Annotated in this window: 69 protein-coding genes (2 of these 69 cut by a window edge); 6 read left to right on the forward strand and 63 right to left on the reverse strand. The window is 67.3% G+C overall.

Annotation, left to right across the window (positions count from 1 at the left end; all coding sequences use genetic code 11):
* A protein-coding gene (locus HCX50_RS10875) for an AMP-binding protein (RefSeq protein WP_167634373.1) crosses the window boundary here: on the forward strand, positions 1-348 show its 3' portion. Its footprint begins 1,227 nt before the window's first position; the window shows 348 of its 1,575 coding nt (coding positions 1,228-1,575); the start codon falls outside the window, past its left edge; its stop codon occupies positions 346-348.
* Positions 349-382: 34 nt separating this feature from the next.
* Here HCX50_RS10875 and HCX50_RS10880 read toward each other — a convergent pair whose 3' ends face one another.
* The 12 genes from HCX50_RS10880 to HCX50_RS10930 all read right to left on the reverse strand — a co-directional run bounded on the left by HCX50_RS10880 (position 383) and on the right by HCX50_RS10930 (position 12,782).
* A complete protein-coding gene (locus tag HCX50_RS10880; RefSeq protein WP_167634375.1) occupies positions 383-1,816 on the reverse strand; it encodes an FAD-dependent oxidoreductase in 1,434 nt (477 codons plus the stop codon).
* Positions 1,813-2,094: a 2Fe-2S iron-sulfur cluster-binding protein gene (locus HCX50_RS10885; RefSeq protein WP_105710431.1), complete on the reverse strand. Its 282-nt coding sequence runs from the start codon at positions 2,092-2,094 to the stop codon at positions 1,813-1,815. The genes HCX50_RS10880 and HCX50_RS10885 overlap by 4 nt, the downstream gene beginning before the upstream one ends.
* Positions 2,091-3,263, reverse strand: a complete 1,173-nt coding sequence (locus tag HCX50_RS10890) for an NAD(P)/FAD-dependent oxidoreductase (protein WP_237682454.1) — start codon at positions 3,261-3,263, stop codon at positions 2,091-2,093. The genes HCX50_RS10885 and HCX50_RS10890 overlap by 4 nt, the downstream gene beginning before the upstream one ends.
* A 2-nt stretch (positions 3,264-3,265) precedes the next feature.
* Positions 3,266-4,195 (reverse strand): dihydrodipicolinate synthase family protein, encoded by a 930-nt coding sequence (locus HCX50_RS10895; RefSeq protein ID WP_167634378.1) that lies wholly within the window; start codon positions 4,193-4,195, stop codon positions 3,266-3,268.
* Positions 4,196-4,224: 29 nt separating this feature from the next.
* The gene (locus HCX50_RS10900; RefSeq protein ID WP_167634380.1) at positions 4,225-4,614 is read right to left on the reverse strand and encodes a nuclear transport factor 2 family protein; all 390 of its coding nucleotides are present in this window, start codon (positions 4,612-4,614) and stop codon (positions 4,225-4,227) included.
* Positions 4,611-6,305 (reverse strand): DUF885 family protein, encoded by a 1,695-nt coding sequence (locus HCX50_RS10905; protein WP_167634382.1) that lies wholly within the window; start codon positions 6,303-6,305, stop codon positions 4,611-4,613. Before HCX50_RS10905 ends, HCX50_RS10900 begins: the two co-directional genes overlap by 4 nt.
* Positions 6,302-7,528, reverse strand: coding sequence for an amidohydrolase family protein (locus tag HCX50_RS10910; protein WP_167634384.1), 1,227 nt, complete (start codon positions 7,526-7,528; stop codon positions 6,302-6,304). Before HCX50_RS10910 ends, HCX50_RS10905 begins: the two co-directional genes overlap by 4 nt.
* Positions 7,525-8,361 (reverse strand): ABC transporter ATP-binding protein, encoded by an 837-nt coding sequence (locus HCX50_RS19725; protein ID WP_205829022.1) that lies wholly within the window; start codon positions 8,359-8,361, stop codon positions 7,525-7,527. The genes HCX50_RS10910 and HCX50_RS19725 overlap by 4 nt, the downstream gene beginning before the upstream one ends.
* On the reverse strand, positions 8,358-9,182 hold the full coding sequence (locus HCX50_RS19730; protein ID WP_205829023.1) for an ABC transporter ATP-binding protein: 825 nt from the start codon (positions 9,180-9,182) through the stop codon (positions 8,358-8,360). Before HCX50_RS19730 ends, HCX50_RS19725 begins: the two co-directional genes overlap by 4 nt.
* Positions 9,179-10,084 carry an ABC transporter permease gene (locus HCX50_RS10920; protein WP_167634386.1) on the reverse strand — a complete coding sequence of 302 codons (906 nt, stop codon included), beginning with the start codon at positions 10,082-10,084 and terminating at the stop codon, positions 9,179-9,181. Before HCX50_RS10920 ends, HCX50_RS19730 begins: the two co-directional genes overlap by 4 nt.
* Positions 10,081-11,103: an ABC transporter permease gene (locus tag HCX50_RS10925; protein WP_091029574.1), complete on the reverse strand. Its 1,023-nt coding sequence runs from the start codon at positions 11,101-11,103 to the stop codon at positions 10,081-10,083. Before HCX50_RS10925 ends, HCX50_RS10920 begins: the two co-directional genes overlap by 4 nt.
* An 80-nt stretch (positions 11,104-11,183) precedes the next feature.
* Positions 11,184-12,782, reverse strand: a complete 1,599-nt coding sequence (locus tag HCX50_RS10930; protein WP_167634388.1) for an ABC transporter substrate-binding protein — start codon at positions 12,780-12,782, stop codon at positions 11,184-11,186.
* A gap of 175 nt (positions 12,783-12,957) precedes the next feature.
* Between HCX50_RS10930 and HCX50_RS10935 the strand changes: the two genes are divergently transcribed.
* Complete coding sequence (locus HCX50_RS10935) at positions 12,958-13,503, forward strand: helix-turn-helix domain-containing protein (RefSeq protein WP_205829025.1); 546 nt, start codon at positions 12,958-12,960, stop codon at positions 13,501-13,503.
* Between the two features lie 88 nt (positions 13,504-13,591).
* Here the strand turns inward: HCX50_RS10935 and rplQ are convergent, their stop codons facing one another.
* The 44 genes from rplQ to HCX50_RS11160 form a co-directional block, all read right to left on the reverse strand.
* Positions 13,592-14,161: a 50S ribosomal protein L17 gene (gene rplQ, locus HCX50_RS10940; protein ID WP_167634390.1), complete on the reverse strand. Its 570-nt coding sequence runs from the start codon at positions 14,159-14,161 to the stop codon at positions 13,592-13,594.
* Between the two features lie 33 nt (positions 14,162-14,194).
* Positions 14,195-15,184, reverse strand: a complete 990-nt coding sequence (locus tag HCX50_RS10945; protein WP_029260932.1) for a DNA-directed RNA polymerase subunit alpha — start codon at positions 15,182-15,184, stop codon at positions 14,195-14,197.
* Between the two features lie 134 nt (positions 15,185-15,318).
* Positions 15,319-15,717, reverse strand: a complete 399-nt coding sequence (rpsK, locus tag HCX50_RS10950; protein WP_091029563.1) for a 30S ribosomal protein S11 — start codon at positions 15,715-15,717, stop codon at positions 15,319-15,321.
* A gap of 31 nt (positions 15,718-15,748) precedes the next feature.
* Complete coding sequence (gene rpsM, locus HCX50_RS10955; protein WP_091029560.1) at positions 15,749-16,123, reverse strand: 30S ribosomal protein S13; 375 nt, start codon at positions 16,121-16,123, stop codon at positions 15,749-15,751.
* 178 nt (positions 16,124-16,301) lie between these two features.
* Positions 16,302-16,418 (reverse strand): 50S ribosomal protein L36, encoded by a 117-nt coding sequence (gene rpmJ / locus HCX50_RS10960; RefSeq protein WP_005050492.1) that lies wholly within the window; start codon positions 16,416-16,418, stop codon positions 16,302-16,304.
* A gap of 64 nt (positions 16,419-16,482) precedes the next feature.
* Complete coding sequence (gene infA, locus HCX50_RS10965; protein ID WP_017201569.1) at positions 16,483-16,704, reverse strand: translation initiation factor IF-1; 222 nt, start codon at positions 16,702-16,704, stop codon at positions 16,483-16,485.
* A gap of 165 nt (positions 16,705-16,869) precedes the next feature.
* Entirely contained in the window at positions 16,870-17,532 is a 663-nt protein-coding gene (locus HCX50_RS10970; RefSeq protein WP_091029557.1) for a DsbA family protein, read from the reverse strand.
* Entirely contained in the window at positions 17,532-18,383 is an 852-nt protein-coding gene (map, locus tag HCX50_RS10975) for a type I methionyl aminopeptidase (protein ID WP_167634392.1), read from the reverse strand. Before map ends, HCX50_RS10970 begins: the two co-directional genes overlap by 1 nt.
* 1 nt (position 18,384) lies before the next feature.
* The gene (locus tag HCX50_RS10980) at positions 18,385-18,990 is read right to left on the reverse strand and encodes an adenylate kinase (RefSeq protein WP_167634394.1); all 606 of its coding nucleotides are present in this window, start codon (positions 18,988-18,990) and stop codon (positions 18,385-18,387) included.
* A complete protein-coding gene (gene secY / locus HCX50_RS10985; protein WP_029260928.1) occupies positions 18,987-20,309 on the reverse strand; it encodes a preprotein translocase subunit SecY in 1,323 nt (440 codons plus the stop codon). The genes HCX50_RS10980 and secY overlap by 4 nt, the downstream gene beginning before the upstream one ends.
* Positions 20,310-20,491: 182 nt before the next feature.
* Positions 20,492-21,127, reverse strand: a complete 636-nt coding sequence (gene rplO / locus HCX50_RS10990) for a 50S ribosomal protein L15 (protein WP_091029546.1) — start codon at positions 21,125-21,127, stop codon at positions 20,492-20,494.
* Positions 21,127-21,312, reverse strand: a complete 186-nt coding sequence (gene rpmD / locus HCX50_RS11000; RefSeq protein WP_017201575.1) for a 50S ribosomal protein L30 — start codon at positions 21,310-21,312, stop codon at positions 21,127-21,129. Before rpmD ends, rplO begins: the two co-directional genes overlap by 1 nt.
* Positions 21,312-22,004: a 30S ribosomal protein S5 gene (rpsE, locus tag HCX50_RS11005; RefSeq protein ID WP_374225474.1), complete on the reverse strand. Its 693-nt coding sequence runs from the start codon at positions 22,002-22,004 to the stop codon at positions 21,312-21,314. The genes rpmD and rpsE overlap by 1 nt, the downstream gene beginning before the upstream one ends.
* A gap of 20 nt (positions 22,005-22,024) precedes the next feature.
* The gene (rplR, locus tag HCX50_RS11010; protein WP_029260926.1) at positions 22,025-22,384 is read right to left on the reverse strand and encodes a 50S ribosomal protein L18; all 360 of its coding nucleotides are present in this window, start codon (positions 22,382-22,384) and stop codon (positions 22,025-22,027) included.
* Positions 22,385-22,386: 2 nt separating this feature from the next.
* Complete coding sequence (rplF, locus tag HCX50_RS11015) at positions 22,387-22,923, reverse strand: 50S ribosomal protein L6 (RefSeq protein WP_091029539.1); 537 nt, start codon at positions 22,921-22,923, stop codon at positions 22,387-22,389.
* 6 nt (positions 22,924-22,929) lie between these two features.
* Positions 22,930-23,328, reverse strand: coding sequence for a 30S ribosomal protein S8 (rpsH, locus tag HCX50_RS11020; protein ID WP_029260924.1), 399 nt, complete (start codon positions 23,326-23,328; stop codon positions 22,930-22,932).
* A gap of 144 nt (positions 23,329-23,472) precedes the next feature.
* Complete coding sequence (gene rplE / locus HCX50_RS11025) at positions 23,473-24,063, reverse strand: 50S ribosomal protein L5 (protein WP_091029536.1); 591 nt, start codon at positions 24,061-24,063, stop codon at positions 23,473-23,475.
* The gene (gene rplX, locus HCX50_RS11030) at positions 24,063-24,422 is read right to left on the reverse strand and encodes a 50S ribosomal protein L24 (protein ID WP_029260922.1); all 360 of its coding nucleotides are present in this window, start codon (positions 24,420-24,422) and stop codon (positions 24,063-24,065) included. The genes rplE and rplX overlap by 1 nt, the downstream gene beginning before the upstream one ends.
* 2 nt (positions 24,423-24,424) lie before the next feature.
* Complete coding sequence (rplN, locus tag HCX50_RS11035; RefSeq protein ID WP_017201583.1) at positions 24,425-24,793, reverse strand: 50S ribosomal protein L14; 369 nt, start codon at positions 24,791-24,793, stop codon at positions 24,425-24,427.
* Positions 24,790-25,122, reverse strand: a complete 333-nt coding sequence (rpsQ, locus tag HCX50_RS20045) for a 30S ribosomal protein S17 (RefSeq protein WP_021201120.1) — start codon at positions 25,120-25,122, stop codon at positions 24,790-24,792. Before rpsQ ends, rplN begins: the two co-directional genes overlap by 4 nt.
* On the reverse strand, positions 25,122-25,439 hold the full coding sequence (rpmC, locus tag HCX50_RS20050; RefSeq protein ID WP_045278747.1) for a 50S ribosomal protein L29: 318 nt from the start codon (positions 25,437-25,439) through the stop codon (positions 25,122-25,124). Before rpmC ends, rpsQ begins: the two co-directional genes overlap by 1 nt.
* Positions 25,439-25,858: a 50S ribosomal protein L16 gene (gene rplP / locus HCX50_RS11050; protein WP_017829203.1), complete on the reverse strand. Its 420-nt coding sequence runs from the start codon at positions 25,856-25,858 to the stop codon at positions 25,439-25,441. Before rplP ends, rpmC begins: the two co-directional genes overlap by 1 nt.
* Entirely contained in the window at positions 25,858-26,613 is a 756-nt protein-coding gene (gene rpsC, locus HCX50_RS11055) for a 30S ribosomal protein S3 (protein ID WP_017201587.1), read from the reverse strand. The genes rplP and rpsC overlap by 1 nt, the downstream gene beginning before the upstream one ends.
* Entirely contained in the window at positions 26,613-27,011 is a 399-nt protein-coding gene (gene rplV, locus HCX50_RS11060) for a 50S ribosomal protein L22 (protein ID WP_091029532.1), read from the reverse strand. The genes rpsC and rplV overlap by 1 nt, the downstream gene beginning before the upstream one ends.
* Positions 27,011-27,292: a 30S ribosomal protein S19 gene (gene rpsS / locus HCX50_RS11065; RefSeq protein ID WP_017829205.1), complete on the reverse strand. Its 282-nt coding sequence runs from the start codon at positions 27,290-27,292 to the stop codon at positions 27,011-27,013. Before rpsS ends, rplV begins: the two co-directional genes overlap by 1 nt.
* 12 nt (positions 27,293-27,304) lie before the next feature.
* Positions 27,305-28,144, reverse strand: a complete 840-nt coding sequence (rplB, locus tag HCX50_RS11070) for a 50S ribosomal protein L2 (RefSeq protein WP_091029529.1) — start codon at positions 28,142-28,144, stop codon at positions 27,305-27,307.
* A gap of 20 nt (positions 28,145-28,164) precedes the next feature.
* Positions 28,165-28,488, reverse strand: a complete 324-nt coding sequence (rplW, locus tag HCX50_RS11075; RefSeq protein ID WP_017829206.1) for a 50S ribosomal protein L23 — start codon at positions 28,486-28,488, stop codon at positions 28,165-28,167.
* Positions 28,485-29,147: a 50S ribosomal protein L4 gene (gene rplD, locus HCX50_RS11080; protein WP_091029526.1), complete on the reverse strand. Its 663-nt coding sequence runs from the start codon at positions 29,145-29,147 to the stop codon at positions 28,485-28,487. Before rplD ends, rplW begins: the two co-directional genes overlap by 4 nt.
* Before the next feature lie 2 nt (positions 29,148-29,149).
* The gene (gene rplC, locus HCX50_RS11085) at positions 29,150-29,809 is read right to left on the reverse strand and encodes a 50S ribosomal protein L3 (RefSeq protein ID WP_056312872.1); all 660 of its coding nucleotides are present in this window, start codon (positions 29,807-29,809) and stop codon (positions 29,150-29,152) included.
* Between the two features lie 8 nt (positions 29,810-29,817).
* The gene (gene rpsJ / locus HCX50_RS11090; RefSeq protein WP_017201594.1) at positions 29,818-30,126 is read right to left on the reverse strand and encodes a 30S ribosomal protein S10; all 309 of its coding nucleotides are present in this window, start codon (positions 30,124-30,126) and stop codon (positions 29,818-29,820) included.
* An 848-nt stretch (positions 30,127-30,974) separates the two neighbouring features.
* The gene (locus HCX50_RS11095; protein ID WP_091029523.1) at positions 30,975-31,187 is read right to left on the reverse strand and encodes a hypothetical protein; all 213 of its coding nucleotides are present in this window, start codon (positions 31,185-31,187) and stop codon (positions 30,975-30,977) included.
* A 146-nt stretch (positions 31,188-31,333) separates the two neighbouring features.
* Positions 31,334-32,524 carry an elongation factor Tu gene (gene tuf / locus HCX50_RS11100; protein ID WP_028502475.1) on the reverse strand — a complete coding sequence of 397 codons (1,191 nt, stop codon included), beginning with the start codon at positions 32,522-32,524 and terminating at the stop codon, positions 31,334-31,336.
* A 170-nt stretch (positions 32,525-32,694) separates the two neighbouring features.
* Positions 32,695-34,809: an elongation factor G gene (fusA, locus tag HCX50_RS11105; RefSeq protein WP_091029519.1), complete on the reverse strand. Its 2,115-nt coding sequence runs from the start codon at positions 34,807-34,809 to the stop codon at positions 32,695-32,697.
* Between the two features lie 87 nt (positions 34,810-34,896).
* Positions 34,897-35,370, reverse strand: coding sequence for a 30S ribosomal protein S7 (gene rpsG, locus HCX50_RS11110; RefSeq protein WP_028502477.1), 474 nt, complete (start codon positions 35,368-35,370; stop codon positions 34,897-34,899).
* Between the two features lie 5 nt (positions 35,371-35,375).
* Entirely contained in the window at positions 35,376-35,744 is a 369-nt protein-coding gene (gene rpsL / locus HCX50_RS11115) for a 30S ribosomal protein S12 (RefSeq protein WP_028502478.1), read from the reverse strand.
* 237 nt (positions 35,745-35,981) lie between these two features.
* Positions 35,982-36,629 (reverse strand): spermidine/putrescine ABC transporter substrate-binding protein, encoded by a 648-nt coding sequence (locus HCX50_RS11120; RefSeq protein ID WP_208617610.1) that lies wholly within the window; start codon positions 36,627-36,629, stop codon positions 35,982-35,984.
* Between the two features lie 66 nt (positions 36,630-36,695).
* A complete protein-coding gene (locus tag HCX50_RS11125) occupies positions 36,696-37,133 on the reverse strand; it encodes a hypothetical protein (RefSeq protein ID WP_167634396.1) in 438 nt (145 codons plus the stop codon).
* 65 nt (positions 37,134-37,198) lie between these two features.
* A complete protein-coding gene (locus tag HCX50_RS11130; protein ID WP_167634398.1) occupies positions 37,199-38,233 on the reverse strand; it encodes an ABC transporter in 1,035 nt (344 codons plus the stop codon).
* 114 nt (positions 38,234-38,347) lie between these two features.
* Positions 38,348-38,500, reverse strand: a complete 153-nt coding sequence (locus HCX50_RS11135) for a hypothetical protein (protein WP_167381524.1) — start codon at positions 38,498-38,500, stop codon at positions 38,348-38,350.
* A gap of 75 nt (positions 38,501-38,575) precedes the next feature.
* Positions 38,576-39,229: an HAAS signaling domain-containing protein gene (locus HCX50_RS11140; RefSeq protein WP_091029505.1), complete on the reverse strand. Its 654-nt coding sequence runs from the start codon at positions 39,227-39,229 to the stop codon at positions 38,576-38,578.
* Positions 39,226-39,558 carry a PadR family transcriptional regulator gene (locus tag HCX50_RS11145; protein ID WP_029260913.1) on the reverse strand — a complete coding sequence of 111 codons (333 nt, stop codon included), beginning with the start codon at positions 39,556-39,558 and terminating at the stop codon, positions 39,226-39,228. Before HCX50_RS11145 ends, HCX50_RS11140 begins: the two co-directional genes overlap by 4 nt.
* Positions 39,559-39,628: 70 nt before the next feature.
* The gene (locus HCX50_RS11150) at positions 39,629-40,552 is read right to left on the reverse strand and encodes a sugar ABC transporter permease (RefSeq protein WP_091029502.1); all 924 of its coding nucleotides are present in this window, start codon (positions 40,550-40,552) and stop codon (positions 39,629-39,631) included.
* A gap of 1 nt (position 40,553) precedes the next feature.
* Positions 40,554-42,158 (reverse strand): ABC transporter permease subunit, encoded by a 1,605-nt coding sequence (locus HCX50_RS11155; RefSeq protein WP_167634400.1) that lies wholly within the window; start codon positions 42,156-42,158, stop codon positions 40,554-40,556.
* A 69-nt stretch (positions 42,159-42,227) separates the two neighbouring features.
* A complete protein-coding gene (locus HCX50_RS11160; protein ID WP_091029495.1) occupies positions 42,228-43,436 on the reverse strand; it encodes a sugar ABC transporter substrate-binding protein in 1,209 nt (402 codons plus the stop codon).
* Between the two features lie 185 nt (positions 43,437-43,621).
* On the opposite strand from HCX50_RS11160, the gene HCX50_RS11165 reads away from it, so the two are divergent.
* The 3 genes from HCX50_RS11165 to HCX50_RS11175 all read left to right on the forward strand — a co-directional run bounded on the left by HCX50_RS11165 (position 43,622) and on the right by HCX50_RS11175 (position 45,477).
* A complete protein-coding gene (locus tag HCX50_RS11165; RefSeq protein ID WP_167634402.1) occupies positions 43,622-44,053 on the forward strand; it encodes a hypothetical protein in 432 nt (143 codons plus the stop codon).
* Between the two features lie 13 nt (positions 44,054-44,066).
* Entirely contained in the window at positions 44,067-44,555 is a 489-nt protein-coding gene (locus tag HCX50_RS11170) for a YajQ family cyclic di-GMP-binding protein (protein ID WP_091029487.1), read from the forward strand.
* Between the two features lie 289 nt (positions 44,556-44,844).
* Positions 44,845-45,477 (forward strand): GntR family transcriptional regulator, encoded by a 633-nt coding sequence (locus HCX50_RS11175; protein WP_167634404.1) that lies wholly within the window; start codon positions 44,845-44,847, stop codon positions 45,475-45,477.
* A 7-nt stretch (positions 45,478-45,484) separates the two neighbouring features.
* Here HCX50_RS11175 and HCX50_RS11180 read toward each other — a convergent pair whose 3' ends face one another.
* The 5 genes from HCX50_RS11180 to HCX50_RS11200 form a co-directional block, all read right to left on the reverse strand.
* A complete protein-coding gene (locus HCX50_RS11180; protein WP_167634405.1) occupies positions 45,485-46,492 on the reverse strand; it encodes an alpha/beta hydrolase in 1,008 nt (335 codons plus the stop codon).
* Positions 46,493-46,554: 62 nt separating this feature from the next.
* A complete protein-coding gene (locus HCX50_RS11185) occupies positions 46,555-47,928 on the reverse strand; it encodes an FAD-dependent oxidoreductase (protein WP_091029479.1) in 1,374 nt (457 codons plus the stop codon).
* Between the two features lie 55 nt (positions 47,929-47,983).
* A complete protein-coding gene (locus HCX50_RS11190; RefSeq protein WP_167634407.1) occupies positions 47,984-49,045 on the reverse strand; it encodes a polyprenyl synthetase family protein in 1,062 nt (353 codons plus the stop codon).
* A gap of 47 nt (positions 49,046-49,092) precedes the next feature.
* Positions 49,093-49,812 carry a ubiquinone/menaquinone biosynthesis methyltransferase gene (locus HCX50_RS11195; protein WP_167634409.1) on the reverse strand — a complete coding sequence of 240 codons (720 nt, stop codon included), beginning with the start codon at positions 49,810-49,812 and terminating at the stop codon, positions 49,093-49,095.
* On the reverse strand, positions 49,809-50,372 hold the full coding sequence (locus HCX50_RS11200) for a DUF402 domain-containing protein (RefSeq protein ID WP_167634411.1): 564 nt from the start codon (positions 50,370-50,372) through the stop codon (positions 49,809-49,811). Before HCX50_RS11200 ends, HCX50_RS11195 begins: the two co-directional genes overlap by 4 nt.
* 56 nt (positions 50,373-50,428) lie before the next feature.
* On the opposite strand from HCX50_RS11200, the gene HCX50_RS11205 reads away from it, so the two are divergent.
* Entirely contained in the window at positions 50,429-51,682 is a 1,254-nt protein-coding gene (locus tag HCX50_RS11205) for an isochorismate synthase (protein ID WP_091029465.1), read from the forward strand.
* A 6-nt stretch (positions 51,683-51,688) separates the two neighbouring features.
* Here the strand turns inward: HCX50_RS11205 and HCX50_RS11210 are convergent, their stop codons facing one another.
* On the reverse strand, positions 51,689-52,531 hold the full coding sequence (locus HCX50_RS11210; RefSeq protein ID WP_091029461.1) for a polyphosphate kinase 2 family protein: 843 nt from the start codon (positions 52,529-52,531) through the stop codon (positions 51,689-51,691).
* 16 nt (positions 52,532-52,547) lie between these two features.
* Positions 52,548-53,249: the 3' portion of a 2-succinyl-5-enolpyruvyl-6-hydroxy-3-cyclohexene-1-carboxylic-acid synthase gene (gene menD, locus HCX50_RS11215; protein ID WP_167634477.1), read on the reverse strand. Its footprint extends 948 nt past the window's final position; only the last 702 of its 1,650 coding nucleotides appear in the window; its start codon lies off the right edge, out of view — the gene reads right to left on this strand; the stop codon is at positions 52,548-52,550.

The raw sequence follows: 53,249 nt of genomic DNA on the forward strand, positions 1-53,249 counted from the left end.
GTCGCGACCGTCACCCACGACGGCATCTATCGCATCGTCGACCGACTCAAGGAGCTCATCAAGTACAAGGGGTATCAGGTCGCCCCCGCCGTACTGGAGGCGGTGCTGCTCGAACACCCCGCCATCGCCGACGCCGCCGTGATCGGCGCCCTCGACGAAGACGGACAGGAGGTGCCGAAGGCGTTCGTTGTACGGCAGTCGGATGCCGACCTCGACGCGGATGCCGTCATGGCGCACGTCGCCGCCCATGTCGCCCCGCACGAGAAGGTGCGACAGGTCGAGTTCATCGACGTGATCCCGAAGTCGAGCTCCGGGAAGATCCTCCGCAAGGATCTGCGGATCCGCTGACGCCGGTCGGCGCCCACCCGGGCGCCGACCTCGGTCAGTCCGCGTCGAAGAGGTCGGCGTACGTCTGCAGGGACACCGGCTTGACGGGCAGCTGGGCGGCGAAGCGACCGGCGTCGGAGACCGTCCCGCCGCGCGCGGCGGCGACCGCACCGGCCACAGTCGTCTCGCAGTAGCGCCCCTGGCAGGGGCCCATACCCGTGCGGCAGCTCAGCTTGACCGCATCCACGGTGTCGGCATGCCTGTTCGCCTCGAGGAACCCGTCGACGTCGGACCGCGGAATCGCCTCGCATCGGCAGACCGTCGTCGCCGGCGTCGCGAGTGCCGTGAGGCCGGGGCGCTCGGGCGCGAACATCCGCTGCACGACCGCGGCGAACCGTCGGGAGCGGCGCAGGTCCCGTTCGATCGCCCGAGCGCGCACAGCGCCCACGGGCCTGCCGAGACCGGCGGCGATCGCCGCCGCCGCCGCGGCCCCCTCCGCCCGTGACTGCTCGGCCCCGGAGACACCGGTGGGCTCACCCGCGACGAAGACCCCGGGAACGCCCGTCTCGAAGTTGCCGTCGACCTCCACGAGCCACCCGCCGGCGGCAGAGTCCCAACGCACCGGGCATCCGAGCTGACGCGCGAGCTCGGTGGAGGCCTGGAACCCGTATCCGAGGACGACGGTCCGCGCCGGAACCTCGCGCTCGGGGCCGCGCACGCGCCACGCCCGGTCGGCCTTCGCCAGTCGGATGCCGGTCACACCGCCGTCGCCGATGATCGCGGTGGGGACCGCCGACGTCGTGATCCGGACGCCGTGTCGCACGAGGGTGAGCACGCAGCCGGCGAGCTCGGCCAGCAGACGCACATGCCCTGGCACGGCCGGAGCGGCGAGGAACAGCTCGCGCAGGGAGGGCAGTCCGCGGGCGAAGACCACCTCGGCCACGTCGGCCCCCGAACGGACCAGCTGGGCGGCCACGATCAGCATCAGCGGATGCGAGCCTGCCAGCACGACCGGACCCGCTGCCCGCACATGCTGCGCCTTCAGGAGTCCCTGTGCCGCGCCGGCCATCAGCACGCCAGGCATCGTCCATCCGGGGATCGCCACCGGCATGTCGTAGGCGCCGGTGGCGACGAGCAGCCTTCGGGCGTGCGCGCGCCGCGAACCCTGAGTGCCCGTGACGAGCACCTCGAAGTCGTCGCGGCCGGTCGAGCGCGCGTCGAGCACACCGAACACCGTCGTCTCGAACCACCAGTCGACGCCGGTGGCCCCGGCCGCATCCGCGAGCAGATCCGCCGCCCAGGGGTATCCGACCGGAGACCGCACCGGCTCGTCGAACTCGGTCGGCGGCTGACGGAAGATCTGTCCCCCCGCCGCGCGCTGCTCGTCGATCACGAGCGTCCGAAGGCCCTGTGCGTGCGCCTCGAGCGCTGCGGCCAGACCGGCCGGTCCTGCCCCGACGATCGCAAGGTCGTAGAGGTCGGCGCTCATGCGTCGGTCCGCACGTTCATGCCGTCGCGGACGGTTGTCAGGCAGGTGCGGGTCATCGGCACGCCGTCGACTGTGATCGCGCACTCGAAGCAGGTGCCCATGTTGCACAGCGGCGCGCGCTGCTCGCCGCCCCGCCGGGCGAAGCACCGCTCGCCCTCGGCCAGCATCGCCGCCGCCACGGTCTCCCCCGCCGCAGCGCGCACGGAGCGTCCGTCCACGACGAAGGACACGTCCAGCCGCCGCGGCACCGCGCGATCGGCGAGGGGCTGGTCGTTCATGCCATGACTCCGAATCTGTCCGGGGCGTAGGGCCGCAGGTCGATGTGAGGTGTGCGACCGGCAGCCAGGTCGCAGAGGGAACGGGCGAAGCTCGGCCCGAGCGTGAAGGCCGATCCCCCGGTGGCCACGAACATCCCCGGGCATCCGGGCACCTCTCCCACGAGGGGCAGCTGATCCGGGGTGATCGTCGTGGTCCCCGCCCAGGAACGCACGATGGGCAGTCGAGCTGTGCCCGGCACCACTCCGATCGCCGCGCGGGCATTGCCCACGATGGATTCCGGGAGCAGGCGAGGACGCGTCTCCAGATCCGGCGAGCCCGCGCTGCGGCTGAGTGCCGCGGGCCAGCCCCCGCCGATCAGCACCGTGCCGTTCTGCGTCTGCTTGAGCGAGAGCTTGGCGCCGGCGTGCTGGATCAGGTGTCCGATGAACGGTTCGACCGGCGCGCTCACGCTCATCATGAGGGCGAGCGGGATGGTCGGCAGGTCGGCCCCGGCGAGCGCGCCCAGTTCCGTGGTCCACACCCCCGCTGCGATCATCACCGTGTCGGCGTGGATGCTCAGCGTCGAGTCCGGACCGGCGGCGGTCACCTTCCAGCCGTGCGCGTCGCGCTCGAGCCCGGTCACGCGGGTGTGCGTGCGGACTTCCGCGCCGAGCTTCACCGCACCCCGCACGAGCGCGGGCCCCGCGGTGCGAGTCTCGGCCTTGCCCTCGATCGGGCAGAAGGCGGCGGCGATCACGGACTCCGACAGGTACGGCGCGATGCGACGCGCCTCAGCGCCGTCGAGGAGGGTGACATCCAGCCCCCACTCCTGCTCGAGACCGACTTTGCGTTCGAGCACCGCGACCTGCTCCGCCGTCTCGGCGAGCATGAAGCCGCCGCGCTGCACGACGCCGACCGATTCGCCCAGCTCATCTCCCAGCCGCGTCCAGGCCTCGGCGGCATCCAGATGCAGGGGCATGGCTGCGGCGGCGGTGCGCGCCGACTCCCACCCGTTCTCGACCATCCGATACTCGAGCTGGAAGTGCAGGCTGCCGGCGTTCTGGCCGGAGGCGTGCTGGTTCAACTGGTCTTTCTCCAACAGCAGTACGGAGGCGCCCTCGCGTGCCAGCATCCAGGTCAGTGCCCCGCCGAGCAGGCCACCGCCGATGACGACCGCGTCGTACCGCATGGTCACGACAACGGCACGGTCGCGATGCCGAGCCCCTCCAGCGTGGTGCGGACACGGTCGACCTGCGCGGTCGAGAGTTCGAGCAGGGGGCGGCGGACGAAACCGGCCGGAACGCCCTGCAGGCGCAGAGCAGTCTTCATGATCGCCTGCTGGTTTCCGAACTGCGCACCGTAGTCCGGCCCGAACCAGCTGGTCATGACCACGCGATCGCGAGCGCCGAGTTCGATCGCCCGCGCCCGATCCCCCGCGGCGAGCGCATCCCAGAAGCCGGGGTGGTCGTTGCCGAGCGGGGCTCCGGAGCCCATGAGGCCGTCACCGTGGCCGAGGGTTGCGAGATCGGCTCCCAGCGCGTTGGTCGGAACGCCGAAGTAGCGCACGCGATCCTCCACGAGATACATGGCGTCGAGGAATGCCCGGAAGTCGCCGGTCGAGTTCTTGATCGCCACGACGTTCTCGATGTCCGCCAGTTCGCTCAGGAGGTCCGGGCTCAGGTCGACGATGCAGCCACGCGGCCAGTTGTACACGGTGACGGGGAGCGAGGTGCCGTCGGAGACCTCCTGGTAGAAGGCCACGATCTCCTCGCGGGTCGGCACCATGTAGGGCGGGGGCGTCACGAGGATGCCGTCGAGCCCGGCCTCCTCCGCCGCGTGCGCATGCCGGATCGCCTCAGCCGCCGTGAACGCGTTGCAGCCGCCGATCACGCGCATGTCCGCGCGGAAACGACCGCCGAGGGTGAAGAGCTCAGCGCGTTCGGCCTCGGTCATGCTGAACCACTCGCCGGAGGTGCCGGCGAGGATGACGCCGTGCATCCCCTGCGCGGCCAGCCACTGCATCTGTCCCTCGAACGCGACGGGATCCAGCTCCCCCTCGCGCGTGAACGGGGTGGTGATCGCGGGAATGTACCCGTGCCAGTCGACGGTGTTGCGGTCCATCTGTCTCTCCTTGCTCCGACTCGTCCGACTCACTCGACCGGCATGTCCTGGGCGTGGTGGTGCACGATGCGCCATCCGTCCGCGTCTCGGCGCACCACATCCGTGACGCGCACCACTTCGACCAGCGGCTCGCCCGCCGCAGGGCGCACCTCGAGCACGTACCGGATCACCCCGGTGCCACCGAAGTCGCTCGTGACGATGCCGGTCGGCACGACGCTCGGCAGCGTCCGCCGGCGCTCCTCGGGGTCGGCGGCGGGGCCCCGCAGCTCGTCGAGTTCGGCGATACCGTGCATGAGCGTCGGCCAGGGGGTCTCCCACACCGTCACGTCATCGGCGAGGCGCGCGTCGAACGCGGCGCGGTCGGCGAGATCCTCGTACAGCGCGACGATGAAGCTCTCGAGCTCGGCGGTGGTGGTCATGCGTGTTCCTTCGTCAGATCCTGCAGCAGACGCTCGCGCAGCGGCGCGAGCCCCATCGGTCCGAGCGCGAGGGCCCGGGTGTGGAAGTCGAGTGTGGATGCGGTGCTCACCGTGCGCGCCTCGGCCCAGAGCTTCGCGCCGACCTTGAACGCCAGTGCCTGACCCGGCCAGCCGAGGTAGCGGTCCACCTCGAACCGTGCGGTCACGGGATCGACGAGGCCGTAGTGCACCAGGAAGTCGCGGGCGATCGCCGGCGTCCATTCCGTCTGGTCGGTGACCTCGTTGCGCCGCAACGGCCGACCGGTGTGCAACCCGATGTCGGCGACGATGCGCACCGTGCGCCACAGCTGTCCGAGCAGCATTCCCAGCCGTTCCGGGGCATCGCGCAGCAGACCCAGCTCGTCCGACAGCGCCTCCGAGTAATGCGCCCAGCCCTCGGCATACCCGTGGATCTCGCACAGGTAGCGCTGCCAGGGGTGCAGGGACGCATTGGCCCGGTTCACCGCATGCTCGAGGTGGTGCCCGGGGACGCCCTCATGGTGGAGACTCGTGAGTTCCTGCCAGGTCGGCACCGACGTCGCTCCGGCGGGGATCGTCCAGACGATCTTGCTGCGCACCGAGCCGTCGGGCGCTCCGGGCGTGTAGTAGACGACGCCCTTCGCGGCCCGCGGAACGACGATGTCGACATCGCGCACATCCGCGGGCAGCGCGAAGGCCGTGCCGTCGACCCGATCCAGGGTCCAGTCCAGGCGATCGCGCAGCCAGCCGACGACGTCGTCCGCATCGACGCGGTGCCCCGGGTCCTGCGCGAGCGTGCGTGCAGCGACCGAGACGTCTGCCGGCGCGCCGGTGCCGAGGATCTCTCCCGCGACACCGCGCGCCTGCCGCCACAGTCGATCGAGTTCGTGCCAGCCGTAGTCGTACACCTCGTCGAGGTCGAGTTCGGTGCCGAGGAAGCTCTGGGCGGTGGCGCGGTAGACGCCCTCGCCGACGGCATCCTGCTGCGTCGCGTGCGGAAGCAGTTCGTCGCGCAGCATCCGCTCGAAGCCCGCCATCGCGTCGGTCGCCGCGAGTGCCGCACGATCCAGGGCGATGCGGCGGGAGGCGGACAGATCTGTCGCGCGGAGGGAGCGGAAGTAGTCGACTCCGTCGGGGTCGATCCAGCCCGCGATCTGATCCGCGACCTCACGCACCTGCCGTTCCGCGGCGATGCCGGTGCCGATGAACTCGCCGCGCTCCCCCGCCGCGCGCGCCCACTTCAGGCGGTCGTCGAGCTGGGTCAGCGCCCGGGGCACCCCCGACAGACGGGTGATGATCTCGTCGCCGGCGGCGTCATCCGTGACGGTGACGTCGTCGAACGCCTCGCGCACCAGATGCACCGGTGTCGCCAGCGGTGCGAGCAGCCGTGCGGTGAAGCCGGTGTCGAACAGGGCGATGTCGCTGTCCATGCGTTCCCGAAGAGCGGCGTGCAGCGCTGCATCCTCCGTCGTCGGCTCGACGATCGCCAGGGCGTCGCGCGTGCGCACGGCGAGCGCGCGACGTTCGACCGCCCAGTCGGCGCTCAGATCGGGCAGTCGATCCTGAGCGGTGATGCCCAGCGCCTGCGCGGCGGCCGGCTCGTGGTCGGCGAGTGTCGCGACGTACTCGTCGGCGATGCGCACGGTCGAGGTGCCCGAGGTCGGGGTGTTCACCGCCCGGCCCGGTCGTCCCGCAGCACGGCGCCGCCCTGCATGACCCAGTCGATTCCGCGCAGCGCGGCCACATCCGCTGTCGGATCCGCGTCCGTGGCGATGAAGTCCGCGCGGGCACCGACTTCGACGACACCGAGATCGTCGACGCCGAGCAGTTCCGCCGCGGACGAGGTGGCCGAGCGCATGACGTCCAGCGAGGTCATGCCCGCGTCGACCATGAACTCCATCTCGCGCACCGTCGCGGTCGTGCCGTCGAAGTCCGCGGCGGGAGGCATGTCGGTGCCCATGGCGATGCGCACCCCGCTCGCGATCGCGTTCTCGAGGCTCTCCCAGTGACGCGGCCCCGCACCGAGCGCGCGCTCCTTCATCCAGGAGGGCACACCCTGCGCATCGAAGAACTCCTCGCAGCGGCTGACCGTGATCGTCGGCACGTACCAGACGCCGCGCTCGCTCATCAGGTCGGTGACCTCACGGGTCAGCTCGTAGCCGTGCTCGACGCAGTCCAGGCCGAGCTCGATGGCACGCCGCAGCGTCTCGGACGGTCCGACGTGCGCCGTGACCTTGCGGCCCCAGTCATGCGCGGTCTGGATGACGGCGGCCATCTCGTCGTCGGTCAGCTGCGGGGTGTCGATCTGCTCGTGCTCCCCCGCGATCCCGCCGGAGATGCAGACCTTGATCAGGTCGGCGCCGTGACGGATCTGCAGGCGCGTCAGTCGGCGCAGGTCGTCGGCGCCGTCGCCCTCCAGTGCGTCGGACTCCCACCCGTGCCCACCGGTGCAGCACAGCGCGTGTCCGGCGGTGTACAGCCGGGGGCCCGCGACGATCCCGGCGTCGATCCCGCGGCGCAGGGCGAAGTCGAGGTAGCGGCTCTCGCCGACCAGCCGCGCGGTCGTGACACCCGCATGCAGGGTGCGTCGGGCACTGTCTGCCATCACCAGCAGCAGGTCGGGGTCGCCCTTGGAGGCGATCTCCGCCCCGGCCGTCCCGGGAAGCGCGAGCCCCAGGTGCACGTGCATGTTGATCAGCCCGGGGCTGAGGACCCGTCCGGTCAGGTCGATCACGCGTGCGTCGCCGGCATCGAGGGTGCCGGTGGCGCCGAGCCCCGCGATCACTCCGTCGGCGTCGACGACGACGTCGAGCCCGTCCCGCAGGTGCTCGGAGCGCCCGTCGAAGATGCGGGCTCCGGTGAGGAGAACGCGGCGGTCCTCGGCGATGGTGATCATGCTTCTCCTCCCGTGGCGGGGGCCGCGACGGCCTCCGCGAGGTCTTCTTCTCTGCCCGGCAGCCGCTTCGTCGGGCCGATCTCCGGGATGGCATCGATGAGGCGCTGCGTGTACGGGTGCTGCGCGTGCTGCCACAGCTGTTCGCTGGGACCGCGCTCGATGATCTCACCCGCGTACATCACCGCGGTCTCGTCGGCGATGGCCCGCACCAACGACAGGTCGTGCGAGATGAACAGCATCGCCATCCCGAGCTCGCGGACGAGGCCCTGCAGCAACTCGACGATCTGCGCCGACGAGAAGGCGTCGAGGGCCGTGACCGGCTCATCGGCGACGACCACGCTGGGCTGGGCGGCGAGCGCACGGGCGATCGCGAGCCGCTGCCGCTGACCACCCGAGAACTGCGTGGGGTAGCGAGAGGCGGCCGACTCGTCGAGCCCGACCAGTCGCAGCAGTCGCGAGACCTCGGAAGCACGGGCGGATCGCTCCAGCGCATCGGGAGCACCGTCCAGCAGCTGCGCGCCGATCGAGCGACGGGGACTCAGCGAGGCGTACGGGTTCTGGAACACCATCTGCAGCCCGCGGTCGCGGCTCGGGCGGCGGCGCATCGTGAGCGGATGCAGCGGCTCTCCGTCGAAGCGCACCATGCCCGAGGTCGGACGGTCGATGCCGACGGCGACCCGGGCCAGCGACGACTTGCCGCATCCCGACTCCCCCACGAGTCCGACGATCTGACCGCGTTCGACGGTCAGCGAGACGCCCTTCACCGCGTGCACGGGCGGGGCTCCGCGCCGGCGGTGCGTGACGACGACGTCGTCGATCTCCAACGCGCTCATCGTGCGCCTCCTCGGTGGGTGCGCTGGGCGGCCAGTGACTGCGCCCTGGATGCGATCAGCGCGCGGGTGTAGTCGTGCGACGGCGTGTTGAGGATCTCGGTCGTTGGACCGTGCTCGACGACGGTGCCGTCCTTGAAGATGTAGGTCCGGTCGGCGATCGCGCTCATCACCCCGAGGTCGTGCGTGATGAACAGCATCGACACCCCCGTCTCGCGCGCCAGACGGTCGAACAGGCGGAGGATGCCGGCCTGCACCGTGACGTCGAGCGCGGTGGTGGGCTCGTCGGCGATCAGCAGGCGGGGCTCACACGCGAGCGCGATCGCGATGGCCGCACGCTGGCGCATGCCTCCGGAGAACTGGTGCGGATACGCCGTGATCGCCTGGTGCGGGTCGCGGATGCGCACGAGATCGAGCAGCTCGATCGCTCGCGCCTGCGCCTGCTTCTGGCTCACACCGGTGTGGTGGATGAGGTGCTCGGTGATCTGCGTGCCGATCCGCAGCAGCGGGTGCAGTGCCGCGGTCGGATCCTGGAACACGATCGAGATGCGGTTGCCGCGCACCTCGTTGAGCTCCCGGGTGCTGAGGGTCAGCAGGTCCCGCCCCTCGAACAGGACCCGGCCGGAGGCGGTCGCGCCCTCGGGAAGGATGCCCATGACCGCTGAGGCCGTCATGCTCTTTCCCGAGCCGCTCTCGCCGGCGAGGCCGACGACCTCACCCTGTCCGATCCGGATGCTCGTGTCGTGCACGAGCTCGATCTCGCCCTCCGGCGTCGGCATGACGACGGAGAGGTCCTCGATCGAGAGCAGCGTCGCGTCGCTCATCGCTTCCTCGCATTTCGTGAGCGCGGATCCAGGTAGTCCTGAACGGCGTCTCCCAGCAGGTTGAAGGCCATCACGATCGTGAGGATCGCGAGGCCGGGGAACAGGCTGATCCACCAGTTCCCGAGGTTCTGCGAGCCGAGGGCGATCATCGCACCCCATTCCGCAGCCGGGGGCCGGGGGCCGAGGCCCAGGAACGACAGCGCGGCGAGCATGAGGATGGCGTTGCCGAGCTCGATCGTCGCCATCACGAGCGCCGGGCCGGCGCTGTTGGGGATCACGTCCTTGACGATGGACTTCAGGGTCGTCGACCCGAGCAGCCGACCGGAGAAGACGTACTCCTGCTCGCGCACGCTGAGCACCGAGCTGCGGATGATCCGCGCGTACAGCGGCCAGGAGACGATCACGAGGGCGAGCACGGCGTTTCCGACGCTCGGTCCGAAGGCCGCGGCGACCGCCATGGCGAGGATGATCTGCGGGAACGCCAGCACGAGGTCGGCCACGCGCATCAGCACGTTGTCCGCCGCCTTGCCGAAGTACCCGGCCGCGAGGCCGACGCTCCCGCCGACCAAGAGCGAGAACACGACGATCGCGAGAGCGAGCGGCAGCGAGAGCTGGGCGCCGTAGATGACACGGCTCAGCACGTCGCGACCGAGGTCGTCCGTCCCCATCCAGTGCGCGGCCGACGGCGCGTCCAGGAACGGACCGCTCGTCTCGAGCGGGTCATACGGCGCGATGACCGGGGCGAGGAGCGCCGCGAGGATCCATGCCGCGATCACGCCGAAGGAGATCACGGTCACGGGCGTCCAGAACGACGTGCGCGGGGTGAACCGGCGGCTGCGACGGAATCCGCGACGACGCGGCTCCTTCGCGACGGCGAGCCGGTCGGAGGACAGGATGGTCATTTCGCTCCGATCCGGGGGTCCACGATCGTGTAGAGCACGTCGACCAGGAGGTTGATCAGGGTGTAGACGACGGCGATGAACAGCGTCACGCCGAGGATCGCCTGCAGATCGAGCGACAGCGCACTCTTGTAGGCGTACTGCCCGAGCCCCGGCCACGAGAGCACCTGCTCGACGAGCACGGCGCCACCGAGCAGGGACGCGAACATCAGCCCGGTCACGGTGAGCACGGGAAGCAGACCTGCTTTGAAGACGTGCCGCCAGGTGATAGTCCGCGCCGGGAGGCCCTTCGCGGTGGCGGCGCGGATGTACTCGGCGTCCAGCACCTCGATCATGGCGGAGCGCACGAAGCGCAGCAGGCCCGAGACGGTGAGCGCGGTGAGGATGCCGACGGGGAGGATGAGGTGCCAGACGGCGTCGGCGAACACGTCCCACTGCCCGGCGAACACGGCGTCGAGCGAGTACATGCCGGTGACGGTGGGCGGCGGGTCGTACTCGTTGCTCAGTCGTCCGCCGTTGGGGACGAGTCCGAGCGCGTAGAAGAAGACGTACAGAGCGACCAGCGCCAACCAGAACGGCGGGGTGGAGAGCCCGACGAGGGACACACCGCGGATGCCGCCGTCGATGGCCGAGCCCTTGCGGGTGGCGGCGATCATGCCGAGTGCCACGGCGATGATGATCGCGAGGATCATGGCGGGCAGCGCCACCTCGAGCGTCGCGGGGATGTACTGCGCGAGGTCCTGGGTGATCGGGCGGTGGGTCTGCTGCGAGATACCGAGATCACCCTGGAAGAGGTTCGCGATGTAGCGGCCGTACTGCACCCAGATGGGCTGGTCCAACCCCCACTTCTGCTCGAACGCGGCGCGCAGCTCGGGGTCGTCGTAGGCCTGCTGCGACAGGTTCGCGGCGGCCGGGTCCCCGGGGACGATGGTCATGAGCGCGAACGTCACGAGGGTGACCCCCCAGAGGAGGATGATCGCGCTGATCAGCCGGCGGCCGATCATCTGCAGGAGGGCTGGCATTGCTCGTTCGCCTTCGGTGAGGTGGTGAGAACCGGAGGTCGGCCGCCCGACAGGAGGGACAGGCGGCCGACCGCGGCGGACTACTTCGCGGAGATGGCCGCGAGGTCGACCGTCCAGCCGGCCGGCGTGTACGACGCGCCGACCAGGTTCGAGGTGGCGACGACGATGCCGGCGTTGTTCGCGAGGACCACGAAGGGCGAAGTCTCGTTCATGACCTTCTGCCAGGCGATCATGGCCTCGGCACGCCCTTCCGGCGTCACCTCGGCGTTCACGGCGTCGCTGGCCTCGACGGCCCGCGGGTCGGCGCGCTCCACGGTCCATCCCGCACGGGTCGAGGTCGACGCACCGGGCGCCATGTTGTTCACGAGCGAGTCCGCAGCCGGGTAGTTCAGGCTGTTCGGCGAGAAGTTGATCTCGTTCTTACCCTCGGACTGCGACTGCAGGAAGACGTTGATCGGCTCCGGCTGCAGCTCGATCTCGATGCCGGCCTTCTTCGCGTCCTGCTGCACCTTCGTGACGATGGTGCCGAGGTCGACGCCGCGGTACGTGATCGCCGGGTAGACGAGGTTCACCTTCGGCGAGGAGATGCCCGCCTCCTCGAGCAGCGACTTCGCCTTCTCGATGTCCTGCGGCTGCACCTCGGACTCGTCGAGCGCGCCACCGAATGCGGGCGGGACGAGACCGGCCGCGGCCGTCGCACCCTCACCGAAGATCTCAGCGATGCCTGCGCCGTCCACGCTGGCACGCAGCGCCGCGAGGAACGCCGGGTTGGAGGTGATCTCCGAGACGGCGGGGTCCTGGTTCACGCTGAGGAAGTACGACGTGTCGGCGACCCCGGAGACCTGGAGGTCGTCGGAGAGCTCGGCGGCCTGCGGGCCCGAGAGGTCGAGGGCGATCTCATCGGCCTTGGCGCGGGAGATCGTGAGCTTCTGGTTCTGCACGTCGACGTTCTGCACGACCACGCGCGAGTAGGCCGGGGCGTCGCCCCAGTAGTCCTCGTTCACCTCGAGCACGACCTTCGAGCTCGAGTCGTAGCTCTTGATCTTGTACGGGCCCGAACCGAGGCTGGCCTCGTCGAGCTGCGTGCCGACCGTGTCCGCGGAGGCTGCATCGGCCGCGTCGGTCGCTCCGAGCTTCTCCGCCTCCTCGGCGTTCAGGATGCTCGCTGCCGGCATCGCGAGGACGACCGGGACGTTCGGGTTCGGGGTCGGGCTGGTCACGACGACGGTGTCGTCGCCGTCCGCCGCGAAGGTCAGTCCCTCGACGGTCTGGGAAGAGGATCCCTTGAGGTTCTGCAGGCGGGTGAGGCTGAACACGACATCGTCCGCGGTCACCGCGGAGCCGTCGGCGAACGTCGCGTCCGGGTTCAACGTGAAGGTCCAGGTCGTGCCGTCGTCGGACTGCACCCACTCACTGGCGAGTTCGGGCACGACGGTGGTGACGTCGGAGCCTTCGTACGTCACGAGGGTGTCGTACAGCGCGTGCACGATGATGTTGCCGGTCTGCTCGTAGACGAGTCCCGGGTCGAGGGTCTTCAGCACGAACGAGGTGTCGACCGTGAGGGTCTCACCGCCGCCCGAGGCTGCGTTGTTCGATGAAGCTGAACAACCGGCGAGCACGAGTGCGGCCACGGCGAGAGATGAGGCCAGGGCGAGGGGTTTCGCGAAGGATGAAGTCATCGTCGATCTTCCTGTGATCATGAGGCAGGACGCAGTAGAGTTCTGGGAAGTTGATCCGGTTGCTCGCGCGTTCGGGGAACGGATTTCAATCTGATCGAGATTTTCAATCCGATTAAAAGATACAATCACATTGAAATCGAACATGCAACAGTCATCCGTTCGATCGAAAGGATCGATGAATCTCGTGCTCGGCGAACGCCTCAAGTCCCTCAGGGCCGCGAAGGGTCTCACCCTGCGGCAGCTCTCCGACCTGTCCGGTCTCTCGGTCAGCATGCTCAGCCAGATCGAGAGCGGCTCAGCCGATCCGAGTCTCGGCTCGCTGCGGAAGCTCGCCCAGGTGTTCGAAGCCTCGATAGCCACGCTGTTCAGTGATCCCGATGCGCCGAACGTCTCCGTCAGTCGCCCGGGAGCCCGGCATCGGCTCAGCGGGTCCGACGCCGGCTTCGTCTACGAGCGCCTCACCCCGGGACGCGGAGACCTCGAGGTCCTCACCGCCGACATCCCTCCGGGAGCCGCGAGCTCCACGCACCCCTGGGGTCACCCGTCGACCGAGTGCGTCTTCGTGATCAGCGGCGAACTCACCGTCGAGATCGCCGGGCAGACGTATGTGATCGTGGGCAGCGAGTCGATCACCTTCGATTCCCGCCAGCCGCACCGCTACTTCAACGACAGCGAGGCGATGACCTCGATCGTCGTCTCGGTCACTCCCCCGTCCCCCTGACATCCCCCGGTGCGACCACCGGCATCCCGGAAACGAAGAAGCCCGCCACCCCGAAACGGGGCGGCGGGCTTCTTCGTGAGCGAAGTGCTTACTCGGACTTCTTCTCGACAGCGTCCTCGGCGGCAGCCTCGGCTGCTTCGCCCTCGGCCTGCGACTCGGCGCCAGCCTCGGCAGCGTCCTCGGCGGGAGCCTCCTCAGCAGGAGCCTCCTCGACGACCTCGGCGGGCTTCTCCGCCTTCTCAGCCTTCTCGGCCTTGGGCGCAGCAGCAGCCTTCTTGGTCGACTTCGCCTTCGGGGTGACGGGCTCGAGAACGAGCTCGATCACGGCCATCGGAGCGTTGTCGCCCTTGCGGTTGCCGACCTTCGTGATGCGGGTGTAGCCACCCTCGCGCTCGGCGACGAGCGGTGCGATCTCGGAGAACAGGATGTGCACGACTTCCTTGTCACCGATGACCGACAGCACGCGACGACGCGCGTGCAGGTCGCCACGCTTGGCGAAGGTGATCAGACGCTCGGCGAGCGGACGAAGGCGCTTGGCCTTGGTCTCGGTCGTCTTGATCGACTTGTGGGTGTAGAGCGCCGCCGCGAGGTTGGCAAGCATGAGACGCTCGTGTGCGGGGCCGCCTCCGAGGCGGGGACCCTTAGTGGGCTTGGGCATAATCGTCTAACTCCTGGTCAGAAAGGTCGGGTTTCAGAAGGACTCGTCTTCGCTGCCGCCGTAGAAGTGGGCGCCGTCGAAACCGGGCACCGAATCCTTGAGCGACAGACCGAGCGAGATGAGCTTGTCGCGCACCTCGTCGACCGACTTCTGGCCGAAATTGCGGATGTTCATGAGCTGCGTCTCCGACAGGGCGACGAGCTCCGAAACAGTGTTGATGCCCTCACGCTTCAGGCAGTTGTACGAGCGGACCGACAGGTCGAGGTCTTCGATCGGCATCGACAGCTCGCTGGAGTTCACAGCCTCCACCGGCGCCGGGCCGATCTCGATGCCCTCGGCCTCGACGTTCAGCTCGCGGGCGAGACCGAACAGCTCGGTGAGCGTCTTGGCAGCCGAAGCGACGGCGTCGCGGGGGCTGATCGCCGACTTGGTCTCGACGTCGAGGACGAGCTTGTCGAAGTCGGTGCGCTCTCCGGCACGAGTCGCCTCGACGCGGTAGCTGACCTTGAGGACCGGCGAGTAGATCGAGTCGATCGGGATCTGACCGGCCTCGGCGTACTCGTTGCGGTTCTGCGTCGCCGAGACGTAGCCACGGCCACGCTCGATGGTGAGCTCGAGCTCGAACTTCGCGGTCTCGTTCAGCGTCGCGATGACGAGCTCGGGGTTCTGCACCTCGACACCGGCCGGAGCCGAGATGTCGGCGGCGGTGACCTCGCCCGAACCGGTCTTGCGCAGGTACGCCGTGATGGGCTCGTCGCGCTCCGAGGAGACGACCAGCTGCTTGATGTTGAGGATGATCTCGGTGACATCCTCCTTCACGCCGGGGATGGTGCTGAACTCGTGCAGCACGCCGTCGATGCGAACGCTGGTGACAGCAGCACCGGGGATCGACGACAGCAGGCTGCGGCGCAGCGCGTTGCCGATCGTGTAACCGAAGCCGGGCTCCAGAGGCTCGATGATGAACCGGCTACGGTTCTCGACGATCTTTTCCTCGGTCAGTGTGGGACGCTGTGCAATAAGCACTCTGTGTTCCTTTCGATCACATGCCCGCTATATGACATGTGGTGGGGTGAGGTTTTGAGTTGTGGAAGTCGATGCCCGTACGCGGGCGTCGAGCCGCTCGGACCACGAATGGGCCGAGCGGCTCGAGGCGCGTATCAGACGCGGCGGCGCTTCGGCGGACGGCAGCCGTTGTGCGCCTGGGGCGTGACGTCCTGGATCGAACCCACCTCGAGGCCTGCGGCCTGCAGCGAGCGGATCGCGGTCTCGCGGCCGGAGCCGGGACCCTTCACGAGGACGTCGACCTTCTTGACGCCGTGCTCCGCGGCCTGGCGGGCAGCGGACTCGGCAGCAAGACCTGCGGCGTACGGGGTCGACTTGCGGGAGCCCTTGAAGCCCACGCCACCCGACGATGCCCACGCGATGACAGCGCCGGACGGGTCGGTGATCGAGACGATCGTGTTGTTGAACGTCGACTTGATGTGGGCCTGGCCCAGCGCGATGTTCTTCTTTTCCTTGCGGCGCGGCTTGCGCGCGGCGGCCTTGGGTGCAGCCATGAAAGTGTTCTCCTAGTCCCTGGGGCCGCGCTTAGCGGGCCTTCTTCTTGCCTGCGACGGTGCGCTTCGGGCCCTTGCGGGTACGGGCGTTGGTCTTGGTGCGCTGACCACGGACCGGGAGACCACGACGATGGCGGATGCCCTCGTAGGAGCCGATCTCGACCTTGCGGCGGATGTCTGCTGCAACCTCGCGGCGCAGGTCACCCTCCACCTTGTAGTTGCCTTCGATGTGGTCGCGGAGGAGGATCAGCTGGTCGTCGCTGAGGTCCTTCACGCGGATGCTCTCGTCGATATCCGTCGCCTTGAGGATCTCGACCGAGCGGGTACGGCCGACGCCGTAGATGTAGGTAAGGGCGATCACCACGCGCTTGTCGCGCGGGATGTCAACGCCGGCAAGACGTGCCATGCGGTTCTCCTGGGTGTTGTGGAGGTGTGGAACAGGATCGGTGCCCGGGCCTCCGCCCCGAGGTGTCCCCCGCTCGCGCGGGTTCTGATCCTGCCGTTGTGTGTTCAGTTATGAGATGTGCGTGAGCGATGCCGCGCAGCTCGGGCCCGTCGATCGGATCGGCGGTCCCGCCGGGGACTCAGCCCTGGCGCTGCTTGTGACGCGGGTTGCTCTTGCAGATCACCATGACGCGGCCGTGACGGCGGATCACTTTGCAGTGATCGCAGATGGGCTTGACGCTGGGGTTGACCTTCATGATTTTTCCTGTTCGCTGTCTTCGTACCGCCCCGAACCGGGGCAGGCCGTTACTTCTCGACCGATCAGCGGTAGCGGTAGACGATACGGCCGCGGGTCAGGTCGTAGGGGCTGAGCTCCACGACCACACGGTCCTCGGGGATGATACGGATGTAGTTCTGCCGCATCTTGCCGGAGATCGTTGCAAGGACCTTGTGTCCGTTGCTGAGCTCAACGCGGAACATCGCGTTGGGCAGAGCCTCGGAGATCACGCCCTCGATCTCGATGACACCGTCTTTCTTAGCCATAGCCTCGCTGACGCTTCTGCAGATCGGTCGATCTGCGGTGGGTGATTGGATTGTGGTGCTGCGCCGACGGACACGCCGAATCAAGGCACAAAGCACCAAAGATCTATGTTAGACGCTCCGGCGGCATCCGGCAACTTGACCGCCCATGGGCGGGGAGCTGTCGGATCAACCGAGCAGCTTCTCCATCTCGGTGATCTCGCCGGCCTGCAGGTCGAGGCGCTTGCCGTTGACCTCGATGGTCGGCGTTCCTGCGATCTCGTGCGCCTGGGTCTGGTCCCCGACGAAGTCCATGTACGTGCCATCTGCGATGCAGTCGGCCGCGGCTCCCCCGCCGGCCTGCTCAGCGAGTGCCGCGAGCTCGTCGTCGGTGAGGCCGGCGCTGTTCTCCTCCGGCTGGTTCGCGAAGAGCAGGTTGAAGTAGTCCAGGGCCGCTTCCGGCGCCTTTTCGGCCACGCAGTAGACCGCTGCGGCCGCACGCGTCGAGAACTTGGTGTTCTGCGAGTAGCGGTCGAGGATCGAGATCGGGTGCAGGTTCAGCGTGATCTTGCCATCGGCGGCCGCGGCCTGCAGCTGCTCGCCGTACTGCTTCTCGAAGTCGCCGCAGATCGGGCACATGAAGTCGACGAACGTGTCGACCTCGTCCTTGCCATCGCCGAAGGAGATCGCGCCGGTCTCCTCGTTGATGATGTCGCTCTTGGGCGCCGCACCGGGAGCGGTGGCCTGGTTGTTGAGGAACACCACGAGTCCACCGATCGCCACCAGCACCACGACCACGGCGATGGAGACGCCGATCGCGAACCAGTTGGTGTTGCTCTTCGCCGCTGCCATTACTTTCCGATCTCTCGAGGCTCGACTCCGAATGGAGCGAGTCCGGCTCTTCCGCCATCGGGCGCAGTCAGCACCCAGATACCCCCATCATGCAGGGCGACGCTATGTTCCCAATGGGAGCCGTCCGTGCCGTCGACCGTCGTGACGGTCCAGTCATCGTCCTCGATGAACGTCGAATCCCCACCCGCCGTGACCATCGGCTCGATCGCGAGAACGAGGCCGGGCTTGACCTCTTCGCCGCGGTCGGGAGTGCGGTAGTTGAAGACGCTGGGGGCCTCGTGCATCTTGCGGCCGATGCCGTGCCCGACGTACTCGCGGAGGATGCCGTACGACTCCCCCGAGACCACTGAGGGCCCCTGCGCCTCGATGTAGTCCTGGATGGCCGCGCCGATCTCATCGATCGACGAGACGGATGCCATCGCGGCGATCCCCGCCCACAGGGATCCCTCGGTCACGCGGGAGAGCTCTTCGCGCTGCACGACCAGTTCGGGCCGCTCCGGGTCGGGGACGACGACCGTGATCGCGCTGTCGCCGTTCCAGCCCTTGAACTGCGCGCCGCAGTCGACCGAGACGATGTCGCCCGGCTGCAACACCCGCTCGCCGGGGATCCCGTGCACGACCTGCTCGTTCACCGAGATGCAGGTCGTGTGGTGGTAGCCGCGCACCAGCTGGAAGTTCGACTCCGCGCCACGGGCAAGGATCGTACGGTTCGCCACCGCGTCCAGCTCGAGCGTCGTGACGCCGGCCTTGATCAACGGGCGGACGGCCTCCAGCGCTGCGGCCGTGATGAGACCCGGCTCGACCATGGCTCGCAGCTGAGCCGGGGTCTTGTAGATCGACCGGCGGAACATCTCAGGAAGCGGAGGCCGCGAGGCGAAGACCGCGGGCGGCCAGGGCCGCCGTGATCCGCTCGGTGACGTCGTCGAGAGCGCCGGTGCCGTCGATGCGGTCCACGATGCCCTTGGGGCCGTAGACCTCGATGATCGGAGCGGTCTCGCGCTCGTAAATGTCGAGGCGGTGGCCGATGGCCTCCGGGGTGTCGTCGGAGCGGCCCTGCTCGGTGGCGCGGAGCGTCAGACGCTCCAGGCTCTCCTCGCGCGGCACGTCGAGGAGGATGACCGCGTCGAGCGACTCCCCCCGCTCCGCGAGGAACGACTCCAGGTGGGCGACCTGCGCGGTGTTGCGCGGATACCCGTCGAGCAGGAATCCGTGCGCCGCGTCTTCCTGGGACAGCCGATCGCGCACGATCTCGCTCGTCAACTCATCCGGAACGAGGTCACCCTTGTCGAGGATCGCCGTGACCTGCTGGCCCAGCGGCGTCCCCTCCTTGATGTTCGCGCGGAAGATGTCACCGGTCGACACGACCGGGATGCCGTAGGACTCGGCGATGCGCACGCCCTGCGTGCCTTTGCCGGAACCCTGCGGGCCGACGATGAGAAGACGGGCGGATGCTGTCATCGGAGGAGCCCTTCATAGTGTCGCTGCTGCAGCTGCGCGTCGATCTGCTTGACCGTCTCGAGACCCACACCGACGATGATGAGGATCGAGGCGCCGCCGAACGGGAAGTTCTGGTTCGCGCCGACCGTGGCCAGTGCGATCAGCGGGATGAGCGCGATCAGGCCGAGGTACAGCGAGCCCGGGAGCGTGATGCGGGTGAGCACGTAGTCGAGGTACTCGGCCGTCGGGCGGCCCGCACGGATGCCGGGGATGAACCCGCCGTACTTCTTCATGTTGTCCGCGACCTCGACCGGATTGAACGTGATCGCCACGTAGAAGTAGGTGAAACCGATGATCAGCAGGAAGTACGCGGCCATGTACACCGGGCTGTTGCCCGTGGTGAAGTTCGCGGTGATCCAGCTGACCCACTCGGGCGGCGTCGATCCGTCCTGCGGAGTGTTGAACTGCGCGATGAGTGCCGGGATGTAGAGCAGCGACGACGCGAAGATCACGGGGATCACACCCGCCATGTTCACCTTGATCGGGATGTACGTGTTGGTGCCGCCGTACGTGCGGCGACCGACCATGCGCTTCGCGTACTGGACGGGGATCCGTCGTTGCGATTGCTCGACGAAGACGACGAGCCCCATGACGATGATTCCGACCAGCAGCACCAGCAGGAAGACCTCGAAGCCCTTGGTCTGCCAGATGAGGCCCATGGCGCCGGGGAACGTCGCGGCGATCGAGGTGAAGATGAGGAGCGACATGCCGTTGCCGATGCCACGCTCGGTGACGAGCTCGGCGAACCACATGATGAGACCGGTACCGGCCGTCATAGTCATAATGATGAGCAGCTGCGCCCACCACACGTCGTTCGTCAGGAGCTGCTGGCAGGCCGCGAGATCGGTCGAGCCGAAGAGCTGGCCGCTGCGCGCCACCGTGACGAGAGTCGTCGACTGCAGCAGCGCGAGAGCGATGGTGAGGTACCGCGTGTACTGGGTCAGACGGGCCTGACCGGCCTGTCCTTCCTTGTGCAGTGCCTCGAAGTGCGGGATGACCACGCGGAGCAGCTGCGTGATGATCGTCGCCGTGATGTACGGCATGACGCCGAGGGCGAAGATCGACAGCTGCAGCAGTGCACCGCCGGAGAAGAGGTTGACCAGTCCGAGCAGGCCGTCGGTGCCCGCGTTCGCCGCAAGGCACTCCTCGACGTTCGGGAAGTTCACGAACGGCGCAGGGACGTTGGAGCCGAGACGGTAGATCGCGATGATGGCGAGGGTGAAACCGATCTTCCGACGCAGGTCCGGGGTGCGGAAGATCCGCGCGATGGCGCTAAACAAGGACGTTCCTCCTGAAAAGTTGCCGATTCCCGAAGGACGGCTGAAAGACCAGGGTAACGCAATCCGGGGTTCCCGGAATTCGTCACCGATACCAGGCCCGCCGGATGCGGCCCCAGAGCGAGGTCTCGGAGTGTGAAACGACGAGAGGGGCCGGAGAATCTCCGGCCCCTCTCATCTTGCGGTTACTTGACGGATCCGCCCGCCGCGACGATCTTCTGCTCGGCAGAACCCGAGACCTTGTCGACCGAAACGGTGAGCTTCACGGCGATGTCGCCGTTTCCGAGAACCTTGACCTTCTCGTTCTTGCGAACGGCACCCTTGGCGACCAGGTCGCCGATGGTGACATCGCCACCCTTGGGGTACAGCTCCGCGAGCTTCTCCAGGTTCACGACCTGGTACTCGACGCGGAACGGGTTCTTGAACCCGCGCAGCTTCGGGGTGCGCATGTGCAGCGGCATCTGCCCACCCTCGAAGCCGACGCGAACGGTGTTGCGCGCCTTGGTGCCCTTGGTACCACGACCAGCGGTCTTACCCTTGGAACCCTCACCACGGCCGACGCGAGTCTTGGCGGTGTTGGATCCGGGGACCGGACGCAGGTGGTGCACCTTCAGCACGCCGGGGCGGGATGCCGGAGCATCCTTCGCCGGCGCAGCCTTCTTGGCGGCCGGCTTCTTGGCCGGAGCGTCAGCCTTGGCGGCGGACGCAGCGGTCTTGGCCGGAGCCTTCTTCGCAGCGGGCTTCTTTGCAGCAGCAGCCTTGGGAGCTGCAGCCTTCTTCGGGGCCTTCTCGGCCTCGACGGCCTCGTTCTTCTCAGCCATTAGTCGATCTCCTCAACCTTGACGAGGTGTGCGACGGTCTTGACGTAACCGCGCGTCTGCGCGTCGTCGGGGCGGACGGTGGTGTCACCGATCCGCTTGAGACCGAGGCTGCGCAGCGTGTCACGCTGGTTCTGCTTCTCGCTCACCTTGGACTTGATCTGCGTGACCTTCAGTCGCGCGGCCATCAGGCACCTACCTTCTGTGCGGCGATGGCCTCGGCCTCTGCACGCACGAGGCGGGCAGGGGCGACCTGGTCGAACTCGAGACCGCGACGAGCGGCGACCGCACGAGGCTCCTCGAGCTGCTTCAGGGCGGTGACCGTCGCGTGCACGATGTTGATCGTGTTCGACGAACCGAGCGACTTCGACAGCACGTCGTGGATACCGGCGCACTCGAGCACGGCGCGGACCGGACCACCGGCGATGACACCGGTACCGGCAGCGGCCGGACGGAGCAGGACCACACCAGCGGCGGCCTCACCCTGCACCGGGTGCGGGATGGTGCTGCCGACGCGCGGAACGCGGAAGAAGTTGCGCTTGGCCTCTTCGACACCCTTCGAGATCGCCAGGGGGACCTCTCGGGCCTTGCCGTAGCCGACGCCGACCAGACCGTTGCCGTCACCGACGACCACGAGGGCGGTGAAGCTGAAGCGACGACCACCCTTCACGACCTTCGAGACGCGGTTGATGGTGACGACGCGCTCCAGGAACTGGTTGTCGCCACGGTCGCGCGAGTTGCGGTCGCGGCCGCCACCCTGGTTGCGATCGCGACCGCCGCCACGGCGGCCCTCGCGAGCAGGCTCAGCCTGGGTCGTGCCGGCGGCCGTCTCAGAGACGACAGCGGCCGCCTCGGGAGCGGCAGCAGCCGTTTCGGTCACTTCGTTCTCCTTGTTGTCACTCACAGTGCCAGACCCCCTTCGCGGGCGCCGTCGGCGATGGCGGCGACACGACCGGCGTAGCGGTTACCGCCACGGTCGAACACTGCCTCGGAAACGCCGGCAGCCTTCGCACGCTCGGCGAGGAGCTCGCCGACCTTGCGGGCCTTGGCGGTCTTGTCACCCTCGAGCGAGCGCAGGTCGGTCTCGAGCGTCGATGCCGACGCCACGGTGTGACCCTTGCTGTCGTCGACCAGCTGCACGAAGACGTGGCGGGCCGAGCGGTTGACGACGAGGCGCGGACGCACCTCGGTGCCGACGACCTTCTTGCGAAGGCGGGCGTGACGACGCGCGCGGGCGTCAGACTTTGACTTGAGAGCCATGGTTACTTACCACTCTTTCCGGCCTTGCGACGCACGTTCTCGCCGGCGTAGCGCACACCCTTGCCCTTGTACGGCTCGGGCTTGCGGATCTTGCGGATGTTGGCAGCTGCCTCGCCGACAGCCTGCTTGTCGATCCCGCTGACGGTGAGCTTGGTGGTGCCCTCGACCGTGAGCGTGATGCCGGCGGGCGGGTCGATCAGGACCGGGTGCGAGAAGCCGAGGGCGAACTCGACCGAGCTCCCCTTCTGCTGCACGCGGTAACCGGTGCCGACGACCTCGAGACCCTTGGTGTAGCCCTGGGTCACGCCGATGATGTTGTTGTTGATGAGCGTGCGGGTCAGGCCGTGAAGCGACCGCGACTCGCGCTCGTCGTCGGGACGGGAGACCAGAACCTGGTTCTCCTCGACCGCGACCTCGATGGGGTTGGCCACCGTCAGGGTGAGCTCACCCTTGGGGCCCTTCACCGAGACCACACGGCCTGCGACCGAAACGGTCACGTCCGCGGGAACGTCGATGGGAAGTCGTCCAATACGCGACATTTCGAATTACCACACGTAGGCGAGAACTTCTCCGCCCACGCCCTTCTGCTCAGCCTGACGGTCGGTGAGAAGACCGGAGGAGGTGGACAGGATGGCCACGCCGAGACCGCCGAGGACCGTGGGGAGCTCGGTGGACTTCGCGTAGACGCGGAGGCCGGGCTTCGAGACGCGCTTGATACCAGCGATCGAGCGCTCACGGTTGGGGCCGTACTTCAGCGTCAGCGTGAGGTTCTGTCCGACGCGAGCGTCAGAGGTCTCCCAGCCGGCGATGTAGCCCTCCTGCTGGAGGATCTGAGCGATGTTCGTCTTGAGCTTGCTCGACGGCAGGGTCACGGAATCGTGGTGCGCCGAGTTCGCGTTACGCAGACGGGTCAGCAGATCTGCGACCGGGTCTGTCATTGTCATTGTTGTTTTCCTTTGTTCATGAGGTTCCGGCTGCCGTTACACGACAGACGGCCTGCGATGACACGCAATCTTCAATTGTAGGTGCATGTCGGCGAGTGCTTCGACAGGCTCAGCAACCCGAGGGTCCCTGAGCCTGTCGAAGGGTCACGCCTGTGCGTCTTCCGAGCGGAACGGGAAGCCGAGGTGACGGAGCAGTGCCCGACCCTCGTCATCCGTCTTCGCGGTGGTGACGACGGTGATGTCGAAACCGCGAACCCGGTCGATCTTGTCCTGATCGATCTCGTGGAACACGCTCTGCTCCTGGAGACCGAAGGTGTAGTTGCCGTTGCCGTCGAACTGCTTGCCCGAGAGACCGCGGAAGTCGCGGATACGGGGCAGTGCCAGCGACACGAGACGGTCAACGAACTCCCACGCGCGGTCACCGCGGAGGGTGACGTGCGCGCCGATGGCCTGGCCCTCACGCAGCTTGAACTGCGCGATGGACTTGCGGGCCTTCGTGACGATCGGCTTCTGGCCGGTGATCTTGGTGAGGTCGTCGACCGCACCATCGATCACCTTGCTGTCGCGAGCTGCCTCGCCGACACCGGTGTTCACGACGACCTTGACCAGTCCGGGGATCTGCATGACGTTCGCGTAGCCGAACTCTTCCTGCAGAGCCTTCTTGATCTCGCTGTTGTACTTCTGCTTCAGGCGCGGCTGGATCTTGCCAGCCGGCGCGGCAGTGTCGGTGCTCATCAGAGGTCCTTACCGCTCTTCTTCGCGTACCGCACGCGGACGGTGCGCTTGACGCCGTCCTTGGTCTGCTCCTCGACCCGGTGGCCGACCTTGGTCGGCTTCTTGGTCGAGGGGTCGACGAGTGCGACGTTCGAGATGTGGATGGAGGCTTCGACGGTCTCGATGCCTCCGGTCTTGGTGCCACGCTGCGTCTGTCCGACGCGGGTGTGCTTGGTGACGTAGTTCACGCCTTCGACGATCACGCGGTTCTTGTCGCCGAGCACGTCGAGGACCTTGCCCTGCTTGCCACGGTCGCCGCCACGCTCCTGCGTGGCACCGGTGATGACCTGAACCAGGTCACCCTTCTTGATCTTCGCCATGATTAGATGACCTCCGGCGCCAGCGAGACGATCTTCATGAACTTCTTGTCACGAAGCTCACGACCGACCGGCCCGAAGATACGGGTGCCGCGGGGCTCCCCGTCGTTCTTCAGGATCACTGCGGCGTTCTCGTCGAACTTGATGTAGGAGCCGTCCGGACGACGGACCTCCTTCTTGGTGCGGACGATGACCGCCTTGACGACGTCGCCCTTCTTCACGTTGCCACCGGGGATCGCGTCCTTGACGGTCGCGACGATGGTGTCGCCGAGACCGGCGTAACGACGCTTCGAGCCACCGAGGACGCGAATCGTGAGGAGCTCCTTGGCGCCGGTGTTGTCGGCGACCTTGAGTCGGGATTCCTGCTGAATCACTTGGCCTTCTCCAGAATCTCCACCAGGCGCCAGCGCTTCGTGGCGCTCAGCGGGCGGGTCTCGTTGATCAGGACCAGGTCGCCGATGCCGGCGGAGTTCGCCTCATCGTGCGCCTTGACCTTCGAGGTGCGGCGGATGACCTTGCCGTAAAGCGGGTGCTTCACGCGGTCCTCGACCTCGACCACGATGGTCTTGTCCATCTTGTCGCTGACGACGTAGCCGCGACGTGCCTTGCGGTAACCGCGGGCAGCGGAGTCGCGGACGTCGTGCTCGGACGACTCGTGTCCTGCGGCCTGCGTCTCCACAGTCGCTTCCTTCTTGGTGGCCATCACTCAGCCTCTTCCTTCACGGCGTCGTCGGCGGAGTCCGCCTTCTTCGCCTTCGACTTGGTCGCCTTCTTCGCGGGGACCTCGACCGGAGCGGGCGTCGCACGGATGCCCAGCTCACGTTCGCGGATCACCGTGTAGAGACGCGCGATGTCGCGCTTGACGGCGCGGATGCGGCCGTGGCTCTCCAGCTGGCCGGTGGCCGACTGGAAACGGAGGTTGAACAGCTCCTCCTTGGCCTTGCGCAGCTCCTCGACGAGGCGCTGGTCTTCGAATGTATCGAGCTCTGCCGGGGCGAGCTCCTTGGTGCCGATCGCCATTACGCGTCGCCCTCCTCGCGCTTGATGATGCGTGCCTTGAGAGGCAGCTTGTGAATTGCACGGGTCAGAGCTTCGCGTGCGAGCTCCTCGTCGACACCCGCGACCTCGAAGAGGACACGGCCCGGCTTGACGTTGGCGACCCACCACTCGGGGGAACCCTTACCGGAACCCATGCGGGTCTCAGCAGGCTTCTTCGTGAGCGGACGGTCGGGGTAGATGTTGATCCACACCTTTCCACCACGCTTGATGTGACGGGTCATCGCGATACGAGCGGACTCGATCTGACGGTTCGTCACGTAAGCGGGGGTCAGAGCCTGGATACCGTACTCGCCGAAGGAGACCTTCGTGCCGCCGGTTGCCTGGCCCGAGCGACCCGGGTGGTGCTGCTTGCGGAACTTGACCTTACGGGGGATGAGCATTATGCCGACGCTCCTTCTGCGACAGGTGCCTCGTTGCGCGGGGCACGGCGGCGGTCGCCACCACGGTCGTCACGACGAGCCTTGGGTGCGTTTGCCTGCTCGCGAGCGAGCTCCTTGGCGGTCAGGTCGCCCTTGTAGATCCAGACCTTCACACCGATACGGCCGAAGGTGGTCTTCGCCTCGTAGAAGCCGTAGTCGATGTTCGCGCGAAGCGTGTGCAGCGGCACACGACCCTCGCGGTAGAACTCCGAACGGCTCATCTCGGCGCCGCCGAGGCGGCCGGAGACCTGGATGCGGATGCCCTTGGCGCCGGCGCGCTGAGCGCCCTGCAGACCCTTGCGCATCGCACGACGGAACGCCACACGAGCAGAGAGCTGCTCGGCGATGCCCTGTGCGACGAGCTGAGCGTCAGCCTCGGGGTTCTTGACCTCGAGGATGTTCAGCTGGATCTGCTTGCCCGAGAGCTTCTCGAGGTCGCCGCGGATGCGCTCGGCCTCGGCGCCACGACGACCGATCACGATGCCCGGACGGGCGGTGTGGATGTCGACGCGGACGCGGTCACGGGTGCGCTCGATCTCGATGTTCGAGACACCGGCGCGGTCGAGCTGCGTCTTGAGCAGGTTGCGGATCTTGATGTCCTCGGCGACGTAGTCGGCGTAACGCTGACCCGGCTTCGTCGAGTCAGAGAACCAACGCGAGACGTGGTCCGTCGTGATGCCGAGACGGAAGCCGTACGGGTTTACCTTCTGTCCCATTACTTGCTCGCCTTCTTGTTGCTGTCGCCCGTGGCGGCCGGAGCTGCCTCAGGCGTCGAGAGCACGACCGTGATGTGGCTCGTGCGCTTCTTGATCTGGAAAGCGCGACCCTGTGCACGGGGCTGGAAACGCTTGAGCGTGGTGCCCTCGTCGACGTACGCGTTGGCCACGTACAGGTCCTTCTCGTCGAGGAACTCGCCGTCGCGATCTGCCTTGACCTGCGCGTTGGCCATGGCCGACGCGACAAGCTTGTAGATCGGCTCACTGGCGCTCTGCTGCGCGAACTTCAGGATCGCCAGAGCCTCCTGGGCCTGCTTGCCCTTGATGAGCGCGACGACACGACGAGCCTTCTGAGGGGTCACGCGGATGTGTCGCACGCGTGCGATCGATTCGACCATTAGCGGCGCCGCCCCTTCTTGTCGTCCTTCTCGTGGCCGCGGAAGGTGCGGGTGGGCGCGAACTCGCCCAGCTTGTGACCGACCATGGTCTCGGACACGAACACAGGGATGTGCTTGCGTCCGTCGTGGACCGCGATCGTGTGACCCAGCATGGCCGGGATGATCATGGACCGACGGGACCAGGTCTTGATGACGTTCTTGGTGCCGGCTTCGTTCTGCACGACCACCTTGCGAAGCAGGTGATCGTCGACGAAGGGGCCCTTCTTAAGACTGCGAGGCATCTTCTCTTACTCCTACTTACGCTTCTTGCCGGCGTTACGACGACGCACGATGTACTTGTCGCTTTCCTTGTTGGCGTGACGGGTACGACCCTCAGCCTGGCCCCACGGGGAGACGGGGTGACGACCACCAGAGGTCTTACCCTCACCACCACCGTGCGGGTGATCCACCGGGTTCATCGCGACACCACGCACGGTCGGGCGGACGCCCTTCCAGCGCATGCGGCCGGCCTTACCCCAGTTGATGTTCGACTGCTCGGCGTTGCCGACCTCGCCGATGGTCGCGCGGCAGCGCGCATCGACGTTGCGGATCTCGCCCGAGGGGAGACGCAGCTGGGCGAAGTTGCCGTCCTTGGCGACGAGGCGGACGGAAGCACCGGCCGAACGTGCCATCTTCGCGCCGCCACCGGGGCGGAGCTCGATCGCGTGGATGACGGTACCCGTGGGGATGTTCTTCAGCGGGAGGTTGTTACCCGGCTTGATGTCAGCCCCGGCACCCGACTCGACGACGTCGCCCTGCTTCAGCTTCGCCGGAGCGAGGATGTAGCGCTTCTCACCGTCGAAGTAGTGCAGCAGCGCGATGCGCGCGGTGCGGTTGGGGTCGTACTCGATGTGAGCGACCTTGGCGTTGACGCCGTCCTTGTCGTTACGACGGAAGTCGATGACGCGGTACTGGCGCTTGTGGCCACCACCGATGTGACGGGTCGTGATGCGGCCCTGGTTGTTGCGACCACCGGTCTTCGAGAGCGGGCGCAGCAGCGACTTCTCCGGCGTCGATCGAGTGATCTCGGCGAAGTCAGCCACCGACGAGCCGCGACGGCCCGGGGTCGTGGGCTTGTACTTGCGAATAGCCATTATTGTCCTTATCCCCCGGATCAGCCGATTGCCGTGAAGATGTCGATGGTGCCCGACTTCAGGGTGACGATGGCGCGCTTGGTGTCCTTGCGCTTGCCGGTGCCGAAGCGGGTGCGGCGAGCCTTGCCGACGCGGTTGAGGGTGTTGACCCCTGCGACCTTGACGCCGAAGATCTTCTCGATGGCGAGCTTGATCTCGGTCTTCGAAGCGCGCGGGTCGACGAGGAAGGTGTACTTTCCTTCATCGATGAGCCCGTAGCTCTTCTCGGACACGACCGGCTTCAGGATGATGTCGCGCGGGTCCTTGTTCAGGGCCGTCTGGAGAACAGATGCCTGCTCGCTCATGCGGAGACCTCCTGGTTGGCGCCGGACTTGGAGGCGATGAAGCCCTCGAGCGCGGCCTGGGTGAAGACGATGTCGTCGGAGACGAGCACGTCGTATGCGTTGAGCTGGTCGAACGTCAGCACGTGCAGGTTCGACAGGTTGCGGATGCTCTTCAGCGTCACGTCGTCGTTGCGCTCGATCACGACGAGCACGTTCTTCGACGAGACGACGTTGGTGAGGAAGTTCACCGCGGTCTTCGTCGAGGGCGTGCCGTCGATCCCGAAGGATTCGATGGCGTGGATGCGGTCACCGCGGAAGCGGTCGCTGAGCGCGCCCAGCAGGGCGGCGGCGATCATCTTCTTGGGGGTGCGCTGCGAGTAGTCACGCGGCTTCGGGCCGTGGACGATGCCACCACCGGTCATGTGCGGCGCGCGGATGGAACCCTGACGGGCGTTACCCGTGCCCTTCTGCTTGAAGGGCTTGCGGCCGGCACCGGAGACCTCGCCACGACGCTTGGTCGAGTGCGTGCCCTGGCGAGCCGCCGCGAGCTGCGCGACGACGACCTGGTGGATGAGCGGGATGTTCGTCTTGGCGTCGAACAGCGCGGCGGGAAGCTCGATGGAGCTTGCCTTCTTGCCGTCTGCCTTGAGGACGTCGAGCGCGAGAGTGGAGTCAGCCATGTTCAGGCACCCTTCACTGCGTTGCGGACATAGACGATGCGGCCACGAGCACCGGGGACGGCGCCCTTGACGAGCAGCAGACCCTTCTCGATGTCGACGGCGTGCACCGTGAGGTTGAGGACGGTCACACGCTCGCCACCCATACGGCCGGCCATGCGCATGCCCTTGAAGACGCGGCTCGGGGTCGACGATGCGCCGATCGAGCCGGGCTTGCGGTGGTTGCGGTGCGAACCGTGCGAAGCCGAGACGCCCTTGAAGTTGTGACGCTTCATGACACCGGCGAAGCCCTTGCCCTTGCTCGTGCCGACGACGTCGACGAGCTGGCCGGCTTCGAAGGTGCCGTCGACCGTGAGCTCCTGGCCCAGGCTGTAGTCGCCGGCGTCCGCGGTGCGGATCTCCGTGACGTGACGACGCGGCGTGACGCCGGCTGCCTCGAAGTGAGCCGTGAGGGGCTTGTTCACCTTGCGCGGGTCGATCTGGCCGTACGCGATCTGCACGGCGTTGTAGCCGTCCTTCTCGGGCGTACGAATCTGCGTGACCACGTTCGAGGCGAGCTCGATGACGGTGACGGGAACGAGCTTGCCGCTCTCGTTCCAGACCTGGGTCATACCGAGCTTCGTGCCCAGCATGCCCTTGGAAATCTTGGAGTTGATGTCAACCATGTCCGACCTCAGAGCTTGATCTCGATGTTGACATCGGCAGGCAGGTCGAGACGCATCAGCGAGTCGACGGCCTTGGGCGTCGGGTCGACGATGTCGATCAGACGCTTGTGGGTGCGCATCTCGAAGTGCTCGCGGCTGTCCTTGTACTTGTGCGGCGACCGGATGACGCACACGACGTTCTTCTCGGTCGGAAGGGGCACGGGTCCGACGACGGTCGCACCCGCACGGGTCACGGTGTCGACGATCTTGCGTGCGGACGTGTCGATGACCTCGTGGTCATACGACTTCAGGCGAATGCGGATCTTCTGTCCCGCCATTGTCTGCTCTCTCTCTTTAGGCGTCATACCGTCCGGGACCGGGTGGCCCTGGGGCATTGGACGCACGTCGGCGCTGTTCGCGCCTCGGCACGAGAACGGCTCTCTCGAGTCGATCTGCTGCACCACTGTTCTTCTGTCAGCCGGACGCCGCGAGGCGACCGGATGCCCGACCTCCGCCGCGCACGGCGAACCCCTCGGTGAGAAGGGTGTCGGGGTGTGTGTTCTGCTACCCGCGGCCTAGAACCCTGCAGCCCCCATGAGGAACCGCCGTCTATGCACTGCCCTGGCAGTGATCCGGCGCACGCACAGCGGCGACGGAATATCGAACCTGTCTATTCTGCCACGGCTGATTTCACTTCTGCAAACCCGGGCGTGTCGCGCCTCTCGGAGAGCCGGTGACGGACGTCGAAATCCGGGTCAGAAGGAGGGAGATAGCGGGGCGAGGCATCCCCATGCCTCGCCCCGCTTGGGGAGGGCGTTCAGTGCGAGGGGGCACACCGAACGCGAGTAGCCCGGCGTGAAGGGACGCCGAACTCCTCGTTCGAGGGCGCGGCGGAAGACCCGCCGCGCAGGCAGGGTGACGCTCAGGCGCACAGAGTGCGCGCGTCGCACGATGATCCCCAAGATCGCTTATCCCCAGTTTCAACGCGGAAAGCCCGCGTGCTTCGGGAAACCGAACCCCTTCGGCTTCCCCGACCGCAAGATCCCCAGGCGGTCGAGACGATCCTACTCGATACATCTGCGAATCCGCCACATTTGACGACCACCAGATCGAACGGGGCGTGCCTCTGTATACGAAAGCGGCGATCCACCGGGTGGTGGATCGCCGCTCGAAGAGTGCGGGGCTGTTACTCGTTGCCGACGGACTTGTCCGCGCTGTCCCGGATCTCGTCGATCTTGTCGGCGGCACCCGGAGCGATCTTCTTCGCGAAGTCCGCGACGCCATCGAGGACCTTGTCGCTGATGTCCTCGGCCTGGTCGCTCTTGACGGCCTCGGCGATCTTGTCCTTGTTCTGCTCGTAGAGGTCTTTGCCCTTGTTCACCGCGTCATCGATACCCATGTGAATCCCCTTCTCAGGTGTGCGTCGACGAAGAGGCCGACGAGATCATTGTGCACGTCTTGGCGCGCGGAGGAAACTCCCGACACGATACAAAACACAGAGGGGCCGGACCCGAAGGTCCGACCCCTCTGTGAGGAAGCAGGTACTTACTTGACGATCTTCGTGACCGTACCGGCGCCGACGGTGCGTCCACCCTCACGGATGGCGAAGCCGAGGCCCTCCTCCATGGCGATCGGCTGGATCAGCTCGACCGTCATGTCGGTGGTGTCGCCGGGCATGACCATCTCGGTGCCCTCGGGCAGCGAGATGACGCCGGTGACGTCGGTGGTGCGGAAGTAGAACTGCGGGCGGTAGTTCGTGTAGAAGGGGTTGTGACGCCCACCCTCGTCCTTGGACAGGATGTACGCGGTGCCCTCGAAGTCGGTGTGCGGCGTGACCGAACCCGGCTTGACGATGACCTGACCGCGCTCGACGTCCTCACGCTTCGTGCCACGGAGCAGGAGACCACAGTTCTCGCCGGCCCAGGCCTCGTCGAGCTGCTTGTGGAACATCTCGATACCCGTGACCGTGGTCTTGACGGTCGGACGGAGTCCGACGATCTCGACCTCGGAGTTGATGGCCAGCGTGCCACGCTCGGCGCGACCCGTGACGACGGTTCCACGACCGGTGATCGTGAAGACGTCCTCGACGGGCATCAGGAACGGCTTGTCACGGTCACGCTCCGGGTCCGGAACGCTGTCGTCGACAGCCTGCATGAGGTCCAGGATCGCCTGGGTCCACTTCTCGTCGCCCTCGAGAGCCTTGAGAGCCGAGACGCGGACGACAGGAGCGTCCTCGTCGAAGCCCTGGGCTGCGAGCAGCTCGCGAACCTCGAGCTCGACGAGCTCCAGGATCTCCTCGTCGTCGACCATGTCCGACTTGTTCAGCGCGACCAGCAGGTACGGCACGCCGACCTGCTTGGCGAGCAGCACGTGCTCACGCGTCTGAGCCATCGGGCCGTCGGTGGCGGCGACCACGAGGATCGCGCCGTCCATCTGAGCAGCACCGGTGATCATGTTCTTGACGTAGTCGGCGTGGCCGGGGGCGTCGACGTGAGCGTAGTGGCGCTTGGGGGTCTCGTACTCGATGTGCGAGATGTTGATGGTGATTCCACGCTGGCGCTCTTCCGGCGCCGAGTCGATGGAAGCGAAGTCACGCTGCACGTTGGTGTCGGACGGGAACTTGTCAGCAAGCACCTTCGAGATCGCTGCGGAGAGCGTGGTCTTGCCGTGGTCAACGTGACCGATGGTTCCGATGTTGACGTGCGGCTTGGTCCGCTCGAACTTGGCCTTAGCCACTGGGTCCTCCTCAGGACGTCGTTGTAAAGGTGACCGGGCACTGGTTTGCGACCGGTTCTCTACGGGTTTAGGTTCTCAGTTTAGTAGAGAGGGAATGTGAAGTTGTAGGGGACCTGGGAACCCCGCAGCGCTTCGCCGTGCTCGGCGCCGCGGGGTACCCAGAAGGGCGATTACTCGCCCTTGGTCTTCTGGACGATCTCGTCGGCCACAGCGCGGGGAACCTCAGCGTAGCTGTGGAACTCCATGGAGTAGACGGCACGACCCGAGGTCTTCGAGCGCAGGTCGCCGATGTACCCGAACATCTCGGACAGCGGAACCTGAGCGCGGACGACCTTGACGCCGGCGGCGTCTTCCATCGACTGGATCTGGCCACGACGCGAGTTCAAGTCACCGATGACGTCGCCCATGTACTCCTCAGGAGTACGGACCTCGACGGCCATCAGCGGCTCGAGCAGCACGGCGTTGGCACGGCGTGCGGCCTCCTTGAAGCCCATGGAACCCGCGATCTTGAACGCCATCTCCGAGGAGTCGACGTCGTGAGCCGCACCATCGGTGATGGTTGCCTTGACGCCCACCATCGGGTAGCCCGCGAGGACTCCGACGTTCATCGCGTCCTGGAAACCGGCATCGATCGAGCCGATGTACTCACGAGGGATGCGACCACCGGTGACGGCGTTCACGAACTCGTAGGTCTTCTCGGAGTCCAGGTCCATCGGCTCGATGGTGAACTGGATCTTCGCGAACTGGCCGGAGCCACCGGTCTGCTTCTTGTGCGTGTAGTCGTGCTTCTCGACGATCTTCTTGATCGTCTCGCGGTACGCCACCTGGGGCTTGCCGACGTTGGCCTCGACGTTGAACTCGCGCTTCATGCGGTCGACGAGGATGTCGAGGTGCAGTTCGCCCATGCCCTTGATGGTCGTCTGACCGGTCTCCGGGTTGAGCTCGGTGCGGAAGGTCGGGTCCTCTTCAGCGAGCTTCTGGATGGCGACACCCAGCTTCTCCTGGTCGGCCTTGGTCTTCGGCTCGATCGCGACCTCGATGACGGGCTCGGGGAACGTCATCGACTCGAGGACGACCGGAGACGCCGGGTCGGTGAGGGTGTCACCCGTGGTGGTGTCCTTCAGACCGATGACCGCGTAGATGTTGCCGGCGGTGACCGAGGGAACCGGGATCTCCTTGTTGGCGTGCATCTGGAAGATCTTCCCGATGCGCTCCTTCTTGTTCTTGGTCGAGTTGATGACCGGAGAACCGGAGTCGAGGTGACCCGAGTAGACGCGGACGTAGGTGAGGCGACCGAAGAACGGGTGCACGGCGACCTTGAACGCGAGAGCTGCGAACGGGTCATTCGCGTCGGGGTGACGCTCGATGATCGTGTCGTAGTCCTTGGGGTCGTGTGCCTCGATCGAGCCCACGTCGAGCGGGTTCGGGAGGTAGTCGACGACCGCGTCGAGCATCGGCTGGACACCGCGGTTCTTGAACGCGGAACCACACAGCACCGGGTAGATCTCCGAGGCGACGGTCAGCTTGCGGATCGCGCCCTTGATCTCGGCGACCGTGAGCTCTTCGCCACCGAAGAACTTCTCGAGCAGCGCGTCGTCGGTCTCGGCGACGGTCTCGAGGAGCTGCTGCCGGTAATCGGCCGCCTTCTCCTTGAGGTCTTCCGGGATCTCCTGGATCTCGTAGGAGGCGCCCATGGTGACGTCACCCTTGGAGTCTCCGGCCCACACCAGCGCGCGCATCTCGACCAGGTCGATGACGCCGACGAAGTCGTTCTCCGCGCCGATGGGCAGCTGGATGACGAGGGGCTTCGCGCCCAGACGGTTGATGATGGTGTCGACGGTGAAGTAGAAGTCCGCGCCGAGCTTGTCCATCTTGTTGACGAAGCAGATGCGGGGAACGTTGTACTTGTCGGCCTGACGCCACACGGTCTCGGACTGGGGCTCGACGCCCTCCTTGCCGTCGAAGACGGCGACGGCACCGTCGAGGACGCGGAGCGAACGCTCCACCTCGACCGTGAAGTCCACGTGACCGGGGGTGTCGATGATGTTGATCTGGTTCTTGTTCCAGAAGCAGGTCACGGCGGCAGACGTGATCGTGATGCCGCGCTCCTTCTCCTGCTCCATCCAGTCGGTGGTCGAGGCGCCATCGTGCGTCTCGCCGAGCTTGTGGTTGACGCCCGTGTAGAACAGGATGCGCTCGGTCGTCGTGGTCTTGCCGGCATCGATGTGCGCCATGATGCCGATGTTGCGGACCTTGCTCAGGTCCGTGAGCACGTCTTGTGCCACAGGAGTGTCCTTATCTTTTGGAGCAGTCGTACTGCGAAGAGGGGGTGCCCGCCCCTCGGCGAGTGGCCGAGGGGCGGGCGAAGCTGTTTACCAGCGGTAGTGAGCGAACGCGCGGTTCGACTCGGCCATCTTGTGAGTGTCCTCGCGGCGCTTGACCGCGGCACCCAGGCCGTTCGACGCGTCGAGGATCTCGTTCTGGAGACGCTCGGTCATCGTCTTCTCACGACGGCCCTTGGCGTAGCTGACGAGCCAGCGCAGCGCGAGAGTGTTCGCACGGTGCGGCTTGACCTCGATCGGCACCTGGTAGGTCGAGCCACCGACGCGGCGGCTGCGGACCTCGAGGGTGGGGCGCACGTTGTCGAGCGCCTTCTTGAGGGTGGCGACAGCATCCTGGCCGCCGTTCTTCGCCTCGACGCCGCGGAGGGCGCCGTAGACGATCGACTCGGCCAGCGACTTCTTGCCGTCAACGAGGATCTTGTTCACCAGCGAGGTGACGATCGGAGCGCCGTATACCGGGTCGTTGACGACGGGGCGCTTAGGGGCGGGACCCTTACGAGGCATCTAACTCAACCCTTCTTCGCGCCGTAGCGGGAACGAGCCTGCTTACGGTTCTTGACTGCCTGGGTGTCCAGGGCGCCACGGACGATCTTGTAACGCACACCGGGGAGGTCCTTCACACGACCGCCGCGCACGAGCACCAGCGAGTGCTCCTGCAGGTTGTGGCCCTCACCGGGGATGTACGCGGTGACCTCGGTGCCGTTGCGAAGCTTCACACGGGCGACCTTGCGCATCGCCGAGTTCGGCTTCTTCGGGGTGGTGGTGTAGACGCGGGTGCAGACCCCGGCCTGCTGCGGGTTCGACTTCAGGGCTGGCGTCTTGGTCTTGGTGACCTTCGGCGAGCGACCCTTGCGAACCAACTGCTGAATGGTTGGCACGTTCTCTCCTCATAGTGCTGCACGGTGACAGCGTGATGGGTTTCACATCATGCCCCACCGGCACGCCGGAATCGACGAGCTTTTGGTGTGGTGGGTATGCCGTGGGGGCGGACCGGCATGGTGCCGACGCCCAGTGCGCACGTCAAGACGTGCACACACATGATCAAGTGTAATGCCGCGTAACGTGGCGGTCAAATGAGCCCAGGTGCCGGGCGCCGGTGGGGCCAGCGCCCGGGGTCACGGCACGTCGGGGTCGAACGGCGAGTCCAGAGACTCCGTCAACTCGGCGAGCAGTGCCTCGATCTGCGGTTCGACGTGCTGGGAGATGGCGGCCTGGATGTGGATCCGATGGCGCAGCAGGATGCCGCAGATCTCTCGCCCGACCATGTTGGCGTACTCGTCGGCGAGGGCGACCTCCTGCCGGAGGGCGATCTTGGCTTCCTCGGTGAGAGGCGGCAGCGCCGGGAGCTCTGCGGCCGAGTCGTCGGCGAGCCCGGCGATGGTGAACAGGAACGGCGCGCCGGGAACCGGCTCGGGGTCGAGCGGGAGGCCGTCGAACTCCGGATCGAGGTCTTCGGCAGGGCGGTAGCTGCGGGCACGATTGCGGGCCGCCTGCTGATCGAGCTCGCGCTGCAGCATGGGGAGATTCCGGGCCGTGTAGTCCGCGACGGCGTGGTCGACGATGGTCTTGATGCGTGTCGAGAGTCCGTGCTGCACGCCGTGCGGGGTGTTCGCGCCGATTCCCGCCGCCGAGAGGATCGGTGATCCCAGACAGCGGCGGCATGGCGCGACGCGACCGCGGTGGGTCGCCGGCTCCCAGCGCGGCACCCAGCGCAACCAGGTCTCGACGGCCTGGTCGACCTGCGTCTCCAATGAGCGCTCCACCCCACCAGCGTACGGCGCGTCGCACGTCGTCGCCGCGATTTCGCTCGTCGCGGCGGGGCGACCGCGTCACTCGCCGTCGTCGTCGCGCTCCCAGGGCCAGCGCGGATGTTCCGCCCGGGTGCGCCGAAGGGCGATACCGCCCCACGCGGCGATCAGCCCCGCGACCACCAGCACCGCACTCACACCGCCGCGGACGAGGTCACCCGCGACGGCAGTGGCTATCACGAGGTCGGACGAACCGATCAGCACCGTGATCCACACCGCCGCGAGATGCGTGATCCCGGCGAGGAGGGCGATCGCGACGGTCGCCACGTAGGACGGGTTACCCCGTCGGAGCGTCGACCACAGCATGAGCGCGAAGACGACGACCGCCGACAGCATCCCGATCGCACCGGGTGCCTGCCCCAACCCCGGAACCGCGATGATGTCGGTGTCGGTGGCCACGCTGAGCGCCCCGAGCCCGAACACCGCGAGCGCGAAGAAGCCGATCGTCGCGAGGACCACCGCCAGGACAGCCGAAACCCCCGCGGACTCGGGCCCGCGGGGGTTCGGCGTGGTGGAGTGCGTGATTACCTCGACAGTGTCGGACCGGCTTCGAGGGTGCGCTCGTACTCGCGCTGCGCCTCGGCGTTCAGTTCGGTCTTGCGCGCGCCGCTGCGGGAGACCCACGCGCCGAACCAGATGGTCAGTTCACGGGCGAACACGAACGCGGCGATCGCGAGCGGGGCGAGCAGCTGCTCGCCGACCAACTCGAGACCCTGAGACGACGTGAGCTTCCAGAACGGTGCCTCGAACAGCTGTCCGAGGATATGGCCCGCATAGGCGATGACACCGACGATGATGCCGAAGACGACCCAGAGCCCCCAGCGACCGCGGTTGATGATCGCGCCGAGCAGCCAGAAGCCGAGGAAGAAGACGACGACCGGCGTCCAGTATCCCCAGGTCATCAGCGGCGCGAGCGCGGCTTCGCCGATGTTCTCGCCGTTCACATCGCCGGCGATCGCGCCGAGGCCCAGGGCCGTGCCGAGGTAGAGCACGGCGAAGACGAGGGTCGCGAGCAGGCCGATGAGGCCGGCGGTGCCGCGGTTGCCGCGGTCGCGGGGCGGCTCGGGCGCCTGCACGAAGATGGGCTGGGGCTGCGCCGCGCCGGTCGCACCGATCAGCGGCTCCGACGGGACGATCCGCGTCTCGGCCTCGTCGCCGTACTGCGCGTAGGCGGCACCGGCCAGACCGGACTGTTCGTGGCCGAACGGCACGGGCTCGCCCACGACCGGCTCGGGGAAGAACGACGCGGTCTCCGCGTCGGCCTCGGCTCTGACGTCGCGCACGCTCTCACGCGATTCGACGGCCGGGGACGACACGACGGCCGGGGGCGGGGATGCGAACGTCCCCGGGTGGTCACGCTCGGCGGCTTCGAATGCGGCGAGGTCGGGGTCGCCGGCCTTCTCGTCGATCGGTTCGGCCGGCCGGTTCTCCGGCGCATCGGCGGAACCGGGAACATCCGCACCCGCGGCGGCGGCGGCGTCGAGGCCGGCGTTCGCGCTGCCGACGACGTCGTCGACGTCAGTCGGCTTCTCGGGCTGGGGAGCGTCGGGGTCACTCATGGGGTGCGCCTCTCATCGGATACGTGCATTGTGAGGGTACCGCCGGGCGAACGGCCCCCGACGCAGGCGTGCCGACGTGTCGGGATACGCGCGTCGATGCCTCGTGGCGGACCATCATGGAAGGGCGTTGCGAAGCGCGGTCCCCGCGAACTCAGCGAGAGCGGGAAGGATCGGGAGGGACAGCCAGATCAGCGCCCCGATGACTCCGGCGCACACGATGCCGGCGAACCAGCTCATCGCCAGATTGCGCCCCGCCACCCGTGCCATGCCTCCACGCTATGGCCCGACCGGGATACTGGCCGGGCGCAACGCCGAGCATGCTCGCGCATGGGTTGGTGCGGCTCAGCGAGCGGTTCGCCCCCGGAGCCGCCAGAGCAGCCAGAGACCCGACGCCGGGATCAGGAGGAACCCGAGGAGGAGGAGCGCATGCCAGGCGCTGAAGCTCGGCAGCAGCGGGTTGTTCACGACCTCCTCGGGTGGGGTGCCGGTGCCGGAGGAACTTCCGGTCGAACTGAACTCGACGAAGCTCATGAACTGCACCAGGAACAACGAGAGCGCTCCGAAGACGAACGGCACGATGATCGCCACGACCTTCTCCCACGTCTTCCAGAGGGTGCTGATGCTGACGAGCACCGCGCCGACGAACCATCCGAGCACCGGAAGCAGGAAACCGCCGAAGCTCAGCGTCAATGCGGCGGCGATCGCGAAGCCGCGCGTCGATGTCGTCGACGGTCGGGGCGCGGGCGGGGCCGCCACCGGCGCGGCGACCATGATGGTGGGGCTCGCCGGCACCTCATCCTGCGCTTCCCTCGCGATGGCCACCGGATCACCGAGTCGAGCGATCCGCGCGGCGGTCTCCGCGGCGTCGAGGCCCTGCAGCTCTTCGACGATTCCGCCGCGGATGTCCGACGCGACGCCGTGCGGGAGCCCGCGCATCGCCTCGTCGAGTCGGGCGAGGTACTCCTCGCGCAGGGTGTCTGCTGTCGTCTCTGTCATGGTCGTCCCTCTCCGACGATGCCCGTCACCACACGGGCGAACGGGGTCCACTGCACTCGGAAGCGCTCGAGCTGCTCGGTACCCGACTCGGTGAGCCGGTAGTACTTGCGCACGGGTCCGCTCTCCGACGGCAGGTCGAACGTGCTGACCCAGCCGTTGTCCCGCAGCCGTCCCAGCAGCGGGTAGAGCGTGCCGATGCTGGCGATCAGCCCGGCGCCGGTGAGCGCATCGGCCAGCTGCCAGCCGTACATCGGCTCACGCGCGAGGAGTCCGAGCACGCAGTACTCGACCACCCCTTTGCGCATCTGCGATCCGACATCAGCTGTCATGCATGACAAGCTACCATGCGATGCACGTTACCTCCGACACGGATCCGTGCCGAGTGCGCCGCGGGGGCGTTCAGCCCTTCGTCGCGCCCGCGGTGAGACCGCCGACGATGTACTTCTGCAGGAAGAGGAACAGGATCATCACCGGGATGGCCGCCATCACGGCGCCCGCGGAGAACGCCGACCAGTCCGCATAGCGCGGGTTCGCGACGAGCTTGGTGAGCCCGACGACCAGCGTCTGCTGCTCCACGTCGACGAGCATGACGCTCGCGATCACATACTCGTTGACCGTGCCGATGAAGGAGAGCAGTCCGACCACCGCGAGGATGGGCGCGACCAGGCGCAGGATGATGGTGAAGAAGATGCGTGCGTGACCGGCGCCGTCGATGCGAGCGGCCTCGTCGATCTCCTTCGGGATCGTGTTGAAGAACCCGTACATCAGGTACGTGTTCACACCGAGCGCGCCGCCGAGGTAGACCAGGATCAGGCCGGTGTGGGTGTTCAGGCCGATGGCGGGGAACCAGTCCCCCAGCGTCGACATGAGCAGGAAGATCGCGACGACCGCGAGCAGCTGCGGGAACATCTGCACGACCACGATCGTGACGAGCCCGACGCGGCGCCCGGCGAACCGCATACGCGAGAAGGCATACGCCGCGCAGGCGCCGATGAAGACCGTGACCGCCCCGGTCACGACGGCGATCAGCAGGGTGTTGAGGAACCACATGCCGTACGGGTTCTGCGGGTCGCTCAGGATGCGCACGTAACTGTCGATCCCGATCGCGGAGAACAGCTGGTTCGATCCGGTCAGCGTCCCCTTCGGGTTCAGCGACGCCGAGACGACGTACAGAAGCGGGAACAAGGCGAAGGCGCTGACCACGATCGCGACGAGATGCCGCCATCCGGTATCGGCGAACCAGGCACCGAAGCTGCGGCGACGCGGGGCGAGACTCGGCCCATCGGTGGCAGCGTGAGCGGTGGTGGAGCGAGTGGTGCTCATGTCAGTTCAGCTCCTCGAGGGCCTTGGTCTTGCGGAAGCTGATGATCGAGATGGTCGCGACCACGATGAAGATCAGGATGGTGAACGCCGAAGCCAGGCCGTAGTCACGGGTCTGCCCGGTGAAGGCCACCTTGTAGACCATCGAGATCAGGATGTCGGTGTGCCCGACCGGGATGGACACGTCGCTGAAGCGCGGCCCGCCGTTGGTGAGCATGTAGATCAGGTTGAAGTTGTTGAAGTTGAACGCGAACGACGAGATCAGCAGCGGCGCGACCGTGACGAGCAGCAGCGGCAGCTTGATCCGCCGGAAGACCTGCCACGGATTCGCGCCGTCCATCACGGCGGCCTCGTTCACGTCCTCCGGGATGCCCTGCAGTGCGCCCATGCAGACGAGGAACATGTAGGGGAAGCCCAGCCACAGGTTCACCAGGAGCACCGACACCTTGGCCAGCGTCGGATCGGTGAGCCAGGGGATGTCCGCTCCCCCGAAGATGACCTGGTTGATGAAGCCGAAGCTCTCGTTCATCATGCCGGCCCAGACGAGTGCGGACAGGAACGCGGGGAACGCGTAAGGAAGGATCAGGATGATCCGGTACCCGTTGCGGAACCGCATCCGGGTGTTGTTGAACACCAGCGCGAGCAGGAGCCCGAGGAAGAATGTCGTCGCGACCGAGATCAGCGCGAACGCGAAGGTCCACACCGTCACCGAGATGAGCGGTCCGCGGATCGAGGAGTCGGTGACCGCGCGCACGAAGTTGTCGAAGCCGACCGTGGTCTGCCATCCCGGCAGCAGCTGCTCGCCGTCGTCGGCGGTGAAGGCTCCGTCGCCCGTGTCGGCGTACACCGTGCCCGTGGTGGTGTCGGTGATGGTGTCGGCGGCCTCGTCGTACTCGAGCGTCGAGACGTAGAGGTACCCCTTCTGTCCGTCCGGCGCGCGCAGGCTGCCGTCGTTCGGGTCGTCGCTGAAGGGGACCGACAGCTTCTCGAGTTCTTCCGAGAGGGTGAACACGGTAGCCAGCGGGAGCGTCGTCCAGCCGTCGACCGCGACGGCCTGTCCGCCCTCGAACTGCGCGTCGACCTCTTCGAGCGGCTGCTCGGCCGTGCCGAGAAGCGCTTCGCCGGAGTCCGGGTCGGTGACGAGAAGACCGTAGGTGCCGAACTGCTCGACGACCGTCACCGGATAGGTGGGCGAGTCCTCGACCCGCTCCTGCGCCGACGCGAGGAGAGAGGAGATGGCCTGGTCTTTCGTGCCGTTGTGCCCGGTGCCGTAGTTCGTGAACCCGATGTAGCCGGTGTAGAGCAGCGTGAACACCTGGAACAGGATCAGGAAGATGATGCCGGGTGTCAGGTACTTCGCCGCGATGCGCTTGCGGGAGAAGTAGATGTAGTTGACGAGGACGGCGACCGCGACGACGATGCCGAGGATCAGCCACTCCTGGTGGGCGAAGAGCACGAACGCCGCATACAGGGCGATCGCGTCGACGACGGCCAGCAGGAGGATCTTCAGCAGCATCCAGCCGATCGGGCCGGATGCCGCCTCGGCGATCTTCGCGGCCTGGCGCTGGCGTCTGGTCGGAGGAGCGGTGCGCTCGTCGATGTCAGTCATGTCGTCCTCGTCATGATCCTGCCGGGGCGGACGGAGGAGTCCACCCCGGCAGGGTCAGTGTGATGGCTGTTACTTGATCGCGGCGGTCACGTCGTCGACGAGCTTCTGCCACGTCGTCTTCGGGTCCGCGCCGTTGATGATCGCGGCCTCGGCCACGCCCCAGAATTCCCACACCGCGCCCATCGCCGGGATAGCCGGCATCGGCACGGCGTCTTCGCCGACGGCCTGGAAGCCGGCGATGATCGGGTCGGACGCCGCGGTGTCGGCGGCAGCGGTGAGCGCCGGCAGGACGTTGCCGGCCTTGAACAGCTCGAGCTGCACGTCTTCGGTGCCGATGTAGTTGACGAGGAAGTCGTTCGCGGCGACCTTGTTCTTCGACTCGGAGCTGACGAAGAAGCCCTTGACGCCGGCGAACGGCGAAGCGGTCTCACCGGTCGGGCTGGGGATCGGGTCGATCGCGACGTTGATGCCGGCGTCGGTTGCGGCCCCCACGTTCCACGGGCCGGTCAGCCAGAAGGCGGCCGTGCCGTCGAGGAACTGCTGCTTGGCGATCTCGCCGTCGACGTCGGTGTTCAGCACGCCCGCAGCGCCCTGCACACCCAGCCAGTCGGCGAAGGCGAAGCCGCCCTCACTGCCGAGCTGCAGGTCGGTGGGGTCGTAGCTGCCCGAGTCATCGGTGCCGAAGACCGGGGCACCGAACGCGGTCTGGAACGGGTACAGGTGGTACGGGTTGCCCTCGGCGCCCTGCTCGACGACGAAGGTGCCCTTCGAGACCATGTCGTCGAAGCTGGTCGCGGCGGCCGGGACGAGGTCGGCGTTGCGCAGCACGGCGATGTTCTCGACCGCGTACGGAAGCATGTACACGGTGCCCTCGTAGGTTGCGGCCTGCAGCGCGACCGGAAGGTAGTCCTCGGAGCTGTCGCCGAGCTCGATCGGCGCGACGACGCCGTTGGTGGAAAGCTCGCCCAGCCAGTCGTGCGCACCCATGACCACGTCAGGGCCCTTGCCGGTCGGGACCTGCTGGATGAAGTCGTCCTTCATGTCGTCGACCGACTTGCCGACGAGCTCGACCTTGACGCCGGTCTTGTCCTCGTAGGAGTCCGCCGCGGTCTGCAGCGCGTCCACGCGCTCGGCGTCGACCCAGACGACCAGCTTGCCGCTGCCTTTGGAGTCGGAGGTGTCGTCGCCGCTGGTCCCTGCGGAGCAGCCGGCAAGCGTCAGAGTCGAAACGATGGCGATCGCGCCTGCGGCGGCGATGCCCCTCTTGTTCACCTTCATTGGTGTGTGCCTCTCTCGGTGCTGGTGGCCTGCACAGACTGCAAGCGCTTACAGTATGCATCGGATACGACTCCTTTTGCAACGAAGAAGAGCGTCGATACCAACCCGTGACCGGGCAGATCGGAAGCGCCGGGTGTGAAAACGCTTCCACAGGACTCGACAGGGAGCGCTCGTAGACTGTGGGGATGACGGATCGTTCCCTTCGTGTCGCGCGAACAGCGGCGGGTCTCCTCCTGACGCTGTCGGCGATCGCCCTGAGCGGCTGCACGGCGTTCTCCACGGGATATGCCGTGCTGGATCGCGAGGCCGAACCGGCGGACGCGCTGCCGGACGCCGTGGCCGCGCAGTACTCCGTCGACGACGCGGATCTCTCATCGGCGCGGTTCGTCGGTGAGCACTCCGGCAGCTCGATCTGGCTGTTGCACGGCGCCGACGAGGGGACGATCTGCGTGCTCGCCCACCTCGACGAGACCGCAGGCGGCATGGCCTGTGGAGGCGAGCGCGGGCCCATCGGGATGAGCGGACCCGCAGGTCACTTCATGGTGGTGCCGGACGACTACCCCACTCCGGACGGAGCAACCAGGATCTCCGACAATGTGTACGCACTGAGCCCCTGAGTAGGATGAAACCATGGCTGACAGTTCTTTTGACATCGTCTCGAAGGTGGATCATCAGGAGGCCGAGAACGCCCTGAACCAGGCCCGCAAGGAGATCGAGCAGCGCTACGACTTCAAGGGCACGGGTGCGTCGATCGCCTGGAGCGGCGAGAGCATCCTCATCATCGCGAACACCGAGGAGCGGGCGAAGGCCGTGCTCGACGTGTTCCAGTCCAAGCTCATCAAGCGCGGCATCTCGCTGAAGAGCCTCGAGTCGGGCGATCCGTTCGCCAGCGGCAAGGAGTTCCGCATCGTCTCGACGCTCAAGGACGGCATCTCCTCGGAGAACGCGAAGAAGATCGGCAAGATCATCCGCGACGAGGGTCCCAAGGGCGTCAAGAGCCAGATCCAGGGCGACGAGCTGCGCGTGCAGTCCAAGAGCCGCGACGACCTGCAGTCGGTCATCGCGCTGCTGAAGGGCGCCGACCTCGATCTCGACCTGCAGTTCATCAACTACCGCTAGGCGAACTCCCGCCTGCACGACGAAAGGCCCCACTCGGCGAAAGACCGAGTGGGGCCTTTCGTCTGCCCACGGCCGCGACTTCGGTCTTCCGGAGCCGAGCAGTAGGATCGCATACCGGAATATCGGCGTGAGTGGCCAAGACTGGAAACGTCGCCGACAGCCGTGTGCCCCCACACGCGACGACAGGCGTAGATCGTGTTGGAGACCGACGCGACCTCATGATGCGGTGGCCCACCCGGGGCTGATCATGAGGATGCTCGGGAAATGAAGGGCAACTGGGGGCAGGTCCATGAGCATTATCGGATCGACGAGTGTCGGCGAGAGCAAGCAGCTTCTGGCCGAAGAGGTGTTCCACCACCTCGGCAGACAGATCATCGAGGGCACGCTCGAGGCCGGCGAACGCATCCGCGACGTCGACGTGGCCGAAGAGCTGCACGTATCGCGAACACCCGTTCGCGAAGCGCTTCAGCGTCTGGAGCGGCTGGGGATGGTGACGATGTATCCGAGCCGGTACACCGAGGTGACCGAGGTGACCTCGGAGACGATCGCGCAGTCGCTCGAGTTCGCCGGGTACCAGGCGGCGATCGCCGCACGGCTGGCCGTTCCGCGCATCAGCGACGCGCAGCGCGATCACGTCGTCCGACTCGTGGCCGCGATGCACGCGTCGCTCGAGGACACGGCGACGACCTCGGACGCACGATGGGCGGTGTTCTCGTATCTCGGAGATCGGAGCGGGAACGCGCAGCATCGCACGCTGATGGAAGACGCGAGCATGGTTCTGTTCCGCAACCTCCGCGACTGGGTGGTCCCCGCGAAAGACCGCGCTCGGATGCGGGATGTGTACATCGCCTTTGCGGGCGCCGTCCGCGACGGCGACGGCGACGAGGCGGAGCGTCTGGTCCGGGCGATGTACTACCTGTGACGCGAGATCAGAGGGCCGCGCGCCAACCCGTGACCCAACGCTCGAGGCGTCGGTAGGCGTCCTCGCGCGCGTCGTGGCGCGAGAGGAAGACGTCGTGGAGCGCGCCGTCGATGCGTTCCACCGTCACGCTCGCCCCGAGCCGCAGTGCCGCGCGCGCGATGTCGTCGACGACGAGCACGGAGTCGGCGCTGGTGAGCTCTTCCGACCACCGCGTCGGGGGCGCGAACCGCGCCGAGAGCAGCACGCACACCGGAGCCGTGATCGACAGCCCCGCGGCCACGGTCTTGTGCCCGGAGAGGATCGCGTGCAACCAGCCCGCGTACACCGCCATCGTCTGTGCCGGGCGCCACAGCGCGTTCACCTCCATCGGATCATCCGGGTCGGCGACCTCGTGCTGAGCGCGAGTGTAGAAGCCGAGGTCGACCTGCGGCGCCGCCTCCATCGGCCGGATCCGTGCCTGCAGCTCGACCATCGGCGCGATCGCCGCCCGCGCCGGCGCGAACTGGAACTCCAGCCAAGGGCTGTTCAGGATCACCGCATCCGCCGCACCCGGATGACGTGACGCCCAGAGACTCAGCGTGAGCCCGCCCGTCGAATGACCGAGCAGAACCAGACGCCGGGAGGACTCGGTGCCGCCCCTCCCCCGCCCCATAGCCTCCAACGCCGCCCCGATGTCCTCGTCGTAGGTGGCGAGGTCGGCGACGTAGCCGGGCGTCTGCCCGTCGCGGAGGCTGCGTCCGTACTTGCGGAGGTCGAGGGCGAAGAAGCGGGCGCCCCGCGAGGTCCAGAAACGCGCGAGTCGCTTCTGGAAGAAGTAGTCCGACCAGCCGTGCACGTAGAGCACGTCGACGCCGTCGAGCAGCGGCCAGCGCCCACGGATGCGATGCCAGAGATCCGGCTCGGCCGGGAGCGCGCGCACCAGGGTCGCCACCACCGGACCCTGCTCATCGGTGCCGAGGTCGAGAGTCAGCTGCTGGAACTCATCGCCGAGCACATCCCGGATCCATTCGGTCATGCATTCCTCCCCCGTCGTCGCCAGGCTAGCCGACGAGCACGGGGGCGATGGAGGCGAACCTCCTACTCGCCGCGGGAGACGCGCACCATCTCGTCGCGCGGGACGACCTTGACGCGGGCGCGCTCGTCGGGAGCACCGAGGGCGATCTCGTGCTCGTCGAGACGGTGCCAGCCCTCGAGATCGGTCCAGCGCACGCCGCGCTCCCGCAGCAGCTCGACGACGGCCTCCTCGGACGGATCCTCCGGGTGCCACCAGGAGCCCTGGTCGTTGATGATGTGCCGCACGGTCTCCATCGCGTCGGACTTGGTGTGCCCGATCAGCCCCACCGGGCCGCGCTTGATCCAGCCGGTCGCGTAGATGCCGGAGACCCGCTCGTTGGAATCCTTCGCGAGCACCTGACCCTCGCGGTTCGGGATGACACCGTGCTTCTTGTCGAAGGGCACGCCGGGAAGGGGCGAGCCGAAGTAGCCGATGGCGCGGTACAGCGCCTGGAGCGGCACCTCACGCATCTCACCGGTTCCCACCGCGCCGCCCTGACCGTCGGGCTGTGTGCGCTCGTAGACGAGTGCCGCGACGCGACCGTTCTCGTCCTTGCGCACCTCGACCGGGCGCGCCCAGAAATGCAGGTGCAGTCGGCGCGATGCCGTGCCCCCGGCGTTGTTCACCGAGTCGCGCTTGCGCCAGGACTGCAGGATGCGGTCGATGACCATGACCTGCTTGTTGCTGGCGACAGCATCCTTCGAGGCCTCGTCGTAGTCGAAGTCCTCGTCGTAGACGACCATGTCGACATCGCGCAGCTCGCCGAGCTCGCGGAGCTCCAGCGGAGTGAACTTCACCTGCGCCGGTCCGCGGCGTCCGAAGACGTGCACGTCGGTGATCTCGCTGGCCTTGAGACCCTCGTAGACGTTGGCCGGCACCTCGGTGACCAGCAGATCCTCGGCGTGCTTCGCGAGCATGCGCGCGACGTCGAGCGCCACGTTGCCGTTGCCGAGCACTCCGACGGATGCGGCATCCAGCGGCCACTCGCGCGGCACATCGGGATGTCCGTCGAACCAGCTGACGTAGTCGGCGGCACCGTAGGACGCGACAGCATCGATCCCGGGGATCTCCATGGACGTGTCGCGGATCGCTCCGGTCGCGAAGACGACAGCGTTGTAGTGCTTCTTCAGGTCGTCGAGGGTGATGTCCTCACCGAAGCGCACGTTGCCGAACAGGCGGATGTCTCCGCGGTCGAGCACATCGCGCAGCGCGTTGACGATGCCCTTGATGCGGGGGTGATCGGGGGCGACGCCGTAGCGGACCAGTCCGTAAGGAGCAGGGAGCTGCTCGAAGAGATCGATCGAGACGTCGAACTTGCGCTCGGCCTTCAGCAGGATGTCCGCGGCGTAGATGCCGGCGGGGCCCGCACCGACGATGGCCAGTCTGAGCTTGGTCATGGAGGTCCTTTCGTATGCCGATGCAACCGGCGTGCGACCCGAAGGTCGCGAGCAGTCAGCTGGAGCGTTCGGCGAGGGTCTCTGCGAATCGGGTCAGCGCCTCGCGCACGGTGCCGCGCGGCAGCGGTGCGAGCGCATCGACGGCATCCCTCGTCCACGCATGCGCGAGTTCGAGGGTCTTCTGCGTCACCAGGTGATCGCGCAGCTCGTCGAGCGGGCCGTCGAGGATCGAGGGGTCTGCCCCATCGGCGATGAGGGCCACACCGTCGTCGATGCGCGCTGCGAGGTCGACGGCGGCGCCATCGGGCTCGGCCTTCAACAGCAGGTACGGCATGGTCGGGACGCCGGCGCGGAGATCGGTGCCCGGCACCTTGCCGGTCTCTTCGGGCTTGGCCGACAGGTCGATCACATCGTCGAGCAGCTGGAACGCGACGCCGATCTTCTCGCCGTACACCCGCAGCGGCTCCTCGTACTCGCTCGGCGCGTTGGAGAAGATCACACCGCCCTGCGTGGCGGCGGCGATCAGCGAACCGGTCTTGTCGGCGAGCACCTGGATGTAGAACGCGATCGGGTCGTCATCCTGCTGCGGCCCGAGGGTCTCGTGCATCTGGCCGAGGACCAGGCGCTCGAACGTGTCGGCCTGGAGCCGGATGGCGCGTTCGCCGAGCCGGGACATCAGCTGGCTGGCGCGGGAGAAGAGGATGTCGCCCGTGAGGATGGCGATGTTGTTGCCCCACACGGCATGCGCCGCCGGCACGCCACGACGGCGGTCGGCGCCGTCCATGACGTCGTCGTGATAGAGCGAGCCCAGGTGGGTGATCTCGAGCGCCTTGGCGACATCGATCACCTCGGAGGTGTTGCCGTCGCCGAGCTGGGCGGCGAGGAGCGTGAGCACGGGACGGATGCGCTTGCCGCCCGCCTCGTACAGGTAGCGGCTGGCAGCGTCGGCCAGTGGGTCGGCGACACGGACGTCTTGCGCGAGGCCGGTCTCGACGAGCTCGAGGCCGTCTTCGATCGCGCGGGCGACCTTGCGTGCGGCAGGGCCGATGAAGACGCGGTCGCTGAACCCCAGACGGCTCGCCAGCCGCGAACCCGGGGCGATGGGGCTCGAAGTCACGGTCCCAGCCTACCTGCGCCGGGATGCCGCAGTTGCGTGCGCGGCGCTCACGCGGGCTTGCGCGCTCGGTGCAGGGCGACGATGCCGAACGTGAGGTTGCGGTAGGCCACGTCGCTCCAACCCGCCTCGCGGATCCAGGCCGACAACTTCTTCTGGTCGGGCCACTCGCGGATCGACTCGTTGAGGTAGTCGTACGCGTCGCCGTTGGTGCCCGCCACGCGGGCGACGCGGGGCAGCACCTGCGCGTTGTAGAAGCGGTACGCACCGCGGAACAGCGCGCCCGGAGGCGTGGAGAACTCGTTGATCACGAGCCGGCCGCCCGGCTTGGTCACCCGGTACAGCTCACTCAGCGCCTTCTTCGGGTCGTTGACGTTGCGCAGTGCATACGACATCGTGACCGCGTCGAACTCGGCATCCGCGAACGGCAGCGCCGTGGCATCCGCCTGCACGAACGACAGGTTGCGCATCGCACCGTGGCGGCGCTCGCCCTCGGCCAGCATCCCGGGCGAGAAGTCGGCCGCGACCACGTCGGCACCGCTGCGAGCGAGCGACGCTGACGACGACGCGGTGCCGGCACCGAGGTCGAGGATCCGCTCCCCGGGCTTCGGGGCGACGGCACGGGTGGTCGCCGCGCGCCACAGCACGTCGTTGCCGAAGGTCATGGCCGTGTTGGTGCGGTCGTACCCGGCGGCGACCTGGTCGAACATGCCGCTGACGCGGGCGGGGTCCTTGCCGAGATCGGCGCGGTTCTTCTCGTTCGAAGTCACGCGTTCAGTCTAGGCGCGAGGCCCAGGGCCTCGAGGCGGTCGAGCCACGGATCGGCGGTGGCATCGTCGAACGGTGCGACCTGCGCGCGCACCCGCTCCTCGAGGTCGAGGGCGAGCGCCTCGAGGTGCGCCATGACGTCGGCGGGATAGCCGTAGCGGGCGCTGTGCTCAGCCCACTCGTCGCGGTCGTCGACCCAGGTGCCCCGAGCCCCGGCCACGCGAACGACATCGAGGTCCATGTCGATGCCGGTCGCGAGGAGCGGCTCGTCTGACCAGTGGATGTCCCAGCCCAGGTCGATGTAGATGCGCATGCCGCGGCGGTGGCGACGGTTCACCGTCACAGCGTGGTCACCGCTCGCCGGGACGAGAGTGACGTTGGGACCGCCCGCGTGGAACTCGGCCCCGGGCCGGAAGCTGTGCCAGCCCACCGGCTGCCCGATCCAGTCGCCCCACTCGTCGGCGCCGAGATACACGCACTCGTGCCGCCAGTGCGGCGACCCGTCCCACTTGCGCCACTGGAAGACCATCTCGGTGCCGGGTGCGGGGCGTGCATCGCTCATCCGTTCACCCTACGACGGCGCGAATCCGTGGCTCCTGTGCGGCATAGGCTGGATGCGTGCACACCACCCACCTGGTCGTGGAGACCCGAGAGATCGACCCGGTCGAAGACCTCCTCGCCTACGCGGATCCCGCTCGCCCGCTCGCCTGGCTGCGGCGCGGAGACGGCATCGTCGCGGTCGGAGAGCCGCTCGCCGAGCTCCGCCCTCCGGCATCCACCGGCGAATCACGCACCGCCGTCGTCGCGGCCCTGTGGCGCGACATGACCGCTCAGGCCGAGATCTCCGACCCCGTGGGGCTGCCCGGCAGCGGGCTGGTGGCGTTCGGCGCGTTCGCATTCGACGAGGAATCCGCGGCCGACAGTGTGCTCGTCGTCCCGAGTCAGGTGCTCGGGCGTCACGGCGATCGCTTCTGGGAGACCCGCATCCGGATCGCCGCGTCGCCCGCCGCCGACGAGGTCTTCGCCACGCAGCCGTACGGTCCGCACTGGGCCGGCACGGTCGGACCGGGAGCCCAGAGTCCGCAGGGCTACCAGGACTCGGTGCGCCGGGCTCTGACCCGCATCGCCGACGGCGAGCTGAGCAAGGTCGTGCTGGCGCGCGACCTCACCGGCACCATCCCTGCGGGGTCGGACCTGCGCCGCCTCGTGCGCGCCCTGTCGACCGGCTACCCCGACACGTGGGCCTTCGCCGTGGACGGGCTGATCGGCGCGAGCCCGGAGACCCTGGTCACGGTGCACGACGGCACGGTCACCGCTCGTGTGCTCGCCGGCACCATCGGCCGAGGCGCGGATGCGGATGCCGACACCGCAGCATCCTCCCACCTCGCCTCGAGCACCAAGGATCTCGACGAGCACCAGTACGCCGTGCAGAGCGTCCTCGCCTCGCTGCGGACGCACACGAGGGCACTGGCCGCGAGCGAGCAGCCGTTCCTGCTGAAGCTCCCGAACCTCTTCCATCTCGCGACAGACGTCGAGGGCGAGCTCGCCGACGGCGAATCGGCTCTCGACCTGGTGCAGGTGCTGCATCCGACCGCCGCCGTCGCCGGCACGCCGACCCCCGCAGCCATCGCCGCCATCCGCGATCTCGAGCCCTTCGACCGCGGACGCTACGCCGGCCCGGTCGGCTGGGTGGACGCCGCGGGCAACGGCGAGTGGGCGATCGCGCTGCGCTGCGCGCAGTTCACGGCCGGCTCGGGTGAGATCGGCGTGACCGCATACGCCGGCGCCGGGATCGTCGCGGGTTCCGACCCCGAGAGCGAACTGCTCGAGACACGGGTGAAATTCCGGCCGCTGGTCGACGCGCTGGCCTGAGCGCGCTCAGCTCGCGGCGAGACGCTTCTTCTCGGCCTCGACGTCGAAGTCGGCGACCGGCCACTGCGGGTCGATGTCCTCGAGAGCCGCGAGCAGCAGCTCCTGCACCGCGAGACGGGCATACCACTTGGCGTTCGCCGGGATCACGTGCCACGGGGCCGCCTCGGTGGAGGTGCGGTCGAACACGGTCTGGTACGCCTGCATGTACTGCGGCCACAGCATCCGCTCGTCCACATCGCCGGGGTTGTACTTCCAGTACTTGTCGGGGCGTTCGAGCCGCTCCATGAGCCGCTCCTTCTGCTCGTCCGGCGAGATGTGCAGCATGACCTTGATGATGCGGGTGCCGGATGCCGCGACACGGGCCTCGAACTCGTTGATGGCGTCGTAACGGCGCTCGATCTCCGGTGCGTCCGCCAGCTCACGCACCTTGCCGATCAGGACGTCTTCATAGTGGGAGCGGTCGAAGACCCCGATGAAGCCCGGCTCCGGCAGGCGCTTCTCGATGCGCCACAGGAAGTCGTGACTGCGCTCCTCAGGCGTCGGCGCCTTGAACGCGGCGAGCGCGACGCCCTGCGGATCGACACCGCCGACCACGTGCCGCACGATCCCGCCTTTGCCGGCCGAGTCCATCGCCTGCAGCACCAGCAGCACGGCATCCTTCGCCACCCCGACCCTGCTCTCGGCGAACAGCCGCTCCTGCAGATCGTTCAGCTTCTCGAGCCCTGCCGCGAGATCGCGGGCGCCGTGCGACTTGCCGCCGACGTATCCGGGCTTGGAGTCGGGGTCGAGATCGGCGAGGCGGAATCCCTCGTCCACTCGCAGTGTCTGCGTCCAGCTGTGCGCGTCCATACGCACATCCTGCCAGTCAACGCGGCAGCGGCACCTCGATGATCTGACGGCCGCCACGCGGGGAGGTCAGTGCCTGATCGAGCGCCGTGCGGGTCGTGACCCGCTGGTACTCCCAGCCGTAGGCCAGCGCGAGGTGCTCCAGGCGCACGGTGTGCGGAGTGTAGAAAGCGCGATCGAGGTCGGCAGAACGTGCAGACCCTGCCACCTCCAGGGAGTCGAAGATGGTGCCGCCGCCGTCGTTGCCGACGATCACCTGGAGCCGCGGTTCGGTCTCGTCCGGGGGCAGCAGCAGCGCGCCGACGTCGTGCAGGAAGGCGAGGTCGCCCAGCAGCACCCTCGTCACACCGGGGGCTCCGGCCGCCTGGCTGGCGAGTGCGATGCCGGTCGCGGTCGCGATGGTGCCGTCGATCCCGGCGAGTCCGCGGTTGGCGTGCACGGGCACCTTCTTGCCGCCGAGCACCTGATCGGCGACGCGCACCAGCCGCGAAGAGCCGAACACCAGCCGGTCGTGCGGCCAGGTGGCCCGCCACACGGCATCGACCAGGAGCGCACGGTCGAGCGGGCGGCGAACGGCGTCGAGCTCAGCCTTGACGGCTTCCCTGCGGGCGGCGAAGTCGGTGGAGGCCAGCCCGTCGGGGTCGGGGGCGTCCTCGCTCAGATCGACGACCTCGGCGGCCGAGGCCTGGAGCCATTCGCCGAGCCAGGCGCGATCGGCGGG

This window comes from Microbacterium sp. B19(2022) (assembly GCF_012030385.1).
GTDB lineage: Bacteria > Actinomycetota > Actinomycetes > Actinomycetales > Microbacteriaceae > Microbacterium > Microbacterium oxydans_B.

What these genes read in the sequence shown, in the direction of transcription:
- HCX50_RS10880 (WP_167634375.1), bottom strand. Translation starts at nt 1,816, where the DNA reads ATGAGCGCCGACCTCTACGACCTTGCGATCGTCGGGGCAGGACCGGCC.
- HCX50_RS10885 (WP_105710431.1), bottom strand. Translation starts at nt 2,094, where the DNA reads ATGAACGACCAGCCCCTCGCCGATCGCGCGGTGCCGCGGCGGCTGGAC.
- HCX50_RS10890 (WP_237682454.1), bottom strand. Translation starts at nt 3,263, where the DNA reads ATGCGGTACGACGCGGTCGTCATCGGCGGTGGCCTGCTCGGCGGGGCA.
- HCX50_RS10895 (WP_167634378.1), bottom strand. Translation starts at nt 4,195, where the DNA reads ATGGACCGCAACACCGTCGACTGGCACGGGTACATTCCCGCGATCACC.
- HCX50_RS10900 (WP_167634380.1), bottom strand. Translation starts at nt 4,614, where the DNA reads ATGACCACCACCGCCGAGCTCGAGAGCTTCATCGTCGCGCTGTACGAG.
- HCX50_RS10910 (WP_167634384.1), bottom strand. Translation starts at nt 7,528, where the DNA reads ATGATCACCATCGCCGAGGACCGCCGCGTTCTCCTCACCGGAGCCCGC.
- HCX50_RS19725 (WP_205829022.1), bottom strand. Translation starts at nt 8,361, where the DNA reads ATGAGCGCGTTGGAGATCGACGACGTCGTCGTCACGCACCGCCGGCGC.
- HCX50_RS19730 (WP_205829023.1), bottom strand. Translation starts at nt 9,182, where the DNA reads ATGAGCGACGCGACGCTGCTCTCGATCGAGGACCTCTCCGTCGTCATG.
- HCX50_RS10920 (WP_167634386.1), bottom strand. Translation starts at nt 10,084, where the DNA reads ATGACCATCCTGTCCTCCGACCGGCTCGCCGTCGCGAAGGAGCCGCGT.
- HCX50_RS10925 (WP_091029574.1), bottom strand. Translation starts at nt 11,103, where the DNA reads ATGCCAGCCCTCCTGCAGATGATCGGCCGCCGGCTGATCAGCGCGATC.
- HCX50_RS10930 (WP_167634388.1), bottom strand. Translation starts at nt 12,782, where the DNA reads ATGACTTCATCCTTCGCGAAACCCCTCGCCCTGGCCTCATCTCTCGCC.
- HCX50_RS10935 (WP_205829025.1), top strand. Translation starts at nt 12,958, where the DNA reads ATGAATCTCGTGCTCGGCGAACGCCTCAAGTCCCTCAGGGCCGCGAAG.
- rplQ (WP_167634390.1), bottom strand. Translation starts at nt 14,161, where the DNA reads ATGCCCAAGCCCACTAAGGGTCCCCGCCTCGGAGGCGGCCCCGCACAC.
- rpsK (WP_091029563.1), bottom strand. Translation starts at nt 15,717, where the DNA reads ATGGCTGCACCCAAGGCCGCCGCGCGCAAGCCGCGCCGCAAGGAAAAG.
- rpsM (WP_091029560.1), bottom strand. Translation starts at nt 16,123, where the DNA reads ATGGCACGTCTTGCCGGCGTTGACATCCCGCGCGACAAGCGCGTGGTG.
- rpmJ (WP_005050492.1), bottom strand. Translation starts at nt 16,418, where the DNA reads ATGAAGGTCAACCCCAGCGTCAAGCCCATCTGCGATCACTGCAAAGTG.
- infA (WP_017201569.1), bottom strand. Translation starts at nt 16,704, where the DNA reads ATGGCTAAGAAAGACGGTGTCATCGAGATCGAGGGCGTGATCTCCGAG.
- HCX50_RS10970 (WP_091029557.1), bottom strand. Translation starts at nt 17,532, where the DNA reads ATGGCAGCGGCGAAGAGCAACACCAACTGGTTCGCGATCGGCGTCTCC.
- map (WP_167634392.1), bottom strand. Translation starts at nt 18,383, where the DNA reads ATGTTCCGCCGGTCGATCTACAAGACCCCGGCTCAGCTGCGAGCCATG.
- HCX50_RS10980 (WP_167634394.1), bottom strand. Translation starts at nt 18,990, where the DNA reads ATGACAGCATCCGCCCGTCTTCTCATCGTCGGCCCGCAGGGTTCCGGC.
- rplO (WP_091029546.1), bottom strand. Translation starts at nt 21,127, where the DNA reads ATGGCTGAGAAGAACGAGGCCGTCGAGGCCGAGAAGGCCCCGAAGAAG.
- rpmD (WP_017201575.1), bottom strand. Translation starts at nt 21,312, where the DNA reads ATGGCCGCGCGACTGAAGGTCACGCAGATCAAGTCCAAGGTGAGCGAG.
- rplR (WP_029260926.1), bottom strand. Translation starts at nt 22,384, where the DNA reads ATGGCTCTCAAGTCAAAGTCTGACGCCCGCGCGCGTCGTCACGCCCGC.
- rplF (WP_091029539.1), bottom strand. Translation starts at nt 22,923, where the DNA reads ATGTCGCGTATTGGACGACTTCCCATCGACGTTCCCGCGGACGTGACC.
- rpsH (WP_029260924.1), bottom strand. Translation starts at nt 23,328, where the DNA reads ATGACAATGACAGACCCGGTCGCAGATCTGCTGACCCGTCTGCGTAAC.
- rplE (WP_091029536.1), bottom strand. Translation starts at nt 24,063, where the DNA reads ATGAGCACCGACACTGCCGCGCCGGCTGGCAAGATCCAGCCGCGCCTG.
- rplX (WP_029260922.1), bottom strand. Translation starts at nt 24,422, where the DNA reads ATGGCGAAGATCAAGAAGGGTGACCTGGTTCAGGTCATCACCGGTGCC.
- rpsQ (WP_021201120.1), bottom strand. Translation starts at nt 25,122, where the DNA reads ATGGCCACCAAGAAGGAAGCGACTGTGGAGACGCAGGCCGCAGGACAC.
- rpmC (WP_045278747.1), bottom strand. Translation starts at nt 25,439, where the DNA reads ATGGCGATCGGCACCAAGGAGCTCGCCCCGGCAGAGCTCGATACATTC.
- rplP (WP_017829203.1), bottom strand. Translation starts at nt 25,858, where the DNA reads ATGCTCATCCCCCGTAAGGTCAAGTTCCGCAAGCAGCACCACCCGGGT.
- rpsC (WP_017201587.1), bottom strand. Translation starts at nt 26,613, where the DNA reads ATGGGACAGAAGGTAAACCCGTACGGCTTCCGTCTCGGCATCACGACG.
- rplV (WP_091029532.1), bottom strand. Translation starts at nt 27,011, where the DNA reads ATGGTCGAATCGATCGCACGCGTGCGACACATCCGCGTGACCCCTCAG.
- rpsS (WP_017829205.1), bottom strand. Translation starts at nt 27,292, where the DNA reads ATGCCTCGCAGTCTTAAGAAGGGCCCCTTCGTCGACGATCACCTGCTT.
- rplB (WP_091029529.1), bottom strand. Translation starts at nt 28,144, where the DNA reads ATGGCTATTCGCAAGTACAAGCCCACGACCCCGGGCCGTCGCGGCTCG.
- rplW (WP_017829206.1), bottom strand. Translation starts at nt 28,488, where the DNA reads ATGAGCGAGCAGGCATCTGTTCTCCAGACGGCCCTGAACAAGGACCCG.
- rplD (WP_091029526.1), bottom strand. Translation starts at nt 29,147, where the DNA reads ATGGCTGACTCCACTCTCGCGCTCGACGTCCTCAAGGCAGACGGCAAG.
- rplC (WP_056312872.1), bottom strand. Translation starts at nt 29,809, where the DNA reads ATGGTTGACATCAACTCCAAGATTTCCAAGGGCATGCTGGGCACGAAG.
- rpsJ (WP_017201594.1), bottom strand. Translation starts at nt 30,126, where the DNA reads ATGGCGGGACAGAAGATCCGCATTCGCCTGAAGTCGTATGACCACGAG.
- HCX50_RS11095 (WP_091029523.1), bottom strand. Translation starts at nt 31,187, where the DNA reads ATGGGTATCGATGACGCGGTGAACAAGGGCAAAGACCTCTACGAGCAG.
- rpsG (WP_028502477.1), bottom strand. Translation starts at nt 35,370, where the DNA reads ATGCCTCGTAAGGGTCCCGCCCCTAAGCGCCCCGTCGTCAACGACCCG.
- HCX50_RS11130 (WP_167634398.1), bottom strand. Translation starts at nt 38,233, where the DNA reads ATGAGTGACCCCGACGCTCCCCAGCCCGAGAAGCCGACTGACGTCGAC.
- HCX50_RS11135 (WP_167381524.1), bottom strand. Translation starts at nt 38,500, where the DNA reads ATGGCACGGGTGGCGGGGCGCAATCTGGCGATGAGCTGGTTCGCCGGC.
- HCX50_RS11140 (WP_091029505.1), bottom strand. Translation starts at nt 39,229, where the DNA reads ATGACAGAGACGACAGCAGACACCCTGCGCGAGGAGTACCTCGCCCGA.
- HCX50_RS11145 (WP_029260913.1), bottom strand. Translation starts at nt 39,558, where the DNA reads ATGACAGCTGATGTCGGATCGCAGATGCGCAAAGGGGTGGTCGAGTAC.
- HCX50_RS11150 (WP_091029502.1), bottom strand. Translation starts at nt 40,552, where the DNA reads ATGAGCACCACTCGCTCCACCACCGCTCACGCTGCCACCGATGGGCCG.
- HCX50_RS11155 (WP_167634400.1), bottom strand. Translation starts at nt 42,158, where the DNA reads ATGACTGACATCGACGAGCGCACCGCTCCTCCGACCAGACGCCAGCGC.
- HCX50_RS11160 (WP_091029495.1), bottom strand. Translation starts at nt 43,436, where the DNA reads ATGAAGGTGAACAAGAGGGGCATCGCCGCCGCAGGCGCGATCGCCATC.
- HCX50_RS11165 (WP_167634402.1), top strand. Translation starts at nt 43,622, where the DNA reads ATGACGGATCGTTCCCTTCGTGTCGCGCGAACAGCGGCGGGTCTCCTC.
- HCX50_RS11170 (WP_091029487.1), top strand. Translation starts at nt 44,067, where the DNA reads ATGGCTGACAGTTCTTTTGACATCGTCTCGAAGGTGGATCATCAGGAG.
- HCX50_RS11175 (WP_167634404.1), top strand. Translation starts at nt 44,845, where the DNA reads ATGAGCATTATCGGATCGACGAGTGTCGGCGAGAGCAAGCAGCTTCTG.
- HCX50_RS11180 (WP_167634405.1), bottom strand. Translation starts at nt 46,492, where the DNA reads ATGACCGAATGGATCCGGGATGTGCTCGGCGATGAGTTCCAGCAGCTG.
- HCX50_RS11185 (WP_091029479.1), bottom strand. Translation starts at nt 47,928, where the DNA reads ATGACCAAGCTCAGACTGGCCATCGTCGGTGCGGGCCCCGCCGGCATC.
- HCX50_RS11200 (WP_167634411.1), bottom strand. Translation starts at nt 50,372, where the DNA reads ATGAGCGATGCACGCCCCGCACCCGGCACCGAGATGGTCTTCCAGTGG.
- HCX50_RS11210 (WP_091029461.1), bottom strand. Translation starts at nt 52,531, where the DNA reads ATGGACGCGCACAGCTGGACGCAGACACTGCGAGTGGACGAGGGATTC.